Here is a 57671-nt window from a genome sequence, read left to right on the forward strand (position 1 = left end):
TTTGTTGTTTGGTTTTGCGAGCTTGCTGTTTATCAATAGTACACTAAAAAGCGATCACTCACTATTTGAGTTTTCAAATAGCATCTATTCGTTGGTCGTATTTATAGGCGTATTATTTTTAATAAATAAAGCGACAAAGAAAATAAAAAGAGAAAAAGACATCAGATTATTAATTGTCTCTATTGTTTTGGGATTAATATTTTCAATTTTTATGGTTTTGGGGAAAAATATATTACTTCTCGATACAGTAGAAATAGGAAAGATCAAAACCTGGATTAAATTTTTATGCGGCATTCCATTTTGGAGTCCCATTATTATTTTATTATTGACTTTTCGTCCAGTAATCTGCTCAGAAAATAGCCGATTTGACAAAATAAATCTAAAGAAATATTTTATCGTATGTTGGGGAATTATTTTTGGCGTCTGGTTTATTGGTTTAATAGCATCATATCCAGGCGTATATGGTTATGATTGCATTTATCAAATATATTTTTATATAATTCATAAGATTATATCTCAACATCCATATATTCACACTTACCTGCTAGGCTTTTGTACATGGACACTAGGAAACTTGTTGGGAAGTTATGAGAAGGGCTTTTTTATTTATTCGATTATACAAATGCTCATTTTATCATCATCCTTTGCGTATATCTGTTTATATTTACGGAAAAGAAATATCAATCGAATTTTCAGGATTGTGACAATTGTGTTAATGGCAATTTTACCATGCAACATGATCATGTCTTTTTCAGGTACAAAGGATATCGTATATGCAGCTATGGTAGTATACCTAACCGTAATGCTGTTATATACAATTGAAGATCCTCAAAAATTGAAGAGTATTAAATGGATCATTGCATTAATTATTGTATTTTTCTTTCAAAGTATATTTAGAAGCCAGGGAATTTATATTACGGTATTGGTTTCGATACTCTTGATTGTATTTTCGAAAAAGTATAAAAAAGTTTGGGGTGTCATATTTGTCAGTATTTTAGTATTATTTGCAATTTATCAAGGACCTTTAGCAAAGGCTTGTCATGTGAAGAAGATAGATTCGATCCATGAAATGATGAGCGTCCCTTGTGTCCAGCTATCAAGAGTATATATACATACTGGAACTAAATTATCAGCAAGTGAAAAGAGAGAAATAAAAAAATATGTTCCAAATTGCACGCAATATTCTATTACATCACAGGGAATTGCAGATTCTGTAAAAAATACATTTAATTCAAAGGCGTTTAAAGAAAATCCCAAGGAATTTATTCAATTGTACATAAAGATGGGAGAGAAGTATCCTGGCTATTATTTAGATGCTTGGGCCAGACTTTCAGTGGGTAACTGGTATCCGGATATGAATTATCGAGACCCAGCAGCTTTCCATCCGTATTGGGAATATGATTTAAGCAGTACTCAGACGTCTTGGGCGTTTCCAGGTAAACCTCTTCTGCTTCAGCGTAGCACATTTCATTTTTTGGAAAAAGTAACTAAGGGATTGCGTGTGATTTCAATATATAATGTATATCAAAAAATACCGATAATTTCACAACTCTTTAGTGGTGCATTAAGCGTGTGGATTATGTTATTTTTTATTAGTTGGTGTATTTATAATAAGCGGTATAAATATATTTTACCTGCACTAGTCGTGTTTTTGGTTTGGTTGACTCTATTATTGGGGCCAGTAGTATTGTTTAGGTATTTATACCCAGTTTATGCTTGTACACCAATCTGGATTGGGATAATGTTGTCGCCAGGAGTGGTCGAAAAAGATACAAAAAATAATGAGTTTTAATAACAGATATTTATTTTCTTGAAAAATAACAATATAATTAATAAATTGAATATTAGAAATAAATAGATTGGAGAAAAATGGACCAAATAGCAATACTCATTCCGTGTTATAATGAATCAAAAACGATTCAAAAAGTAGTAGAAGACTCCAAAAGAGCTCTTCCAGAAGCTAAAATTTATGTTTATGATAACAATTCATCTGATGAAACAGCTCAGATCGCAGAAAGTGCAGGTGCGATTGTCCGTCATGAATATCAGCAGGGAAAGGGAAATGTCATTCGCAGGATGTTTCGGGAAATTGATGCAGAATGTTACGTCATGATCGACGGTGATGATACCTATCCGATGGAATCAGCACCTGCGATGGTGGACAAAGTCTTGCACTACAATGCGGATATGGTTGTCGGCGATCGACTTTCTTCTACATACTTTACAGAAAACAAGCGTCCTTTCCATAACTTTGGAAATACGGTTGTGAGAAGCAGCATCAACAATTTATTTAAATGTGATGTTAAAGATATCATGACGGGGATGCGTGCCTTCAGTTACAACTTCGTTAAATCTTTCCCCGTTTTGTCAGAAGGCTTTGAAATTGAAACAGAGATGACGATTCATGCGGTAGATCACAACATGCAGATTGAAAATGAAATCATTGAATACCGTGATCGCCCAGAAGGATCAGTATCAAAACTCAGTACATATTCAGACGGCATAAAAGTGTTGGGAACGATCGGAAGACTATACAAAAATTATAAACCTTTCGGATTTTTTGGAATTATCGCATTGGCACTTGTGGCAATTGCTGCGATTTTGTTTTTCCCTATTTTTGGAGCTTATTTACAAACTGGTGAGGTTTTAAGATTTCCAACATTAATCGTTTCTGGATTTGTTGCGATGGCCTCCATGATTTCATTCTTCACAGGCCTTATGTTGTCTAACAGTGCGAAGGACAGCCGCAGACAATTCGAAATCACTCTAAATCAATTAGAATATCAAAAGAAAAACGAAAAAAATCTTTAAAACTATAAGTTATTCTGATTGTCCCTTTTTAAAAACAAACAATTTACTAAAAACGTAGTTGCCGATGGTCACGACGACTTGAGAGATAAGTTTGACAATTTTGTCGTTCCCGCCAATGGTGGTAACGCCTATAAACATTACCCCCATATCCATCAATAGTGTTCCGACTCTTGATAAGAAAAAAGCCGAAGCTTCTTTAAGGATATTGGGGTTTTTGCTTTCAAAAACGTATTTACGATTGGTAAAATAAGCGAAAATAACAGCACAGATCCATGAAATGATGTTAGCTACTTGTAATTGAAAAGCGTTTTTGGGATTTAGAAAGGTAACAGTGCAAATATAATAAACACCGAGGCTGACAACTGTTGTCAATACGCCGACAATTAAATAGTTGATAATTTCTTTGTATTTAAAATAGAGGGACTTAATACTTCTCATTTAATTTCTCCTTTTTAAACAATGATCTTATTTTATTGGTATTTTCTTTTATTTTCAAGCATAATATAAAAATTAAGAATAGAGAAGATTCTTTACTTAAAAAAATTTTTAAAGTATAATAAAACTGTATTTTTATATAGTGAATTTTGAAAGGGTGGTTGTATGGGTGTTTCAAAACGAATAGCGAGAAATATTGTCTTTATTTTGGGCTTTCTTTTTATTTCATTATTTTTATTTATTCCGCAGTCTGTTAATGCAGCGGAAAGTTTGCCGGAAGACAGCTTCACAGCTCAAATATTAGTCGGCGATAAAGCAGTATCACGGGATAGTGATAATGTCATTGTTTTAGAAACCAATCAGTACAGCCAGGATCAGTATTGGGAATTCATTCCAATAGGCGGCGGACAATACAAAATAATCAATAAAGGAACGCAAAAAGCCTTAGATGTTAGCGGTGCATCGGATAAAAATGGTGCAAACATTCAGATCTATAGTGATAATGGATCAGACGCTCAAAAGTGGACTTTAAATCTTGAATCAGATGGCAGTTATACGCTCCAGCCAGCTTGCTCTGGTGACAAAGTGATGGATGTCACAGGCGGGAAAATTAATACCAATGGTACAAACGTTCAGCTTTACCAGGAAAATAATACCGTAGCGCAAAAGTTTAAAATTGTGATTGGAAATCCCGTTAATGGTTCCACAGATTTGGGAACAAACTTTTACGCGCGTTTGACTTCGTCAGGACGTTCACTATCAGTCACCGGTTCTAATGTTGTGATTGATAATACACAAATTTCTAAAAATCAAGTATGGAAATTTGAATTAAATAAATCGTCAAACACATATACAATTACATATTGTGCAAATAGAAAAGTATTAGATGTATTCGGCGCGATTGACAAGGATGGCACCAATATTCAGACGTATCCTTCGAATCAAACCAATGCGCAGAAATGGTATCTACTAAAACGAAGTGACGGCTCATATACCTTACGACCGGCAATGTCAGGCTCTCGAAGCGTAGATATCGCGGGCAATAGTTCAAATGTTGGTACAAATGTGCAATTGTATCGAATGAATAATTCAAGTGCGCAATCTTTTACTGTAGAGAAGACGATCGATGAACAACAGATGCCAACAGCAAATGTTGGAACGGGATTTGTTGCTAAGGTAGTAAATGCTGGAAATGGTAAAGTATTAACTGAAAGTGGTGACAGTCAAGTCGTTCAAACGGCCTCCAGTAATATCAAACAGCAGCTTTGGAAATTTGAATTAGTGGACGGTGTTTATAAAATCACTAATCAGGCTTCTGGCAAAGTTTTAGATGTGAGTGGTGCTTGGGATGTCAATGGCACTGCCATTCAAACCTATTCCTCAAATGATACAAAAGCTCAAAGATGGACGATTGAAAAAAACGGTTCGACCTACAATTTGAAACCGGCTGTTTCGGATCATCGTGTATTGGACATAAAAGATGGTTCAACTTCTGAAGGAGCCAAAGCCCAGCTTTACACGTCAAATGGGACAAAAGCGCAAGCCTTTACAATTGAGAAAGTAACTGATTCGTCTTCATATATTCAGGCTGTAGACATAGGAGACAATGTGACCGCTAGAATTACTAATGTGAAAAGCGGCAAATCACTGACAATCAACGGAAATGGGATTACACAAAATACTAAGTCGTCATCCTCTGATCAAGGCTGGATTTTTAAACGTAATGCTGATCTTTCCTACACAATTGTAAATGTAGGAAACAAATCTGAGGCGCTCGATGTTGTGGGTGGAGCAAACAAACAAGCATATGTCCAAGCCTATCCATCGAATAGTACAAAAGCGCAAAGATGGATTTTGGTCAGATCTGGAAATCATTATGCATTGAGACCAGAATGTGCGACAGGTTATGCCTTAGACGTTGTTGGTGCATCCACGAGCGATGACGCAAAGCTTCAGATTTATACCAATAACAATACGGCGGCGCAGCAATTTGACATCAACAAGGCTTCGACTTCGGAATTTGGTTCAGTCTATGCCGGCGGTTTAGGCTTCGATGTCTCAGAATGGCAGGGATACATCAGCGCGGATAACTGGCGCAAAGCGAAAAATGCTGGATACTCCTTTGCAATGCTGAGAATTGCCTGGGGCCATGCGGGAAATGGCGCGATGGACAAGCAATTCAATAACAATTATGAAAATGCGACAAAAGCAGGGATGCCCTTCGGCGTTTATGTGTACAGCTACGCAGACGACGAAAAAGAAGCGCGTCAGGAAGCGGATTACGCCATTAGCTTGCTGAATGGTAGAAGCCTAAAAATGCCGATTTGTATCGATTTGGAAGATAATCGTATTTCTTATTTAAGCAAAACGCAGCAGTCAAAGAATGCCATCGCTTTCTGTGAAGAAGTGAAAAAAGCGGGTTATACGCCGATGATTTATGCGAATCAGAATTGGCTTAATAATCATCTGGATTATAGCATGATTAAGAATTATAAGATTTGGTACGCGCAATATCCATATTCGTGGAATAACTCTTCGAAACCGCAATATAGTAATCATATTGATATTTGGCAGTACAGTGATCGTGGCAGTGTACCGGGATTGTCGGGCAGTATTGATATGAATAAGGCGTATTCCAATTTTTAATTAGGTTGGAAAAATAAAATGAGCCCTTTTACAAAAATAATGTAAAAGGGCTTTTCTACGTAATAATATATGTAAAAATCACTAAATTGGAAAGCAGAATAATATTGGTTAATGAGGTTGAGATGAGTATCATAGAAGAAAATAAAGAGTATATTTCTATCACATCAAATAAGAAATTTAATTATCAAATGTGTATACTTTCTGCAATCGGGATGCTGGCAGTAATGCTTGGCCATATGGGTGATTCATCCCAGGGGTTAATGACATTAAATGATTGGTTCCCGTATTATGCATATCATATGCCACTTTTTATCTTTATATCGGGCTATTTTTATAATCAAAACCAGGAAAAGCATTTTAGTAAATTTTTCTTGAAAAAAATTCGAACGATGGTTCTTCCTTTTTATTTAGTTAATGGTGCATTTTATTTACTTCAAAGTATATTAAAATTCAAGAGATTTGCTGCAATTGGAGATTCATTTTCGTTCAGAATATGGTTGGTAAATCCATGGGTAAGAGAACAACCGATTAATTTCTCTATACCAACGTGGTATTTAATTGCAATTTTTTTAGCTGAAATTTTTTATGTTTTATTACGAAAATTCACAAGTGAAATTTTCAAAAAAAATAGTAAAAAATATGAATTGATTTTATTATTCATTACGTTAGCTGTTGGATTGATAAGTGTTGTTATCGTCAAAAAAATAAATCCGCCAGAATATATGATCGTATATCTTCGTTCATTAATAATGATATTTTTTCTAGAAGTAGGCTATTTTTATAGATACTACCTTGAAGAAAGAATTCAGAAAATAAATAATGGCAAATATTTTGCAACTCTTTTTATAATTCAAGGGATAATAATCGTACTCCTACATGGTGACCTTGATTCGGGTCTTTGGGGAATAACAAATGGATTTCGATTTTACGGATTTGCTTTTTATATAGAGGGAATTATTGGTATTACCTTTTGGTTACGTATCTCAGAATTTATTGCTCAGATTCCTCAAAAGTTTAAATCACTAATTTTTATTGGTAAAAATTCAAAGTGGATTATGTCATTTCATTTGTTTGGGTATTTTGTAATGAATACATTAATTTATTTGGCGTTAAAAATCAGTGGAAAGATTTCTCAGAATGCTCTTTTTGATGTAGGAAGATATAAGACACAGATTTACTACTGTATTCCGAAAAAACAATTAGCTATTCTATACATATTGTTTGGGTTGGTTATTACTTTTGTTTTGATGAAAATTGGGTATTTTATTAAAAAGTGGTGGAAAAATTTTTTGATTCAGGCGAAGATTAGTTGAATTTATTTAAAAATTTAGAAAGGAATCCATTGGGTTAATATGACATTTTTGAAAATATCTTTAAAAAAAGTTCTCCTATATTTGGCCGCAGGTATTTATTTGTCTGCTGTTGTAACGTGGAATTATCAGCCGAAGCCGAATCAAACCACTACTTTTTCAGGCATTAACAGTTTTCTCAATGTTGCCTTTAGTTTTAACGGCTTTGGAGTGATAACAGCCTTCTTGTCCATTTTTTTTGCTGTCTCTTTGTTTCTGATTACGAGTCTGCAGCAAAAAAATGAATATCATCCATCATTCGGTCTCATTGTTGTCAGCATTATTTTCGGCATTTCAAATACATGCGGTCTTCACATGTATTACAATGGTCGCTTGCCTTTTAATTCGGGAAGTTTGACACTTTGCAGCATTTTTATCGCAATTGGATACGCCGTTATTTTCTATGAGATTGCTTATTGTATCTTTTTATTTTTTGATCACAATATGAATCTGCCAATTGAGTCTAAAACAAAGTTTACATTTATTGAGGAACACCCCTTCCTTTTCAGTGTTATTGTTATCAGCCTTTTTTGGCTGCCGTGGGTGATCATCTATTATCCAGCAAGTATGGATAACGATGTATTTTTTCAGATTGATACAGTAATTGGACAGTTGCCGCCAAGCAATCATCATCCTTGGCTGTCCAACTTAATGATTTCAACTTTTTGGCGTCTAGGAGCTGCCATTGGCAACCAAAATTTAGGCATTTTCTTGTTTGTCTTAGTGCGAGATACAGTTATTGTGTGCATTTACTCTTTTTGCGCATTTTTTGTCAAAAAATCAGGACTTCCGAAATGGGTGTATCTGGGAACAATTTTGTTTTACGCGATCACACCTGTGTGGGGTGCCTATGCGAAGCATGCTTTTAAGGATACGTTTGGGGCGGCTATCTTTTGTCTGTATATTTTGACGCTGATTGCATTGATTAATAAAGTTCAAAAAAAAGAAGACCGTCTTTACGATTATATCGCCAACGGGGCAGCAGGCGCTTTTGCGTCCCTCATGCGGAACAATTTCATTTATTGTATTCTGCCAGTTACATTGCTGCTCATCGTTTATTTTATGCGTCATCGTGTGAAAGTAATTAAAAGTGTCTTGCTTCTACTTTTGCTTTCCAGTTATTTTATTTTTAATTACAGTATTTACCATTTTGTTGGCGTTGTTAAAGGAAGCTCAACGGAAGCACTCTCGGTGCCGTTCCAACAGATTGCAAGAACCGTTCGAGATCACCGTGATGAACTTACAAAAGAGGATATTCACGAGATTCGTCACGTGATTTCTATAGAATCTGTTCAGAATTACGACCCATTAGTGTCCGATCCAATTAAATTTGCTTCCCCTTTAGCTGGTGTTTCTACTAAGCAGGCGATTCATCAACTGCTGCCAGTGTGGAAAAAATATTTAATGCGCTATCCCATGACGTATTTAGAAGCATTTTTGGGTGGCTCCTATGGTTATTACGCGTTTACACCGATTGGCAATTACAACGATGGTAATTGGAACAGCAATATGTGTATTTGGAATTGGCTTGGAACGCAATATTATCCTGATAATGTTTTTTATTTATCTCAGCCTAAAGTGTTAGCAGTACCCCGTGAAATTTTAGATAAATGGGCAGATCTTTGGGAACATTTGCCGGTTGTGAGTTTGACAAATGTAATTGCAGTATATACATGGCTTATTGTGTTAATTACTTTTTGGCTTTTGAAGACAAAAAATTATGTATTTGCACTGCCATGCGTGGCGATATTGCTGGTGGTTTTGACCTGTATAGCTTCGCCGGTTAATGGCTGTTTTAGGTATTTTGCGCCAGCTGCCGCCTCGTTACCGGCCTTAATTTCTTTAGTTGGTTATTCCAATGCCAAAAGGAAGCTGCTTCAGACATTACGGCTGGGGACGGATCAGAGCGATTCGAAAGCTAGTTCCAATCCCATTGGAACTGGAAAAGTCCAAACAGATATCGAAAATCATAAAGATCAAATTCAAAACAAAAAATAGGAGTAGAGAATGGATGCACAACAGAAGGCGATTTTAATTGACGGCAACAGCATATTGTTTCGGATGTTTTACGGCATCCGCGGGATGGCCAGCACCAAAGGTGTGCCGACCAATGCCATTTATGGTTTTGTCAAACTGCTTCAGCAGATTCAAACTGAAATGCGCCCAGATTATCTTGCCGTGGCTTTCGATTTGCCGGAGCCAACTTTTCGTCACAAGCAGTACGACGGATACAAGGCAGGGCGGGACAAGATGGCCGAAGAGCTGATCACGCAGCTGGATCTGATGAAAAAACTGCTGGCCGAGATGCAGGTGCCAGTGTTGACATTGGCGGGTTATGAAGCTGACGACATTGTCGGAACAGTGTCTAAGCATTTCGCACACAAGTCAGACCCGGTTTTAGCACAGATCATCACCGGGGATCGGGATTCGTTCCAATTGGTCGAAGATAACATCCATATTCTCTACACGACGACGCGCAGCGGCTCGCAATTTGAAGAAATTGATCCGGCAGCCATCGACGAAAAATACGGCATCGCTCCGATTGAACTCATTCAAGTCAAGGCGTTGATGGGCGACACCTCGGACAATATTCCGGGGATTAAGGGGATTGGCGAAAAGACGGCGCTCAAGTTTGTAAAAAAATATAAAACCGTAGATGGCCTATACGCCCATCTTGACGATTTAAAAGGCAAACAGAAAGAAAAAGTTGAAGCGGGAAAGGACAGCGCCTATTTGAGTCTGTTTCTCGGCCGAATCGATATCCAGGCGCCCATTGAAATCGACGAAGACGCGATGAAGATGCGGGATTTGTTTAATCCTGAGGTCATGGAGACGCTGAAAGAACTGGAATTTTCGTCCATCATTCGAAGTATCGAGCGCACACGCGGGCAAGAAAGCGCTGCGACAGATCAAGTTGCAAGTGTTTCCGTACCGTTTTCAAGTATTGATTCGGAAAAAGATCTGTATTTTGTTCAGCTGCAGCTGTCCAAGCTGGACCGTATTGCAATTCATTTTCGAAAAGAAGACGACTGCGCTTATTTGGCTTTTAGTGATTTCAAAAAGATTTGGGTGCTTGACGATCCGAAACTGATTGCGCGGTTTATCAGCGAATTTGACGACCTGCCCAATGCAGATGCCTTAGCCGTCACCGGTCACGATTTAAAAACGCTGATTCACGATTTTGAAACCTATGGCGCTCAGCTGGGGAATCTAGGGTTTGATTCGTATATTGCTGCTTATCTGCTCGAGCCAACAGACCGCCGTTACGATTTGTCGGATCTGGCGCTAAAATATCTCGACCGGCAGATTGTCGATGAAGAGACGCTATTTGGAAAAGGGAAAAAACGCAAGAAGCTTGCCGAAATTGAGCCAGGCGTTATGCGTGCTCAGATGGCAGCGGAATGTCAGGCCTTAGTCGACCTGCAGGAAGAGTTAGGGACGTGTCTGGAAGAAGCGGGCATGACCCAGCTGTACCGCGACATTGAGATGCCTTTAATCGCGGTGCTCGCCAGCATGGAAAGCGTCGGTTTTCAAATCGACGTGGACCAGCTGAAAGCGCTGTCCCAAACATTTGAAACCCGTATCCACGAATTAACCGATAAAATTTACGACGAAGCGGGCCAGACGTTTAATATCAATTCGACGAAACAGCTTGGACAAATTCTGTTCGAAGAGCTGCAGCTGCCAGCTATCAAAAAGACCAAAACCGGATACTCGACTTCGGTTGAAGTGCTTGAGCAGTTGGCGCCGTATCACGACATCGTGCCAGATATTTTGGAATACCGGACGATTACGAAATTGGATTCGACCTACGGCGCGGGATTGATTAAGTATGTCGATCCGCAAACCCATCGGGTCTATTCGCATTTTAATCAAACGGTCACGGCAACTGGACGCATCTCATCTTCAGATCCCAACCTGCAGAATATTCCAGTCCGTACGGATTTAGGACGGGAAATCCGGAAGGTTTTTATTCCAGAGGGAGAGGACCGCACACTTCTTGACGCGGATTATTCGCAAATCGAATTGCGGGTGCTGGCTCATTTGACAGGGGATCAAAATTTGATTGATGCTTTCATTCGAAAAGAGGACATCCACGCGAGAACGGCCTCTGAAATTTTCGGTGTACCCTTGGAAGCCGTCACGCGGGAACAGCGCAGTCACGCGAAAGCGATAAATTTCGGATTGATTTACGGCAAGCAGGCCTTCAGCCTCGGAAAAGAGCTGGGCATCGGCCGCCAGCAGGCTCAGAATTACATTGATATGTATTTTGCCCGCTATCCCAAGGTACAGGCCTATATGGAAGGCATTGTCGAGGAAGCAAGGGAAAAGGGATACGTGACGACACTATTTGGACGCAGACGCAATATCCCGGAAATTCAGTCTCGCAACGGCATGATCCGTAAAAGCGGCGAGCGCATTGCGTTGAACACCCCGATTCAGGGGACAGCGGCGGATATTATGAAGATGGCCATGATTCATGTGTATCGCCGACTTCAGAAAGAAAGCTTTCGCTCGCATCTGATTCTTCAAATTCACGACGAATTGATCATCGATGCGCCGAAGGACGAAGCAGATGACGTCTTAGCACTGCTCATTGAAGAAATGGAAAACACGGTGCAGCTGGCAGTGCCGCTGGTGGTCGACGCACATCAAGGAGAGTCGTGGTATGCCATTAAATAATGCAAAAACGATTGTCGTCGGGTTGACCGGGGGAATCGGTTCAGGAAAAAGCACCGTATCCAAAATGCTGCATCATCGGTTTCACTGGCCGATCGTGGATGCAGACGAGATGGCGCATCAAATCACAGCGCCTGGCGGCAAAGCCCTGCCCAAGCTTGTTGAAGCCTTTGGTCAAGAGGTGCTGACAGAAGCGGGCGAGTTGAACCGTGGACTGCTGCGCCAAAGGATGGCCGAAGATGCAGCAGTTAAAAAGCAGCTCGAGGCGATTCAGTATCCGATTTTGCAGCAGGAAATTCTTGACGCGATTGCGGCGCACCGCTGTCAGGGGGCACCGGTGGTCATTTACGACTGTCCGATGTTTTTTCAGACCCATCAGGAACAATACGTGGATCAGATCGTGGTCGTGGTGTGCCGGAAAACGACGCGAATCGACCGCATTGTCGCGCGCGATCAAATCGAGCGGGATTTAGCATGCCGAATGCTCGATTTGCAGATGGATGATCAAGAGATGATTCGCCGAGCAGATCTCGTGATCGACAACAGCCGGGACGCGTCGATACTAGAAAAAAACATCATGCTGATAAAATTTAACAAAAATTGAAAAAAGACTTGCAATTTAAAAAAAATCAGCTATAATAAATATTGTTCTGTTGTGAACGGAACAATGATTGCGAGGATGGTGGAACAGGCAGACACGCAGGTTTGAGGGACCTGTCGCTCCTTATACAGCGGTGAGGGTTCGAATCCCTTTCCTCGCACCATCGATGCGGAAGTGGCTCAGTGGTAGAGCATCGCCTTGCCATGGCGAGGGTCGCGAGTTCAAATCTCGTCTTCCGCTCCATTTTAAGATTACGCTCTTCTTCGGAAGAGCTTTTTTTTTGAAAAGAATCGGTCTTGATTCAGAAAGCATTGAATAAAATTATCTATAATGCAAAAACAAAGTTTAGATAGGCAGGGAAATTGAGCATGATGCATTTTTTTGATCTGCTGACCCGCGGCCTCAACACCTTGGCCGCGAAGTTGCAGCGGACGGATTTAAAGGCGTGGGCTGGCAACGTCTGGGAAGGTTATCATCCGGTTTGGACGCCGAACATGGTGCGGGTGGGGGTACTCATTCTCACTGTCGCATTGATCTGGGGAATCGTGCGGTGTGCGCGGCACAAGATTCGACTCAGTCAATTGATTTTCGGATGGTTGCTGGTCCTGTATTTGTATCTGATGTTCGGTTCGACGGTTTTTTCCCGAGTGCCGACGGCAACTTCACAGGCCAACCTCAATCTATTTTGGGAATACCGCAGCATGATGGCCATGCACAGCTGGTACTACGCCAAACAGATCTTTCTCAATATCGCGATGCTGATGCCGGTGGGATTTTTGCTGCCGCTGGCAAAGGGAAAGCGCTGTTTTGTTCAAACGCTGTTATTTGGATTTTTTTGCTCATTATCTATAGAAATGATGCAATACGTTTTTCATTGCGGCATGTTTGAATTCGATGATATTTTTAATAATACGCTCGGGACATTTTTGGGTTATATGATTTTCCGAATCATAATTCCTAAAAGAGCGATCGGCAGAAAAAAGGAGATAAGGAGAAAAAAATGATGTTGAAAAGATCGAAACTTTGGACAATCGGATTGATGACGGCTTTGGTTTTAGTCCTGGCAGGGTGCGGGCAGCCATCCGCTGCGACAACGAAAAAATCGAAAACATCCGCGAATGCGGCCAGTCATCAGTATGAACAAACTGCGCTTTTTCAGAATGTGTTCATGAAAAATCAAGGGGTCGTAGCAGAAAGCCGCTCTTACGACGAAACGCTGGAATCTTTGAACGACTTGGACACTGCAAGCTTTACCACAACCGGCGATCAAGCTAATCACAAGATTACGGTAACGGCCAAGGATGCGTCAACTCCGTCGGTGGTTTTCGGTTTTGACCAAGACAATTATTGCACGTCCATTGCGTTCAATATTGATGGCAAAAGTGCCTTAGTTGAAAACCGCGAGGGCACACCGAAATATTACAAAGTGACAGGTTCTGACCGCAGCGAAGTGAAATCCATCAAAAAGCTCCAGGCCTTTGTGAAAACGTGGTAGAAATGAAAGATAAACTCATTCGTTTTGTCAACACAGATTTGAACAGCTGGCTGTTTTATATTTCTTACAGCGTCTATTTGTTCGTTTCGATTATCAATACCTCTTTCTTTGTCGTCGACCACCAATTTACGATTGGGACACAATTATTAACATTCAGTATTCTTTTGCTGATGTGTAAGGAAATTATCAATACACCGCGATCAACCAATGAAAAATTAGGTGTCCTACTGGGGTTTACGTTTTTATTGGTGATCAACTTTACAATCGGGGACGTGGTGACCGATCATGTTACCTGGATTGTTGCCTTTATCATTTGCGCCCGGGATATTGATTTTGAAAAAGTGGTGAAATTGACCATTGTGATCAGTTCGATCCTGCTCGCCGTGATTGTGTTCAGCTCATTTTTTGGCATCATCGAGAATCATTTCGATTCTTACGTGGCGCGGCCGAGGCATTGGGTGGGATTCCGCTACGCGTCGTTTGGACCGACGCTATTATTTAATATCAGCGCCCTGGTCGTTTACATCCGAAAAGAAAAGCTGGGCAAAATAGAATTATTGACCTTGCTGCCGGCTAATATCGCGCTTTTCATTATGACGGATTCCAGATTGCCCTTTTACTTGACCCTTTTGGTTATGGCCTTTGCATATATTTCGGAATACCGGACGATTCCGGCAGAGAAAATGAAACCCCTATGGCTGTTCATGGTCGTCTCGCCGCTGATTTTCGGGGGCATTTGCCTGTGGATGGGCTATCACTACGATGCCAACATCCCAAAATGGTCGCAGTTAAATGATACGTTATCGGGGCGGCTGCGTCTGGAACACACGTCGCTTTTAACCAGAGGGATTAAGTGGTGGCCGCGGTCATTTCCAATGTCAACGGCCGGAGGTGTGTTTAATCCGGGCTACAATTTTATTGATTCCTTATACATATTAGTTTTGCAGGAATATGGAATCATCTTCAGCGTGCTCTTTATGGCTGTCGTCATTTACGGCCTTTGGAAGATGTATAAACGAGGCGAGTATTATCTGCTCTTTGTGTCAACCGCCTATACGCTTTATGCCATTATCGACCAATTAATCTTAGGGATTAATTACAATACGTTTTGGCTGGCATTGGGCGTTGCGTTGTTCGCCACTGAACACGACAAGGATTTCTTGACGGCCAACACGCGGCATATTCCAATTTCAGAAATCGAATCGATTATCGGTGGGGCGCCGTCGCGGCCCGGTGTACAAATATCCCGGAGAGCGGCCAGCCGCCGCGCAGCTGTGCAGCGGACGCCACTGACGACGAATCGGAAGAACCAAACATCAAGCCGGGCGCAATCATCCAATGCGCAGGCCGCAGAAATTGCCCGGCTGCTCAATCAACAGCGGCAAAGTAGTCCAACGGAAAAGACGACAAATCGTAATTCACGGCGTTACAGACGTCGATAGGAGAAAACAAATGATTAAAATCGAAGAACTTTATGATTTAACCCACACGCAGGCCGCGGCATATCTCAAAGGCTTCACCTATCCGTGGGAGGCGCTCGCGGGAATTAAAGATTTAATATATCAAATAGGTGAAACGCTGTCCCAAGATGAATACGATCATCCACAGGACGGGGTTTGGATTCACAAAACAGCTGAGGTTTTTCCGTCAGCCTATATCGGCGCGCCGTGTATTATCGGCGCTCACACCCAGGTGCGCCATGGTGCGTTTATCCGAGAATCAGCGCTGGTTGGAGAAAACTGTGTGGTGGGCAACTCCGTGGAACTTAAGAATGTTATTTTGTTCGACAACGTTGAAACCCCGCATTATAATTACGTCGGGGATAGCATTTTGGGTTTTCATGCTCATATGGGTGCTGGATCGATCACGTCAAATGTCAAGGCTGATCGCCAGAATGTGTGGGTCCACGACGGCGGCACCAATATTGAAACGGGCCGGAAGAAATTCGGTGCCATGCTGGGCGATTACGTCGAAGTGGGCTGCAACGCGGTGCTCAATCCTGGAACGGTCATCGGCCCTCACTCCAACGTGTACCCGACAACTTCGGTCCGCGGGGTGATCCCGCCGGACAGCATTGTGAAAAATTCAAAAGAAATTGTTCATAAGCGTTAATGTCAATTTGTGAATTGTAAAGAAAGTGTTATAATATGAGCAACGTTATTTCTTATATTGTGGCAGTCCTCATTGCGTTAATTGTGATCAGAATTGAATTGAAGCTGACAGGCTGCCTGATCAGATTATTCGTCGGACTTCTAGGAATTGCGCTTGTGATTGGAGCAGTTTCGGGTTTGATGAGCTTGATATAGCGTAAATTACGAGTTTTGGAGAACAGCATGAAATACGATTATTTGATTGTTGGAACGGGCTTGTACGGCGCCGTCTTCGCGCACGAAGCGAAGGCAGCGGGCAAGACGGTGATGATGATCGACAAACGGCCCAATATCGCCGGCAATGTCTACACCAAAAAGGTTGAAGGCATTCACGTTCACGAATACGGCGCGCACATTTTCCACACCAACAACGAAGCAGTTTGGCAATACGTCAACCGTTTCGCAACTTTTAACCGGTTTACGAATTCGCCGGTTGCCAATTATAAGGGTGAACTTTACTCGCTGCCCTTCAATATGTACACCTTCAACAAAATGTGGGGGGTCGTAACACCGCAGGAGGCCGCAGCAAAAATTGAAGCCCAGCGAAAAGAAGCGGGCATTACGGAACCGAAGAATCTGGAAGAACAGGCGATCAGTCTGGTCGGCACAGACATCTACGAAAAACTGATCAAAGGCTACACCGAAAAACAGTGGGGCCGCCCGTGCACAGAACTGCCGGCGTTTATCATCAAACGCCTGCCGGTCCGCCTGACTTTTGACAACAATTATTTCAATGCCCTGCATCAGGGGATCCCAATCGGCGGGTACACGCGCATGGTTGAAAACATGATCGCAGATGTGGACCGCATTGAACTGAACACGGATTATCTTGAAAATCGAGAAGCCTTCAACGCAATGGCCGATCAGGTCATTTATACAGGGCCGATTGACGCCTATTTCGATTACAAATTGGGACATTTGGAATACCGTTCGGTTCGCTTCGAAACGGAACTCTTAGACAGTGACAATTTCCAGGGCAATGCTGCGGTCAATTACACCGACGCAGAGACCCCATGGACACGGATCATCGAGCACAAGTGGTTCGAGTTTGGAAAGGACGAAAAGGGACAGGATCTACCCAAAACTGTAATCTCCAGAGAGTATTCATCAGAGTGGCAGCCTGGGGATGAGCCGTATTACCCGGTGAATGATGACAAAAACAGTGCACTTTACAAACAGTACAAGGCATTGGGGGACAACGAAGATCATGTTGTTTTTGGCGGCCGTCTCGGTGAGTATAAGTATTACGATATGGATGCTGTTATCGCTTCTGCCCTCGATCAGGCAAAGCAAATCATTCAATAATCAATGTATTGACCATTAATATCTTAGAAAGGAAAGATCATGTTAAAAATTTACCCAGCTATTTACAAACAAGAAGGTGATGCAATCACCTGCCGTTTTCCGGATTTGCCGGAAATTGAAGCCTTTTCTGGAACAGATAAAGAAGAATTAGCGGAACGCGCTAAGGAAATACTCGGCAGATATTACGTCAAAAAATCGCAGATTAAGGAAACCATCCCGGATCCATCCAATGCGCGCTTGATGAAGGCCGGGGAAGGCGAAACCATCGAATACGTCTACACCGACATCGATAAATACTGGACAGGAGTCAAAGCGAAAGATACGTGGATTTAACCGATCTGCAGATTTTAGCGGCTTCAACACAATTCAAAGCGGCAGAAGGTTATGAAAGACGAATTTTTTACGATTGACAGGTTAAAGGAAACCCTGACGCCGGAAGAGATTTTGTCCGGTTCCTTTGGCGTTGAACGGGAAGGATTGAGAGCTTATGCAAACGGACAACTGTCTCTGACGCCTCACCCGGCAGCTTTTGGCAATAAGCTGACCAATCCGTACATTACCACAGATTTTTCAGAAAGTCAGGTTGAAATTGTCACGCCGCCGTGCGCGTCGATACGAAAGGCGTACCAAGTGTTGGCCACATTGACCGATATGGTCAATACGGTTCTGCCGTCAGATGAATACCTTTGGCCCAACTCGGTGCCCTGTGTCCTGCCAGAAGATAAAAAAGTGCCGATTGCACATTATTCCGGCGCTCCCGGGGCAGAAAAGGCAATGCGCTATCGCCAGAATCTGGCAAAAAAATACGGCGCGAAGAAACAAATGTTTTCCGGCATTCATTTCAATTATTCGCTCGGTTTAGATGCGGTCGAAAAGTTGTATCAAAGGGCGAAAAAGGATGACGGGACGCTCACGCGCCAATACTTTAAAAATCAGTTGTATTTAAAAATTGCCAAAAACTATCTGACTTATCGATGGCTTTTAATCTATATGACAGGGGCTTCAGTCGCAGCGCATCACTCCTTTATTGAAGAATGCCTGAAGCTGATGCCGTGGCCTGACGACAGGGGCAGCCAATATTCCCAAAAGGGAATTTCTTTTCGCAGCGGATCGCCAGGGTACAAAAACAATGAAGCCCTTTATCCCCGGTACGATACCATTCAACATTTTATTGCTGATTTGGAAACATTTGTGGTACAGGGAAAGTTGTCCGAACCGAAAGAATTTTACGCTCAGGCGCGGCTGAAACCGGTTCATCCGAAAGAAGATTGGATTCAGTCGCTTGCTGAGGAAGGCGTGATGTATATTGAGCTGCGCACGATGGATCTCAATCCTTTCGACCCTTACGGAATCAGCGAGACCGACATGAACATTATGCACTTATTGCTGCTCTATTGTATGACCACGACGTCTCTCAGTGAAGACGGCGATCAGGCTGAAGCTGATGATAATGCCGGACGTATCGCAGAACATGGGCAAGACCGCTTCTTAATCCTTCATCGAGGCGGAAAGGAAATTCTGGCACACGATTGGGCAAAAGCGATTGTCGCGGATATTGCCGCAATGAATCATGCGCTCCATCTTGGACAGGATGAAATTGTCGCCGTGATGAGCGAACGCCTTGATACGCAAAAGACCCTTCATGCGGCTCAGATGGTGCATCTCGTTGAAAACGAGGGCTACGTCGCGGGGATGTCTCGCCTTGCGCAGGCGTATAAAAAACAGAGCTGGCAGAAGATTCAAAATCATGCTGAAGCCTTTGAAAAAGAATTAGTTTGCTTTAAAGATGCAGTGCCAGGTTTATAATCTTTGATCAGAGCCGTTGCGGGCGCAACGGTTTTTTCATCGGCTATTTTAGAAAAAATGGAGGCACATTTGGAAGAATCACGTATTTTCTATCAAAACCAGAAAATATACACTTACGATTGTCTGCAAAATTACTGCGCGTCGCCCGTCAGTGTATTAAATTATTTTCAGGAAATTGCGTTGGAACACAGCGCGGCCTTAAAAGCCGGCCCCTACGAGTTGGACCGTATGCATTTGGCGTGGATGGTGGTTAAATATCATATCGAAATTCTCGAATACCCGCGATTCCTTCAAACCGTGCAGGTCGGCACCTGGGCAGGTGCGGCACAAGGCTTTATCGCCAACCGAGGGTTTGTACTCAAGGACGTTGATGGTAAAGTGCTAGTCAATGGGCAGTCTCATTGGATGATGATGGATTTTGAAAAGGATCATATCATTCGCGTCGGCGACGAAGCCATCAACAAGGTGTATCAATTCAAAGACGAGAATGAAAAATACAAAATTCCGAGACTCAAGCGGGTATCGGAATGGGACGGCAGCCGAACGTTTACGGTGCGCTATCTGGATATTGATTACAATGGCCATGTAAACAATGTCCGATATTTGGCCTGGACGGTTGAAACCATTCCGCCGGAAATCATTGCTGAGGTCGAAGTGGCATCGTTTGATGTTTTGTACAAGGAACAAGCGCGGTACGGCGACGTGATCAGTGCGAAGTTTAAGGCTGTACGCCCAGATCTTTACCGCGTTGATATTGAAAGCAGTGATGGGCTTTTGCTCTGTCAGATCGGCATGACCCTCCGACCGACGTCGAAGCGGCCGAACCACGAAGGATAATTCCAATGATTGAATTGTTAATCGCGTTAGCACTGATAATATTTTCGCTTTACAGTGGATTGCGGATTCTCGTGATTGGTGCTTTCGTGCTGCTGGCCGTGTGGTATGTGAGGCGGGGCAGCCGAGATAATCGGCACAATAAAAGTAAATAAATCAAAATTAATTTCAAAAGTTGTCATTTTTTGAAAATACAGCCATGAAATGAATATGAAATGGTCTATTTTGGGTACAAATCCGAATTTTGACCATTTTTTCTTTATTTCTTTCTCCATTTTGATATAATAAACGCCAAAGTCTATTAGTATAAAAGAAAGTGAAGCTTATGTCAGATTATATTGTGACGGCTACGGCAGCGGATGCAAGTATTCGTGCTTTTGCCATTGATGCAACCGAATTGGTTGAAAAAGCGAGGACCCTGCACAACACCTCGCCGGTGATGACGGCAGCGCTGGGGCGGCTGCTCTCGGCGGGTGCCATGATGGGGTCGATGATGAAAGGTGACGATGACGTCTTGACGCTTCAAATTAGCGGAGACGGACCGGCAAAGGGATTAACAGTGACAGCTAACCGTCATGGCCAGGTGAAAGGCTACGCGGTCGACCCTTACGTGGACTTGCCGATTAACGCGCAAGGCAAACTGGACGTTGGCGGTGCGATTGGAAAGGGCACCCTGACGGTAATCCGCGATTTGGGCCTTAAAGAACCATACAACGGCATCTGTAATTTGGTTTCTGGTGAAATTGCAGAAGACCTTGCGTATTATTTTAATGTTTCAGAGCAGACGCCTTCGGCGGTTGGATTGGGCGTTCGCGTTGCGAAAGACGGTTCGGTTGAAGATGCCGGCGGCTTTATTGTCCAGCTGATGCCCAATGCGGAAGAAAAAGTGGTGTCAACCCTGGAAAATCAAATCGCTAAGATCGATTCGATCACGGCAATGATGGAAAAGGGCATGACGCCAGAGGCTATTCTTGAGGCGATTCTAGGTCCAATGGACTTGGAATGGACGGGAAAAGAGACGGCAGCCTTTGTCTGTGACTGCTCGAAGGATCGGGTGAGCCGAGCGCTTTCAGCGCTCAATGTACGAGAACTGGATCAGATCATTCAAGATGGGGAGCCCATTGAAGTGCGCTGCCATTTTTGCGGCAGTACGTATCAGTTTTCGATCGATGAGCTGAAAGTCATTCGCGAAAAGGCTTCGGGCGAACGTTTGAAAAACATTCAAGTTCAGGACGAATTCAGACAATAAAAAAACCGCAGTGATGCGGTTAAATGTTGTTTTGAATTCAGCTGCGGGGCAAATTGGTTTCAGTCGGTTTTTCGCCGGAAAGGAAAAAATTGAGATTGCGGACAAAGACGTCCGGGTTAATGCCGTGGGCAAGACAACCTTCTTCAATATTTTCAAAATGTGCGGCCATACAGCCGAAGCAAGACATTCCAGCCATTAAGAAATAGCGCTGGGCCTCCGGATAGCGCTCGACGGCTTCAAGAATGCCCATCGATTTAGTTATTTTCGGTTCGTTCATGATTCTCCTCCAATGTGTAAATATTATAACAAAATGTCGGGAATGATGGCAAGATCAATGAAAGAGGTTTTTATGCAGAATAGTGAGAAAAGACAAATGGTCCAGACTGAGATCGGACCCGTTTGTTTTTCGGACACAGAATTCGCTGAATACGCGCTAAAAAGGGCATTGTCAAAAACGCCTGCACCGTTTTCCGGCGTAATTTTCGACATGGACGGCGTCATTTTTGATTCTGAACGGGAGGTGCTTCACGCCTGGCAGGAAGTAGCTGCCAAGCATCAGATTCCTCACATCGCGGACGTAATCATCGCCTGCCTTGGGACGAATTTCCAGGCAACGCGGAAGAAGTTTGACGATTTTTACGGCGCCGATTTCCCATTTGATCAATATGAAGATGAAATGCGGGCAATCTTTTATCGACGGTACGATGAAAACCATGGGCTGCCGTTAAAAAAAGGCGTTAAAGGTCTTTTGGTGGATTTAAAATCGCGGAATGTTCCGGTTGCGTTAGCGTCGTCAACCCGCGAGGAAGTGGTGCGCCGAGAATTAGAAGATGCCAAAATTATTGAATATTTTGATGCGATAGTCTGCGGCGATATGGTCGCCCGCAGCAAGCCGGCGCCGGATATCTTTCTCAAAGCGGCCGAAACCATTTCAATCGCACCGACAGACGGATTTGTGATCGAAGACTCCTACAATGGGATACGCGCTGCGCACGCGGCGGCGCTTCGGCCCATCATGGTGCCGGATTTAAAAGGGCCGGACGAAGAAATGAAGGCAAAGACAGAAGTGATTTTGCCGGACTTGGACACGGTCAGGACGTATTTTGATGCCATTGACGTGAAATTGTGAAAATATTGTCGAATATTAAAAAGAGTCCCGAATTCGCTTGAAATAAATAATGAAATCGTGTATAATCGATGATGACAGAATATATAAGGGGTGGAAATATGCTTACAAAAAATATAGTGGTAATGAACAAGGCAGGGCTGCACGCAAAACCAGCTTCGCTTTTTGTGCAGACGGCAAATGAATTTTCGAGTGAAATTTATATCAGTAAAGGGTCGACCCGTGTGAACGCCAAAAGTATCATGGGTGTCATGATTTTGGCGGTTTCAAAAGGCGACGAAATTTTGCTTGAAGTGAACGGCGACGATGAAAAAGCGGCGATGGACCGTTTGACGTCGTTGATTGAAAACAAGTTTGGCATGCCAGATGAATGAAAATTAAATAAGGTAAAGCGGCGTATAAAGACTGAGGGGAATCGACCGTCAGTCTTTTGTTTTTTTGCGCCATAAAACAGAAAGGAGCAATGTTTGAAATTTTTTCGCGAATTTTTAATCGGATTGTCATTTTACACGCGGCTGCCGATTCAGCTTCAAAACGTGACGGAGGATGAATTCTACAATTCGATGCTTTTGATGCCAGTTATCGGCGTTGTAATCGGCGCGGCGCTTTGGGCTTTTGGCTGGTGCGTCTCTTGGATTAGAATGCCAGAGCTGGCAAGTATCCTGATGCTGATTTTTTATATCTGGCTGACTGGCGGCCTGCACTACGACGGCGTCGCCGACACCATTGACGCCGTTTTTTCAGCGCGGGATCACGAGAAGATGATGAAAATCATGAAGGACAGCCGATTGGGTTCTTTCGGAGCAATTGGGCTGATCCTTTTGATGCTGACCATGTGGACTGGCTACCGTACGATCATTGACGAGGGCTTATTGGCAGTGCTTTGGCTGATGCCGGTAGTTGGACGGTACTGCGCGATTCAGACCTGCTGCTTTTCAAGTTATGCAGAGGGCGGCGGCGGTCTTGGCAGACGGATCACAGAAATTACGAAAGGCTGGCACGTGGCAATTTATCTCGCGGCGATCGCGCTGGCTGCTTGGTGCATCGCACCGATTTTGACTTATGCTTTTGGCATCACTGCCGTCCTGAATCTGATCATGATGGCAGATCTCAAACGCAAAATCGGCGGGATTACAGGCGACACGATCGGGCTTACGATTGAAATCACACAGGCTGTTTTTATTGTGATGGTTTTGATTTTACAGCATGTTGGCATAGGCCTGCCGGGTATGGTATAATTTGAACATGAATGCGTCGAAAATAGCCATTGATGCAAAAATGCCATTTCCAAGAAATAAGCGGGAAATGCAAGCGCTTCAATGGGAATGTTGTGATTTTATTCTGGTTTCGGGCGATGCTTTTGTGGACCATTCGTCTTTTGGCCCGACGATTATTGCCCGGGTTTTGACGGATTTGGGGTACCACGTGGGCGTCATCGCCCAGCCGAAATGGGACAGCTCCGATGCTTTTCAGGTGTTAGGTCAGCCCCGTTTGGCTTTTTTGGTCTCATCTGGCAATATGGACTCAATGGTCTGCCATTACACGGTCAATAAAAAAAGAAGACACGATGATGCTTATACGCCAGGCGGCAAGACCGGCGCGCGTCCGGACCGCGCTGTGATCACTTACTGCGGGCGGATTCGGGAAGCTTGGGGCAGTGTGCCCATTGTCGTCGGTGGCGTCGAGGCCAGCCTGCGGCGTTTTGCCCATTACGATTACTGGCAGAATCGGGTCAGGCGGCCGATTCTTTTCGATTCAGGTGCGGATTTGCTCGTTTATGGCATGGGCGAGAAGGCGATAGCTGAGATCGCTGAAGCCCTTGATGCAGGTCTGCCCATCGATCAAATCACTTATATTCGCGGCACGGGTGTCATGGCGCGAGAGCTCCCGGACGACGCGGTCGTGCTGCCTTCTTTCGAGAAGGTTTCTGAGCCGACTCGCGAGGGCAAGCGTGCCTTTGCCGAAATGACCAATTTAATTGAAAAAAGCGCCAATCCGTTTAAGGCGCATCCGACAGTTCAGCCCTGCGGCGGGCGTTATTTTGTTCAGAATCCGCCGCAATTGCCGCTGACTACGCAGGAGATGGACGATGTTTATGAGCTGCCTTATACGAATCAGCAGCTGGGCGGCGGACCGGAAATCACCGGCATGTCGGAAATGCATTTTTCAATTACGTCCAATCGAGGATGCTTCGGCAGCTGTGCCTTTTGTGCGATCGGCATGCATCAAGGGCGGATCGTCTCCAGCCGGAGCAGGGCATCGATTTTAAACGAAGCGAAGCGGATGACCCAGGATCCCCGTTTCAAGGGCATTATTAACGATGTGGGCGGACCGACAGCTAATTTTTTGCACCCGGCCTGTGCGAAGCAGCTGAAGACCGGCCCCTGCGCCAATCGGGAATGCCTGTTTCCGGAGGTTTGCCCCAATATTGACGCCGATCAGAGCGAATTTGCCGAAATGCTTCAAGCGCTGCGGCAACTTCCGGGAGTTCGGAAGGTTTTTGTACGTTCGGGGATTCGCTACGATTATTTGATGGCCGATCCCACCCGCGCCGCTTTTAATGAATTGGTGTGTCACCACGTCAGCGGGCAGCTGCGTGTGGCGCCGGAACATTTGTCAGATCGCGTGCTGCATTACATGGGAAAGCCAAAATTCAAGCAGTACGACCAATTTGTTCAGAAATTTAACCGTGCCAGCGAAAAACATCATTTAAAGCAATATGTCGTGCCGTATTTTATTTCCAGTCATCCTGGTTCGACATTGCAGGATGCTGTGGTGCTAGCAGAGTATTTGCGCGATCATCATCTCGAGCCTGAACAGGTGCAGGATTTTTATCCGACACCGGGTTCTCGTGCGACCGCAATGTATTATACGGGCCTCGATCTTGAATCGTTTCAGCCCATTCATATTCCGAAGGGGCGCGAAAAGCGGCTGCAGCGCGCGCTGCTTCAATATCGAAATCCAAAGAACAGAAGTCTTGTCATCGAGGCGCTGAAGAGATGCGGGCGGGAAGATTTAATCGGATCGGGGCGAAAATGCCTGATCCATCCTCAAAATCAAAGACCAAAGCAACACAAAAGAAGCCGTCGAAACCGTAAGGGAGGAAAATAACATGGTGTATAAACCTGAAATCAGCGGCAAAACCAATAAGGGTTTTACAGAATCGATCGAAGATTATCTTGAAGAAATTTATTTAGATTATATCGGCAGCAACACGGGTGTGCGAATTACCGATTTGGCCCAGGCGATGGGGGTGACCAAGGCCAGTGCGACCGATGCTGTTAAGAAAATGAAAGACCGCGGTTTAGTCCGCCACGAACGCTACGGCCGGATTTATCTTACAGATGCGGGACTGCAGGCGGCGAAGGTGGTCTACGACCGGCACGTGACGATTACACAGTTTATTCGCAACTTCCTCGACGTTTCGCCAGAAGTTGCGGAAAATGACGCCTGCGGCATTGAACACATTATCAGTGATGAGACTTTCGCTGCGATTAAGGCGGCGCTCCGCCGGCAGGCCATTTATGAAATGAGCGGAAAAAAAGACGAAGATTAATGAAAAAGAATCAAAAATTAAATCATTACCGTGTCGGCGATCATCTCACAGTGACGATTTCCGATATGACACGGCGCGGAGAAGGGGTCGGCCACGTTGAGGGGCAGGCCCTTTTTGTCGATGGGGCAGTTGTCGGCGAGACTGTTGAAGCCGAATTGACGGCGGTCAAGCAGCAGTATCTGAAAGGCAAGATGAGTCGGATCCTCGCGTACTCAGAAAACCGGAAAACGCCGGATTGTCCGGCTTTCCCGGAATGCGGCGGGTGTCAATGGCTGCATTTGACGGCGTCCTGCGAAAATGAGCTCAAACGGCAGACGGTGATCAACGCATTTAAACACATCGGCGGGTTGACAGATGTGGCTGAGAAAGTTCGGCCGACTATTGGCATGGAGCGGCCATGCCGCTATCGCAATAAGGCACAGCTTAAAGTGTCAGATGCGGGAATTGGCTTTTATCAAAAGGGTAGTCATGCGGTGGTGCCCATTGACGACTGCATGAATCAAAAGCGGCCTTTGGGACCAGTCATGGAGGTGTGCCAAAAATGGATGACGACGCTTAAACTCACACCCTACGATGAAAAAAGCCGGCGTGGGGATGTGCGCGGCTTTCTGCTTCGGACGAACCGCCAAGGCGATGCGATGGTGGTACCGGTTGTCAGTCACGAGTTATCGTCCGAGCAGAAAAGACAGACGGTGCAGATTTTTGAAAACCTGCCGCAGTTAAAAAGTCTTTTGCTCAATATCCACACCAAGCCTAACAACCGCGTTTTAGGAGCGAAGACGGAGCTTTTAGCTGGGAAAGCGTTTATCGAAGAAACGTTGTGCGGCTACACCTTTAACATTTCACCCCAGTCCTTTTTCCAGGTTAATACCGTCCAGGCAGAAAGGCTTTACGAAAAAGCCAAGGTGTATGCAGCATTGACGGGGAAAGAAACCCTCTGGGACTTGTACTGCGGAACAGGCACCATCGGCATTTGTATGGCTAAAGACGCCGGACAGGTGCTCGGCGTCGAGATCGTGCCGGAAGCCGTCGCGGATGCGCACAAAAATGCGATGCGCAACCACGTTCAGAATATTTCTTTTATCTGCGGCAAGGCAGAAGACGTGATGCCCGAGCAGATCAGACAGGGCAGCCGCGCCGATGTTGCTGTTGTCGATCCGCCGCGAAAGGGCTGTGCGCGAACTTTGCTCGACAGCTTGGTCGCCTGCCGCATCCCTAAAATTGTGTACGTCTCCTGTGATCCCGCGACATTGGCCCGGGATGTGGGCATTTTGACAAAAGCCGGATATGAACTGATTGAAGCAACGCCGGTCAATATGTTCCCGGGAACGGGGCACGTGGAAACGGTAGCTTTGATATCAAGATAAAGGACCAAATCAAGAGAACGAAAGAAGGTTATGATGAGCAAAACCATAAGAGAACGTAAAGACTTGGATCCACAGTATATGTGGGATCTGTCGAGTTTATATCAAAGTGATGCAGAATGGGAAAATGCACTCCCTGAAATTGACGCGGACATTCAGAAATTAGCGGCGTATCAGGGAAAATTGAAGAACGCAAAGACGATCAGGGCGTTTTTCGATTTGGATACAGAACTAAGCAGAAAGCTATCGAATTATTATTGTTATGCGAGTTTGAGAAATTGCGAGGATACCCGATCAAATGATGGTAAAGCCATGGAATCCAAGGCGTACATGATCTACGCCAAATACGCGCAGGCTGTGAGTTTTGCGGAACCTGAGATTCTCGCTATGGATGAGACGGCTTTAGCGGCGGTTGTGAAAGACGAGGCGTTAGCGCCTTACGCGTTTGTCATGCAGAAGCTATTAGACGAGAAGCCGCACGTCTTATCCGGAAAGGAAGAAGCGCTGCTGGCGGCCTTCACAGAGGTGCTGGGCGCCCCCGGGAAGATCAGTGAAAACCTGCAGGACGCTGACCTCAGGTTTAATCAAGCCATGGATAGCAAGGGCGAAAGCCATGAAGTGACGCAATCCAACTACATTTTATTACAAATGGATGAAGACCGCGTTCTGAGAAAACATGCCTTTGAAAGCTTCTACAAGGGTTTCAAAGAACATATTAATACCTTCGGGGCAACTTATAATGCTTGTGTCAAAGAAGCTGTTGCCAGCGCACAGGTCCGCCATTACGCCTCTTCGAGGGCGATGAGTATGGCAGATGAACATGTGCCGGAACAAGTTTATGACGGGTTGATCGAAACGGTGAGAAAGTATATGCCCGCAATGTACCGTTACGTTCATTTGAGGAAAAAAATCTTAGATTTAGATGAACTTCACTATTACGATGTCTACACACCGCTTATTCCCGGCTCTTCTAAGAAATATACCTACACGGAAGCGCAGCAGATGGTGCTCGACGCGGTGCGCCCTCTCGGTGAAGCTTATGTGAATCGGGTGAAGCAGGCTTTTATTGATCGCTGGATCGACGTGTATCCCAATGTTGGAAAACGCGGAGGCGCGTTCTCGAGCGGGACCTACGATTCAAATCCATACATTTTAACGAACTTTACCGGCACCTTGGACAGTGTGAGCACCATTGCACATGAAATGGGTCATTCTCAGCATACTTGGCTTTCCAATCACACACAGGCACCGCAGAATGCGGATTATACGTTGTTTGTGGCCGAAGTCGCATCCACGGTGAATGAAAATTTATTGGTTGAACAACTGCTTGCGAAAACAACTGAACCTAGGGAACGGTTAGCGCTTTTCAATCACTATCTTGAAGGGTTCAAAGGAACTGTTTTTCGTCAGACGATGTTTGCAGAATTTGAAAAAGACGCACACGCGATGGCTGAGAAAGGGGAAGCGCTGACGCCAGAAAGTTTGAGCGGTCTGTATAAGCAGTTGATCCATGATTATTTTGGCGATGCATTGATCATCGACGATGAAGTTCAGTACGAATGGGCCAGGATTCCGCATTTTTATCGACCATTCTACGTCTACAAGTACGCGACAAGTTATTGTGCGGCGGTAGCACTGTCAGAAGCCATTTTGAATGACGGGCAGGAAGCCGTTACAAAGTATCTGGAATTTTTATCTATGGGCGGCAGTGCCTACCCGTTAGACGAACTCAAGCATGCAGGCGTTGACTTTACAACGACGGCACCGATGGAACGCGCGTTAATGAAGTTCAATCAGATTTTAGACGATGTTGAGGAAACGTTAAAACAGATATAATTGTCGATTCAAATTAAGGGAGAGATCTCTTTATGAAAGATTATCTGCTGTTCTCACTGGTTTACATTTTTGAGAACGACCTTTTGACCGGGGTGCGCAGCAGAAACAGCTATGAGGAAATCTGCGACGAATTTCTTCAACAGGCAGAAAAAATGTCATCTGCATCCTTGCGGACGTGAATGGTCTTCACGAAAAAAACAATCAGGAGGGACATGCAGCGGGCGACGTGATGCTGCAGGCCGTGGCTGTGGCGATGGCAGAAGCCTTCGGAAGAGAGAATACCTTCCGCTTTGGCGGGGATGAATTTGTCTCGATTGTGTTTGATACGCCGCGCTCTGATATTGAGAAGAGGGTGGAAGCGGTGAAAAAGAAACTCGAGGACATGGGATATTTTGTCTCCTATGGCATGGCAGAGAAGCTTACAGGCGGGATCAACTCTGACCGGATGCTGATGGAGGCAGAGAAGCAGATGCGGGAGGCAAAAGCCTGTTTCTATTCAAACCCGGAGAACTCGCGGTGTGCGCGGCTGTCAGAAAATGTCAATAAAAGTGAGACCCTTTGAAATTTTCTGCAATTCCTGTGCAAGGCGTATCTACACGATTGGACGAGAGGGTTTTGGGCTTAAAGTTGAAGCTTTTTTAAACGCATCAGCCCGGCTGATGGTTTATTGATTCTTCTCGTTTATCTCGTCGAAGCCGTGCTGAAGCATAACAATTAAAAAGTTTCTGCAAGTTTTATACAATCAAAACCCATAAGTGGCGATTCTGGATTTTGGTGCCGCTGGCGATGATCGCCTGGGGCGCGACGGCAAGGTGACGGGAAAGCAGGGATTCGCAAAGAAGAACAATGGCGGCAGACGGCAGAAGCTGTGGCGCGTTTTTTAGACAAATGACAAATTGAGGAACACGGATTGGATAAATAATGATCAATATTATAAGCATCAATCAGATTAATACAGCGGCTCTCGGCATTTATCATTGCTTGTCGGAGAAACAGCTGCGTCATTATTTTGAGCCGGAACCGGGCATTTTCATTGCGGAAAGTCCGAAGGTAATCCTGCGCGCGCTGGACGCCGGCTATCAGCCGCTCTCTCTGCTTCTGACGGATAAAGAAATTCAGGGAGATGCTGCCGGCATATTAGAACGACTTGAGAAAGTTCCAGAATGGTGCATTCCTGTTTATTCTGGGGAAGAGAACCTGTTGGCGAAAATTACCGGATTTCACCTGACAAGAGGGGTGCTTTGCGCGATGCGCCGTAGAATCCTGCCGAAGATGGAGGTGTTGTGTGCCGGCGCTTCACGTATTGCCATACTCGAAAACATTGAGAACCCGACCAATATAGGCGCCATCTTCCGTTCGGCGGCTGCGATGGATATTGACGCGCTGCTGCTCACGAAGGGATGCAGTGATCCGCTTTACCGGCGGGCGGTCAGAGTCAGCATGGGCAATGTGTTTCAAGTGTCGTGGACTTTTCTGTCAGAGCGGGACTGGCCGAACAAAACACTTCTCCGGCTGCATGAGATGGGTTTTTGTTCCGTGTCTCTCGCGTTGAGCGAACAGAGTGTCGCGATCGATGATCCGATCTTGAAAAAAAATAAACTGGCTATACTGCTCGGCGCAGAAGGCGACGGATTGGCCTCTCATACGATTGCCGAATCCGAATATACGGCGAAGATTCCGATGCGTCACGGTGTGGATTCTCTGAATGTTGCAGCCGCCAGTGCTGTTGCTTTCTGGGAACTGCGCCGAAGATGACGCGTTTGAGAAAAGATTAAAGCATGACAACCTGTACAGAGGCCATCTTTCTGAGATGTTTGTTTGAATCGACAGGACAGGCACTTTATTTAGGAGGTTAAATCGATGGAAAAAGAAGCAAAATGGCCCGGACCTGAGGGACTGATTCCGGTGCTGCCCAAGGCCGCGTCGAATGCGAGCTGGCATACCAGACGGTTTTTGGATGAAATCCTCATTGAGGAGCGGATCATCGGCACGCATGTGGCGGATCTTACGATGCAGCTGTGGGGAAAGAACTTTACCTCACCGATTATGATGCCGGCATTTTCGCATCTAAACAAAGCGGGACTCGATCATCAGCCAATGGAAGAATACGCGCAGGCGGCAAAGCATCTGGGGATTGTCAACTGGGTCGGAATGGAGTCCGACGAAGATTATGCGAAAATTGCTGAAGTCGGCGCGGAAACAATCCGTATCATCAAGCCCTTTGCCGATCACGAGAAGATCAGCTCGCAGATGGCTTTTGCTGCAGCACACCGGGCGTTTGCGGTTGGCATTGATATCGACCACAGCATTGGGACAGACGGTGAGCTGGATGTGGTGGACGGCGAAAAACTTGGCACCTTGACGGCACAGGACATCGAAAAATTTGCGGCCTTCTCCCGTGAATTGGGGATGCCTTTTGTCGCGAAGGGCGTGCTCAGTACGCAGGACGCCGCCATCTGTCAGAAAGCGGGCGTGGACGCCATTGTGGTCAGCCATCATCACGGGAGACTGCCTTTTGCTGTGCCGCCGGCGATGATCCTCCCAGAGATCAAGAAGGTCTCAGGAAAAATGAAGGTTTTTGCAGACTGCTCTGTCGACGACGGAAGAGATGCCTACAAACTCATGGCCTTGGGGGCCGACGCAGTTTCTACCGGGCGCGCCATCCTACCGGGCCTTCTGAAAGACGGGACACCGGCTGTCGAGAAAAAGATCCGTCAGATGAACGCTCAACTGAAAGAGCTGATGGGATATACAGGTGTGGCGGCGCTGGACGCCTTTGACCCGACGGTGCTTTGGTATCACGGAAGACATTTTTAAGCAGACGGGGTGGTCGATGTGATTCACTTTATGCTTTCGCCGATATTGCAGGATTGAAAAGAGAATCGGAGGATTCTATGGAGAACGAAAAAGTATTTGCCATGAAATTTTCTAAAGTCTATCCGCTTCTTGTGAAGAAGGCTGAACGAAAGGGCCGGACAAAAGATGAGGTAGATGCGGTCATCTGCTGGCTTACTGGATACAGGAAAGAACAGTTAAACGAACAACTCAAAAAAGAAGTGGATTACAAGACTTTTTTTGAAAAAGCGCCGCAGATCCATCCACATTGTCATTTGATTACGGGAAGCGTGTGCGGTATCAAAGTTCAGAAAATCGAAGACCCCTTAATGCAAAAAATCCGATATCTGGATAAATTGGTCGATGAACTGGCAAAGGGAAAAGCCATTGAAAAAATTATGAGGCGGATTTAATTCAAATCATCCAAGCACATGGCAATACCGTTCATGTGGTAGAGATAGATGAATCCTTGAACGATAGAGCCGCAAAGCAAGTTTAACTGATCGCGGACGCAACCAAAGATAACGAAATGTATAGAAATCTGTCGCGTTTGGTTGGTGGAAACAGCGGCAACTTGACCTTACAATATTCATAACAATTGTATTAAAGGAGCGAATGATGGGTATTGTAGAAGTCAAAAATGTGAGTAAAATCTATCCCACTTTCCGGCTGAAAGATGTGTCGTTCTCTCTGGAAGCGGGAAAGATTACCGGATTCGTCGGTCGAAACGGGTCGGGAAAGACCACCACGATCAAAGCGATGCTAAATTTAATCCATCCGGACGACGGTAAGATTGCTTATTTTGGCATGCCGCTGGCAGGACACGAAACTGAAATCAAGCAGCGAATTGGTTACTCAATGGGAACGGTCAGCTGGTATCCGAGAGAGACGATACGGGAGATCGTTAAAGTCACCAGGACATTTTATACAAGTTGGGATGATGATGCTTACAAACGCTATGCGTCTTTATTCGGTCTGGAGGACAACAAAAAACCAATCGAATTATCAGCGGGGATGAAGGTAAAATTTAATCTGCTCCTGGCGCTTTCTCATCGGGCAGAAGTTTTGATTTTGGATGAACCGACCAGCGGATTGGATCCGTTTTCGCGCAACGAATTGCTGGGGGTGTTCCATACCTTGAAAGATCAGGGGGTGACGATTTTCTTTTCTACCCATATCATCTCGGATTTGGAGCAATGCGCAGACACCATCCTTTATATTCATGATGGTGCAATACAGGCGGACTGTTCGAAGAAGGCGTTTATGCAGGAGTATGGCCAGGCGGGTGAGACTCTTGAGACCATCTTGTTACGATTGGAAAGGTGGCGGGATCGTGAAGCGTTTTTTAAATAAAGAGATACGCTTATCCGCGCTGCCACTGACCTGGTTCTTTCTTGGGTTTGCCGCTATGACACTGCTGCCCGGGTACCCGATTCTTTGCGGTGCATTTTTTATCACGTTGGGGATTTATCAGAGTTTTCAGAACGCCAGAGAGGCCAACGACATACTCTATTCAGCGCTGCTGCCGGTGGCCAAGGGCGATGTGGTCAAAGGGAAGTTCCTATTTGTGGCGCTGATTGAGCTCTGCGGTTTTGCACTGATGGCGATCCTTACACTTTTGCGGATGACGATTTGGGCGGATGTGCTGGTTTACAGACAAAATGTACTGATGAATGCCAATTTGTTTTATCTGGGCACGGCCTTGCTGATTTTTGGTTTGTTTAATGTCATTTTGTCGGCGGCTTTTTTATAACGGCGTACAAAATTGGCAAACCTTTTGTTTATTATATCTGTGCAGCTTTCCCGACGGTGGGTGCGGCCGAAGTACTGCATCATCTTCCAGGGATGGCAGCCGTCAATGCTTTTGGGTTCGATCATTTTGTTTTGCAGCTCTCACTTCTTTTTGGCGGCGTAGTGGTCTATATGGTCATAACCTATTCATCGTATCGAAAGGCGTGCGCAGATTTTGAGAATATTGACCTTTAGTAAGGAGTATCAACATGCTGAAGGATAATCTGAGAATGCTTAGAAAATTAAAAGGCTATTCCCAAGAAAAGATCGCTGAAAAAATAGAGATCTCACGGCAAGCCTATGCAAAATGGGAAAATGGCGCGACCACACCGGACATTGAAAAGGCGGCGCAGTTAGCGGAGGTCTATGGCGTGAGTCTGGACAGTCTGATGAGAACCGAAACGGTAGACGGCATGGGTGTTGTGCCGCCTGCGCCGAAGGGCAAAGATCTCTGGGGGGTGGTGACCCTTGGCGAGCGGGGACAGATGGTTATTCCCAAAGTAGCTCGCGATCAGTTTGGACTGGAGGCTGGCGATCGACTGGTGGTGCTCAGTGATGAGACTGGTATTGCGCTGCTCTCGGCTGAGGTTTTCGAAACCAATATGCAGACATTGCTCGATAGATTGTCCGAGGAAAAAGAAGCCGCATTTTCTAAAACAAGCCAATCATTTGAGAGACAGACAGAAAAGAAAACCGATTGATACGGAAGATCATCCCCTCACATGAGGGGATTTTTTAGTTTCATTTAATAATAGGGCCGTATAATAGCGTGTGATTGAAAATAACGCAATTAAAATATTTTTAAATATAGAGGTGATTGGTTATGGGAAACACAGCCCTGACATTCGGACAATATTTGGCCTATTTGCTCAAGCCAGGAAAGCTGATCATGATGCTTGTGATGGCGGCGGTCTGTATCGCCGCGGCCATCGGCATCATCTTGGTCGCGGCACGGGTCATGTCCGGTAAGTATTCGCAAGCGACGAAGCAGACCTTTTTGATGGACGAAACGATCAGCTTGATCGAACGTTTTTACGAGCTGATTTTCTCCAGCACGTTTATTTTGATGTTTGTTGCGATTTATTTTGCCATCGATTATTTTGGTCTCGCTACGACCGATAAAACGATTTGGAGCAAATACAACGGTATTATTTTACTGTTTTTTATTTTAGGCTCTGTGATATTGAATTCCTTTGTCGACAATAAGATCATTCCCCTCAACCATATTCGTCCCGGGGAACGGGCGTCGATGCGATTACTCGGGATGATTTACATGCTGGTGATTTTTGCCTACATCAAATTTCTCTACGTTGACAGCAACTACGATAATATCATCATGTATTTCATCACCCTTGTAATCGGCCGCTTCGTTTATTTCGATGCCTCGCTGGAAAGTTTTCAGGAAGCGATGTCCGGTGTGCGGGACAACCTGCCGATTTTGCTGCTCGCCCTGATGTGCACGGCAATCATGGCGGCATTTGGCTTTAAAACCCATTATCTGCTGGAGCAGTACGGCGTTGTGTTTAACTTATTCTACGCACATATTTTTCTGTTAATCGTCATTTTCATCGTCCACCAGACGGAAATCGCCAATCACTTTGTTGAAAAAACGGCAAAGCCTGAAAATGAAGCTGGACTGAGAAAAGAAAATGGTGGCATCGCTTACCCAGGACAGGAAACCATGTGGCTCAATGCAAAAGCCATCAACGAACGGGATCGCGAAATCCGCTATCAGAAGGCGAAAGAAGCGGAACAGATGCGTCAGGAAAGACGCCGTGCGCGATTAGATGAAGCGGTTAAAAGGGCGACGCAAAATCGCCAAGTTGTATCGGAAAAACCTGTCAAACGCACGCGTTTATCCCAAAATCGGTGGGGATCATTGAATGAGAAAACAGTTAATCTAAGAGAAAAGGCCCCTCATCAGGGAACGGAAGCGAAAACAACGATGCGGAAAACACCGGAACGATACATCAGCCACCGCGACCATACGCATTCCAGACATTAGAAATGCGCTGGAAAATGTAGACAAAATAATAGATTTAAGCGCTTTATTTCAATACAAAAACCCTCCTGTGCTCTCACAGGAGGGTTAATTGTTTTCAAAACAGCTGAAGTCTGAAGTCTAAGCGTTGTGATCCACAGTCTTGTGGACGATTTCGCGCATTGCCGGCCAGGTTTCCATGTAGCGTTCCATGTAGAATTTGTATTCTTCATGTTTTTCCATGTTTGGACGGTAAGTTTTATCGACTTGAACCATGGTGTCAGCCGCTTCGCCAAAATCTTTGAATAATCCAGCGCCGACACCGGCGATAATGGCATCGCCGAGGCAGCCAGCACTCTGGTTTTCAATCGTCGTGTAGATCGGCACGCCAATGATGTCAGAATGCATCTGCAGCCAGAAATCAGAAGTGGCGATCCCGCCGCAGGCGTAAATTTCGTTAACCTGATAACCGGCCTTCTTCATGCTGACGATGCAATGGTTCGCGCCGTAGGCGACGCCTTCATACACCGCACGGGCGAGGGCAGCCGTATCGGTCCCGATGGATAATCCCCAGAACATGCCCCGGGCTTTAGAGTCTGAATACGGCGCACGGTTGCCTTGGAAGTAATCCATCATGACAACGCCGCCGGAACCGATTGGAACTTTCTTCGCTTTTTCAGTGATGAGATCGTAGATGTTCATGTCGCGGTTCACCGCTTCTTCGACCCAAGAACCCGGAACGAGGTTGTTTTTGAACCAGGTCAGGATAGCGCCGGATGCCGTCTGGCCGCCTTCAAGGAGGCTGGTGCCGTCGTACATACAGTTTGGATAAGTCCCATTGACACCATCGACGTGGAATTCTTCTTCAGATAAGCCGAGGAGGCAGGAAGAGGTCCCACCGATCAGGGTCATGCCGTTGGGACGAACCCCGCCGACACCGAACATGCAGGCGTTGCAGTCGGCAGTCCCTTCGATGACGATGGTTTTGGTCGAAAGTCCGAAAGCTTTGGCCGCTTTTTCGGATACCGGTCCGACAGGTTCGCCGACTTTCAGAATGGTCTTCGGTACTTTATCGAGAACATCGTCTAGGCCAACTGCATTGAGCAGGTCGACGGGGAAGCCGCCGTTTTTGTCGTCGTAATTCCAACGGAAAGCAGCGACAGACATGGACAGGGTTTTCTTACCGGTGAGGATCCAGTTGAGCCAGTCTTCAAATTCAAACATTGTTTTGGTCTTGGCCCAATTTTCCGGTTCGTGGCGTTTGACCCACATGTTTTTCGGAATCATCGTATCAGCGCGGAAACTTGGTTTGTAGAATTTTGTCGCATCGTATTGTTCGCGGATTTCATCGATTTCTGCGGCTTCGCCGGCAGCACGGACATCCATCCACAGAATTGGTTTGCGTACAGACCGGTCGTCTTCGCCGAGATAGACAAGGGTGTTGGTTGTCGCGTCGCAGGTGATGGCGACGATGTCTTCAGGATCGACTTGCGCTTTGTTAATGGCGTTTGGAATCGCTTCCCCCAAAGCGACCAGCCATTTTTCATCGTCTTGTTCAGCCCAGCCATTCTGCGGATAGGTGGTCGGATATTCCTGAACGTCGTACGCGCGGTTGCGCCCTTTTAAGTCGAAAATTGCGACGCGGACACTGCCGGTTCCAGCGTCAATTCCCATTAAATATTTAGCCATTACTCCTAACTCTCCTTTGTTATTTAATTATTTTGGTGATTGCTTAATTATTGTTCGTTTTCGTAGTCGACAATGCGCTGCACCTTTGCCATCGAACGGCCGTTGGTGTCGAATTCGCCGCAGGTCAAGTATTCTTTGACCATCATTTCAGCGAGTTTGATGCCAACCACTTGAGCACCCATGGTGATGATGTTGGCATTGTTCGATAATTTGGCGCGTTGTGCTTGATAGACATCGTGAATGCAGGCTGCGTAAGCGCCTTTGACCTTGTTGCAGGCGATAGATACGCCGATCCCGGTGCCGCATACGACAATACCGCGGTCAAATTCACCAGAAGCGACAGCTTCTGCACATTTGATTGCCACATTAGCGTAGATTGGATCGTCAGAACCGAAATCAGTCACTTCGTGCCCCAGACTTTTTACATAATCCATTAACTGAAGTTTAAAATCCGTGGCGTTTGGATCACAACCAAAAACAATTTTCATTATTTATTCCTCCTAAATATTCAAAATCCATATACTTTTTAATTTTTTTGATTTTATTCCTTTACATGACCTATTTTAAACTATGATAGAAATATAGACAATTTAAATTCATGATTTTTTACAGAATTTCAATATAACTGTACAAATTCAACCCTTTACATTGATTTACACTCTTTTTACGGACAAATGCTCAGCGAATGGCGCAAAAAATTAAGATAGATTTTAAGAAATCATTTCTGAGACTGAAAATTAGTCGGAACTGTATGGCAACCACGATCCTGATAAGCATTAAAGTCAGTTAGATTTTTAGAAGGTTATGGCGTATCTGGATTCGCCCAAAAATCGACAGGCTCGTAATCTTGAAGTTTAGCTAAAAAGCCCTTTTCGTCCAGAGCTTTTAAAATGAGATCCAGAATCTCTTTTGAGTCAGCGGAAACGGTGTGATAATGATAGCCGGAAGTTGTATTTTTCAAAAGTGTCGACGAGCCGTTAGAGATGCGCTCAAGATAAAGCTGAATATCGCGGCGAGAGCGGATATTGAGATCGGCGCGGAGAATGCCGTAGACGCGGTGGTAGACAAATACATCCTCGACGCGCCCGCCCAGATCCACAATGGCGTTGAGCTCTTCTTCAGTCTGCTCGTCAGAGTGACGGACTTTGTAGACTCGGGAGTAGGCTCCGCTGCTCTGAATGGCGTAACCCTTTGTGGTTGAGAGGATGGGTGTACCACCTTTGCGCATCAGCGCGATGTCTTGAACGATGACTTGACGGCTCACAGATAAGCGTTTGGCCAATGCAGATCCTGAAATGGGACGATCACTGCCTTGGAGCAGGCGGAAGATTTCCTTTCGGCGGGCATCACCTTTCATGGCCGCCTCCATCTGCCGGTTTTAAGTGCTTGAGGGAGATATCGAGAATCGGCGACGAGTGAGTGAGGGCGCCGCTGGAGATAAAGTCGACCGCTAAATCCTTGAATTGGTCGATTTTTTCAGCCGTGACGTTCCCGGAGATTTCAACTTCAGCGCGATGATCGATGATTTCAATCGCCTGTGCCATGGTGTCGTGGTCCATATTGTCGAGCATGATGATATCGGCGCCAGCCTCGACCGCTTCTTTAACCATATCGAGATTTTCGACTTCGACTTCAATTTTACGCACGAAAGACGCGTACTCGCGCGCCATTGCAATGGCATCAGCAACAGAGCCCGCGGCATCGATATGATTGTCCTTGAGCATGACGCAGTCGGACAGGCTGGTGCGGTGATTTTGCCCGCCGCCGGTACGCACAGCATATTTTTCAAAAATACGGTTGTTTGGCGTCGTCTTGCGGGTGTCGAGCAGCGTGATCGAGGTGCCTTCGAGAAGGGAAGCCATGCGGTGTGCGTTTGTGGCGATGCCGCTCATGCGCTGCAGATAATTGAGGGCGACCCGTTCGCCGGAGAGCAGTACGCGGATGTCGCCGTAAACAATGCCGAGAAGGTCACCGTTTTTCACAAAATCGCCGTCCTGCGCTTTGAAATCGATGGTCGTTTTCGGATCGAGCAGGGTAAAAACGCGTTCAAAGATCTGTAGGCCGCAGATAATGCCGTCTTCTTTCGAGATGAGCTGAACGCTGCCCTGGATGGCGTCGGGCATGACGGCGTTGGTGGAGATATCCTCCTCTGGGATGTCTTCCTCTAAAGCCGATAACAGCAAAGGGTCGATATTGAGTTTTAAAGTAATGGGATTAAACATGATGGGTATACTCCTTATTGATGATTAAATGCGAAGGTTTCGTGGGCATCGCGGTCGCCGCGTTCGTCACGCTGTGCCTGAATCGCGTTTTTGACAAGTTGATGATAATTTTTTTCGATTTGTTTAACATTGGTGTAGCGGTCCAGAGGGACGGCCTGAATCAGGGCGTCAAGTGTTTCGTCATCTGGAAGAACCGGGCCATTTCTCTCGATATCTCGAGCGGCGCGTTTGGCAAAGACCAGGGATTCGAGCAGAGAATTGCTCGCCAGCCGGTTTTTGCCGTGGACGCCATTGCAGGCGGTTTCGCCGACGGCGTAGAGATTGGCCATTGAAGTCTTGCTCTCGTAATTGACGGCGATACCTCCCATAAAATAATGCTGCGCCGGCACGATTGGAATGCATTCTGTTTCAGGATTGTAGCCTTTTTCTTCACAGTGTTTGAGTATGTTTGGGAAATGACTTTCCAATTCTTTTTTGGGGATCGTCTGGAGGTCTTCCCAAATGTGTTGGGTGTGATCTTCCTCCATTTTTTTGTAAATGGCCTTGGAAAGGACGTCTCTTGGCAGCAGTTCATAGACAAAGCGCTGCATGTCCTTGCCGTAAAGTTTTGCGCCTTCGCCGCGAACTGATTCTGAAATGAGGAAAGATCGTTTGGTCGTGTCCGGATCGTAAAATGTCGTCGGATGAATCTGAATGTAGTCAATATTTTTCAAATTAATGTGGTGGCGCAGCGCAATAGCTAGGCTGTCGCCGGTCAGGTGACGGTAATTTGTTGAATGTTGAAACAAACCGCCAACACCGCCAGTGGCCAGAATGGTCGTTTTGGCCTGAATGATATCGATATGGCCATCCGCCTTCTGGACAACACCGCCGTAACAGATATTGTTCGTTTCGATAATATCGATCAACGTCGTGTATTCGTGAAACGTGATGTTTGGCTTAGCTTTTGCAGCCGCCAGCAGATGACGTGTGATTTCTTTACCAGTGATATCTTCATGAAAGAGAATGCGGTGATGAGAGTGGGCGCCTTCCCGCGTAAAGAGAAATTGTCCGTTTTCGTCTCGCGCAAAGTCGACGCCAATATCAATCAAATCGCGAATGACATCTTGGGAGGAGCGGATCATGATCTCGACGGATTTTTTATCATTTTCGTAATGCCCGGCTTTCAGGGTATCTTCGAAATAACTGTCGTAATCGTCGTCGTCTCTCAGCATGCAAATGCCGCCCTGAGCGAGAAAAGAATCATTGCTCTCCAGATCGGATTTGGAAATAACGGTGATCTGTTGATCGTCAGGCAGGTTCAGTGCGGCATAAAGCCCTGAGCATCCGCTGCCCACAATGAGAATGTCTGTTTTTTTCATTTTGTTTAGTTGATTTCCTTGATTTTTTTGAAAATTTCAAATTGTTAAAAATTATAACACAGCTTCTCGAAGCTGACAAGACAGCTGTCGAATAAAAATTAACAAGACAATTGACAATGAAAAGAGACTGTGGGTATAATAAGACATTCAATTCAAGCGACATGAAACATTAAAGGGGGAGCTTATTTTGAACATTCAAGAACTTCAAGAAAAGATCGTTCAGCTTAAAAAAGAAAAGGATGTGTGCATTCTGGCACACGCTTATCAGAGTCAAGATATTTGGGAGGTCGCCGATTATGTGGGCGATTCTTACGGTTTGGCCCTTCAGGCGGCGAAGGATGCACACCAAAACATCGTGATGTGTGGGGTTCGCTTTATGGCTGAAACCTGTAAGGTCTTGTCACCGGAAAAAAATGTGGTGTTAGCCAATTCTCTGGCAGCTTGCCCGATGGCGGCACAGATGAATCGAGAAGATTTAATTAAATTAAAACAGCAATATCCGGATTATAAAGTGGTCGCCTATATCAATACGACGGCCGATTTTAAGCGGGAAGTGGATATGATTGTCACGTCTTCTTCCGCGGTAAAGATCATCAAAAAAATGGATGCGGACAAGATTTTATTCGTGCCGGATTGTCACTTGGGCACTTGGGTGGCGAAACAGGTGCCGGAAAAAACCTTTAAATTTTTTAACGGCGGATGCCCGACCCATTGCAGAATGACGGCAGAAGATGTCAAGCGGGCGAGAACGGAACATCCAGATGCTGAAATTCTGGTTCACCCGGAATGTCTGTCCGAAGTTTCGGAACAGGCGGATTACGTCGGCAGCACGACGGGCATCATGAAGTACGCGGCGGACAGCAGCAGCAGAGAATTTGTCATTGGGACGGAAAATAGTATCGTGCAGCACCTGCAGTTTGCCCACCCAGAAAAACGTTTCTATCCGCTTTCTAAAATGTGTGTGTGCATGAACATGAAAGCGACAACGTTGATGGATGTCTATCACAGCGTCAACGGTGACGGCGGTGAACAGATTGAACTGCCTGAACAGACCATTGAGGAATCCCGGGCGGCGATCGACCGTATGGTGGCATTTGGTCAATAAAACTTGATTTCTGTGTTATAATGTTTCTGATTCTTTTATTTTGGAGGCGTTATGCATATATTAAAAATCATTTCAGGCCCGCTCATCGGTGCGCTGATTGGTTATTTTACAAATTACATTGCGGTTAAAATGCTGTTTTTCCCTAAAAAAGAAGTGCGGATTTTCGGTAAACGCCTGCCGTTTACGCCGGGAGCCATCCCGAAGGGGAGAAAACGCCTGGCTAAAAAGGCGGGTAGTGTCATTGCGAACCAATTGATTACGAAAGAAGCCATTGTCAGCCGAATGACGGAGCCGGAATTTGAAAATGCGATGGTCAATCGAATAGCATCTCTGTTTACACAATCGATTGAGAAAATGGTTGCCAATGCAGGATATTCAGAAGCGAAAACGGCGCAGATGAAAGAAAAAATGACTGTGTCGATGACCGCATCGATTGCCGATTCAATTAAGGATATTGATTTCGAACAGCTGGTCCGCGATAAGGGGATTGTTATGATCAAGCAGAAGCTGGCCGGTAGTTTGATCGGCGCCTTTGTGACGGACGGTATGCTGAATAATTTCGTCGAACCCATCGCCGCTTCTTTAAGGGACTATGTTGAAACAGATGGGCGCGATCTGGTGCAGGAACAGGTGGCCATCAAGGTTGAGCATTTGTTCAGCCATTCACCGGAGTCGCTTCTCAAGCGCGTCGACATTGAGCACGAACAGATTCAGCGCGTCATAAAAAACAAATATCGGACTTTGGCTGAAGAAGGGGTCGAACGGATTCTCAATAGAATCAACGTTTCAGATATCGTGGCTGACGCGATCGATGCCATGAGTATCGATGAGCTCGAAGAAATGGTCTTGTCTGTTATGAAAAAAGAATTTGATATGATCATCAATTTAGGGGCCTTCATTGGTTTTGTACTGGGACTGTTAAATTTAGTCATATAGAAATGATTCATAAGCATTGCGTGAGCAGTGCTTTTTTTAATGGCTCAGCTGGGAACTATTTTGTCCAAACGGGCCAAATGCTTGAAAGCTTAATAGAATATGCTATAATAAAAAAATATATTTGATTTGGAAAAAGAGGCACAAAATTTAGGAGATGCGTAATGAAGTCCCCATTCGTACATTTACATCTGCACACTGAATACAGTCTGCTCGACGGATTCGGCCGGGTCAATGACTACGTTCAATCTGCAAAAAAAATGGGGATGGATGCGATTGCACTGACCGATCACGGTGTTTTATTTGGTGCCATTGAATTTTACAAAGCCTGTCAGTCCGCTGGCATTAAGCCGATTATTGGATGTGAGGTTTACATTGCGCCACGGGGACTTGCACAGAAATCAGGGCGGATCGACAGCCAGGCCAGTCATCTTATTTTACTAGCGGAATCCAACACGGGTTATCGCAATTTATCAAAGATTGTTTCCAAGGGTTACATCGACGGGTTTTATTACAAACCCCGCGTAGATCATCAAGTCCTCAAGCAGTATCACGAGGGCATTATCTGTCTGTCCGCCTGCATTTCTGGAGAAATTCCAAAGGCCATTTTGGGTGGACAGGAAGACAAAGCGCTGGCTTTGGTCCGGGAATATCAGTCCATTTTCGGGGAGGATCATTTTTATTTAGAGGTGCAGGATCACGGCCTCATCGAGGAGGCGAAGGTCAGAGACGCGCTCTACCGATTTTCCAAACAATACAACGTGCCGCTCGCGGCGACCAATGACTGTCATTACGTCAACCAATCGGATTATAAGGCTCACGATGTGCTGCTCTGCATTGGAACGGGTGCGACGGTTGATGAAGAAAACCGGATGCGCTATCCCAACGACCAGTTTTATTTTAAATCGCCGGATGAGATGGCTGCGTTATTTCCAGATCACCCTGAAGCCCTTGAAAACACAGTCAAAATTGCTGAACGCTGTGACGTAACCTTTGATATGGAAAACGCGCATCTTCCGCAATTTGAACTTCCGGAAGGATTTGAGAGCGCCGGTGCCTACCTCAGGCATTTGTGTGAAACGGGATTGGCCAAGCGCTACGATCCTGTGACACCTGAGATTCAGGAACGTATGGCGTACGAGCTTGCGACGATCCACGAGATGGGATTCGATAATTATTTTTTGGTGGTGTGGGATTTTATTCACTACGCAAAAACCCACGGCATTCCGGTGGGGCCAGGCCGCGGGTCGGCTGCAGGGTCGCTGGTGGCTTACGCCCTCGATATTACGACCCTCGATCCCCTCAAGTACAATTTGATTTTTGAACGCTTCTTGAATCCGGAACGGGTGACCATGCCGGATATTGACTGCGATTTCTGTTACGAAAGACGGCAGGAGGTCATCGACTACGTCATTCGTAAATACGGCAAAGACCGCGTCGCGCAGATCATTACCTTTGGTACGATGGCGGCTCGAGGAGCGGTCCGCGACGTAGGCCGAGTTCTCGGCATGCCTTATTCAGATGTCGATAAAGTCGCAAAGGAAATTCCCATGCGGCCGGGACAGAATGTGACCATTGAGGAGGCTTTAAAGGAAAATCCAGACCTTCGAAAAATGGCGGACGAAGACGTCAACGTCCGCGAACTGCTCCAGATGTCTGAGCAAATTGAAGGGCTGGCGCGCCACGCCTCGACCCACGCGGCAGGTGTTGTCATCGCAGATGCGCCGTTAACTGAATACGTACCGCTGTACCGCAACGGCGACGCGATCACGACGCAGTACACGATGAACCTGTTGGAAGATTTGGGACTCATCAAAATGGATTTTCTGGGGCTGCGCACTTTGACCGTCATTCACGACGCCCTGAACAACATTAAACAAACGCGCGGGCTCGACATCGATATCAATCAAATCGACATGGAGGATCCGAAGGTTTATCAGTTGATTGCGTCAGGGGACGATCTGGGCATCTTCCAGCTCGAAAGCCGCGGCATGATGTCTTTCATGCGTGAGTTAAACCCACAGCATTTCGAAGATATCGTCGCAGGTATCTCATTGTATCGTCCGGGGCCCATGGATCAGATTCCGAGGTACATTGCCAACAAAAAGGATCCGGCACACATTACCTATTTAACGCCGGAGTTAAAACCGATTTTGGACGTGACTTACGGCTGTATGGTTTATCAAGAGCAGGTCATGCAGATCTTTCGCGATTTGGCTGGCTTTTCGATGGGACGAAGCGATTTGGTACGTCGCGCGATGTCTAAAAAGAAAAGCGATGTCATGGACGCTGAAGGCGAAGTGTTCATCCATGGAGAAAAAGACGCGGATGGCAACGTGACCGTGCCAGGTGCGGTGGCGAAAGGGATTCCAGAAAATGTTGCCCGGCAGATTTACGAGGAAATGAAGGATTTCGCAAAATACGCCTTCAATAAATCCCATGCGGCGGCCTATGCCGTCGTTGCATATCAGACGGCGTGGTTGAAATGCTATTATCCAGCGGAATTTATGGCGGCATTGATGTCGTCGGTCATGGATAATGAAAAGAAGATTGCGCAGTATATTGACAATTGTAAAAAGCATCGTATAATCATCAAGGCCCCCGACGTCAATGAGAGTCAGTACAAGTTTTCTGTTGGTTTTGACGACCAGAAAAAGGCCTATATTCGTATTGGATTTGGGGCAATCAAAGGTTTGGGACAGCATCCGGCTGATGAAATTGTAAAGGCGAGAGAAAAAATCGGCGCCTTCAAGACGATGACGGACTTTTTTGAACGGGTGGATCTCCGCCTGGTAACAAAAAAAGTGGTGCTTAATTTGATTTTGGCTGGCGGATTTGATTTTCTAGGGTATGAGCGCTCGCAAATGGTCATGGGTTTTCCCAATATGATCAATCGGGTCGCCGATGAAAAAAGGACGCGTCTGTCAGGACAGGTGTCTCTTTTGGATATGGGCGAACTGGACGATTACAAGGGGGACCGTTTCCCCAGCACGGAACCTTTTACCAAAGAAGAAAAGCTTGTTCACGAAAAAGAGGTGCTCGGTCTCTACGTATCCGGGCATCCGCTGGAGCATTACACCGGGGTGTTGGCCAGCGAGACCAATTTAAACGCGAGCATGATGGACAGCTATGAAGATTTAGTCGAAAGCGGTATAAAAGACGGCGGCAAGGTTTGCGTCGGCGGGATGGTCGACGGAGTCAAGATTCAGCTGACGAAAAATAACGATCAGATGGCGTTTCTTTCGCTGGAAGATCTATTTGGCCATATAGAAATTGTGGTTTTCCCGAGAACTTTCAATCAATTTAGATCACGGCTGCACGACGGTGAAGCGGTTTTGGTCCGCGGGAGAATCAATTACAACGAAGAAATGAATGTCTCGATCATTGCCGATCAGATCGAAAAATTAGATCAGGTCCGCAGGGGTCAGCAACCTAAAAATGACCTAAATTTTACAATTCATGAGGAAAAGACAAGGTATAATAAAAAAAGTGCACCACGTGGAAAATTGGTGCTGGCTTTTCACGATTACAGCGAAAAAGGAAAATTAAACCGAATTAAACCGTTGCTTAAAGCATCTCCAGGTGATACGCCGGTTTTGATTCAATTTGAAAGGGAACAGAAGAAATTCGGCGCCTCTCGATCTTTGTGGGTCACTGCGGATTCGGATTTAATAAAACAATTGAAAGGAATCCTCGGCGAGGATAAGGTGAGTATAAGATGAAGCGAATTGGACTTTTAACAAGCGGCGGCGATGCGCCGGGAATGAATGCAGCTATTCGCGCTGTTGTGCGGACAGCTGTTTATCATGGTTATGAAGTGTACGGTGTGAATCGGGGCTACGCAGGGCTTTTGGAACAGGATTTTTATCCGATGAACAGCCGTTCTGTTGCGAATATCATTGACCACGGCGGCACCATTTTGCAAACGTCGCGTTCCGACTTTTTTCCAACCAACGCAGGACTTCATCGCGCAGCGGAAATTCTCAAGGAATATGAAATTGACGTGCTGGTCGTGATTGGCGGCGACGGCAGTTTGACCGGCGCACTGAAACTTCAGGAGCTCGGCGTTAAAATTGTTGGGATTCCGGGCACCATTGACAATGATTTTGGCGCCAGTGATTACACCATTGGTTTTGACACGGCAGTTTCGACGGCGATTGAAGCGATCAGCAAAATCCGTGACACCACATTTTCTCACAATCGAATTAATGTGGTTCAGGTTATGGGAAGACGATGCGGTGATATCGCGATGTACGCCGGCCTGGCCTGCGGCGCTAAGGGAATGATCATCCCGGAAAAGGACGTGCCGCTTGAAACCATTTGCGGCCGATTGGTTGAAGGGCGCGATCGCGGAAAAATGCACAGCATTATCATGCTGGCTGAAGGCTGCGGAGGTTATCGCGATTACTGCAAAAAGATTCAGGAACTGACGAAGGTCGAAACCAAGGGCACCAACCTGGGATATATCCAGCGCGGCGGCTCTCCGAGCCATTTCGACCGCAATTTGGCGAGCAACATGGGCTACATGGCAGTTGAAGAAATTGCAAAGGGACATACCGGGATTGTCATTGTCGTTCGAAACGGCAAGTATGAAGCGGTTGATCTCGAAGAAGCGCTCAACACGCCGAAAGTCTTTGATGAAGAGATGTATGAAATGATTCAGATTTTGTCGATATAAGTCGGCGTTAAATTAAAAAAAGGAGGCCAAAAGATAGCATGCCAAATCCAGAAGTATTAAAGAAAACGAAAATGATCTGCACGTTGGGACCTGCGACGGACCGTCCAGGCGTCCTGGAACAATTGATCACACACGGGATGAACGTCGCTCGACTGAACTTTTCCCACGGCTCTCACGAGGAACACGCGAAGCGCATCGCGCGCCTCAAAAAGGCGAGAAAAGATTCGGGCATTGCGATCGCCATCATGCTCGACACAAAGGGGCCGGAAATCAGAACAGGTGTTCTGAAGGATGACAAGGTTACTTTGAACCAGGGCGATCACATCGCGCTGACGACCGAAGACATCGAAGGCGATGCTGGCCGGGTATCTGTGAGCTACAAGGATCTGCCGAGAGATCTGAAAGAAGGGGACCGGATTTTAATTGATGACGGGTTGATTGAGCTGACCGTTGAAAACATCACAGGGGAAGACATTAATTGTGTGGTTGACAACGGCGGAACTTTGGGAAGCCGCAAGAGCATTAATATTCCAGGGGTTTCGATCAATCTTCCAGGATTGACCAAAAAAGACGAAGAAGACTTGATCTTCGGTGTCAAACATGGGATCGATTATGTTTCAGCTTCGTTTATCCGCAAGGCGCAGGACGTTATTGCTATCCGTAAGGTGCTCAACAATGCCGGCGGTGAACACGTTAAAATCATCTCCAAGATTGAAAGCCGCGAAGGGGTTGAAAACATCCACCGTATCATCACTGTATCTGACGGTATCATGGTTGCACGCGGCGATTTAGGGGTTGAAATCCCGGCAGAAGACGTGCCAATTGTTCAGAAAAATATTATTCACCGCTGTAATATTGTCGGTAAACCGGTTATTACAGCGACGCAGATGCTTGATTCCATGATCCGCAACCCGCGGCCGACCCGAGCGGAAGTCGGAGATGTAGCTAACGCCGTTTTCGACGGTACGGATGCCGTCATGCTTTCAGGAGAAACAGCTGCAGGCGATTATCCGGTTGAAGCCTGCAAAACCATGGCACGAATTGTCTTAAAAACAGAAAATTCTCCGCAGTATAAGCATCGCGACCACGTGCCTCACGGTGAAATGACGATTACCAACGGGGTCTGCTCGGCGGTGGTCAATATTGTCGAATCTTTGGGCGTTAAAGCAATCATCGCGCCGACCACCAGCGGCTACACACCGCGAATGCTGTCAAAATATCGTCCGAACTGTTTGATTTTTGCAGTTTCTGACAATATGAGAACGGTTCGCAGATGCTGCATGCAATGGGGTGCATATTGTTTGTACGTGCCTAGAATGACAGAACTGGATGATCTGGTCAATGACGTCAACCGCATCCTTGAAACCATGAATGTTGTCAAGACTGGCGATCTGGTCGTGGCAGCGGCGGGTCTTCCGTTCGGAATTCAGGGTAATACCAATACCATTCGTGTCAGAACGGTCGGCAATGCGGTCCTTTCCGGTATTGGGATTGGCGACAAGTTGGTGACGGGCTTTGCAAAATTTGTCACACCGGATACGCTTGATGAATTTGACGAAGGTGATATTGTCGTGACGCGTGTGATCACGCCGGGGATTTACGGTGCGATTGAAAAAGCGGCTGCGGTCGTGACGTCCGAAGTTGGTGAAAATTCAGAAGCTGATCACGTTGCGCGAGATTATCAAATTCCAGTGATCAAAGGGGTACAGAAGGCGACAGAAGTCATTACGGAAGGGAAGTTAATTACGGTAGATCCGCTGAACGGGATGATTTATCAAGGCGCGGTTCGTAACCGGAAATTGTAACGCAACACTTTAGTTAACCTTTAGGGAAAAAGACACTTTATTTAAATACATTTTACATTTCAAAATAAAAAGGGTAGACTATACTATATTTTGTTAGTTGTGCCCTTTTTTTAATGGGCTATTTAGAAAATAAAAGGTATATTATGTCTGAGTATGGAGGTTTGGCATGGAAGAGCAAGACCAGATTCAGGATCAGGAAGATGTAAAACAACATCGAGAAAAGCGAAAGCGAAAAACACTGAAGGCGTTAAAAGCGAATCGTAAGGTCACATTGGAACTACCAGTTGAGACCAGTATTCTTCGGTTGATTTTAGCTGTCGTGTATTGCGCGGCCGGATTGATTTTGATGGCGGTTTTCGGCCAGTTTGAACAGACGCAGATTCCTTCACAGTATTGGGGAACGACGACGGTGGCGATTCTGATCACGGCACTTTTTATTGCGGTTACTTTTAAATTTGAAGGTGAAGCGAATCGGAATTGGCGTATCATTTTAGGGATGCTGATATTTTTCCTTATTATTGCCATGCACCAGACCACCTGTGGCATGCCGGTCTGGACGAGCAGCCGATTTGATCCGCTGGGAATCGCTCAATTTGGGATGGCCGTCTTAATCATCGGTGCGCTGGTGCTGCTTTTTTTTGCGATCACGAACCGACTGCGTTTGAGCATACGCATTGTCATGTTTGCGCTCTTCATTTTGTCTTGTGTGAATTTTTTCCTATTGAAATTCAGAGGGGATCCTTTCTTTTTTGGTGACCTCATGACGGCCAATACGGGTCTTGAAGTCGCAAAGAATTATTCCATCGGCATATCCGGAACCATTATTGCCGGCATTTATATGGCGATTGCGGCTTACGCCGTCAGTTCGAATGTCAAAACAAAATATTTTGCTGACGATAAAAACAAAAGCAGAAGAGCGCGGCTGGGCGCACTGGGCGTCACAGCTGCGATTGCTGCACTGATCGCCGTTTTACCCCTCGAAGATGTGTACGATTCGTGGTCACCGTCAAACAATCAGTACATTACAGCTTTTACGACCAATGCCAAATTGCTTCATATTAAAAAACCCTCAGGCTATTCGGCAACAGTTGCGAGAAATATTGTGAAGAATGGCAGCAAAAAGGCCAGTGCAGAAGTGAAAAAAACTACGGCGGCGGGAAAAAAGGCAACAGAAGCTGTGGCTAGTGGAAAGAAGCCGACGATCATCGCAGTGATGAACGAAAGTTTTTCTGATTTGTCCGTCATGGGGAATTTTCAAACAAATGAGGACTACATGCCCTTCTTTAGAAGCCTGAAAAAAAACACTGTACGAGGGAATCTGTACGTCGATGTATACGGCGCAGGAACCTGCAATACAGAATATTCATTTTTAACTGGCAATTCCACTGCTTTCGTTCCAGAAAACACCCGCCCTTACCAGATGTATGTTAAACCGAAAACGCCGAGTTTGGCCAAAAATTTAAGGGCGCAGGGATACGAAACCTATGCTATGCACCCAGGAAAATCGTCAGCGTGGAAGCGCAATAAGGTTTACCCGTATCTCGGCTTTGAACATACGTATTTTTATGAAGATGCTTTCAGCAATGCGGCGCTTACCCGAAACAACTATGTCAGTGATCGGGCCACTTATCAGAAAATTATCGACTTGTACAAAAAAAGAGGCAACAAACCGCAGTTTATTTTTGATGTCACCATTGCCAATCATGGCGGATACAATGTAGGCACGAACGGGATGGAACAAGTGAAAATCACCAGCATGCCGAATCAGAAAAGCGGCGTGGATCATACAGATGCTGAAGAATATTTGACGCTGATTAAAGAAAGTGACACAGCGCTGAAAGAAATGATTAATTATTTCAAATCGCAGGATGAACCAGTCGCAGTAGTTTTCTTTGGGGATCATCAGCCGAGACTAGATAACTCTTTTTACGAAGACCTCAAAGGCAAAAGTCTCAGCAATTGGTCCAACGAAGAACTTCAGCAGCGCTACATCACGCCTTATATCATCTGGACCAATTACGATATCGATTCCCAGAGTAATAAAAATTTATCGGTCAATTACCTACAGACGACCCTACTTCAGACTTTGGGACTGAAGACAACAGCTTACGACCAATACGAACAGTCCATGTACGACAAAATGCCGGTATTAAATTACAAAGGGGCAATTACCTCTGACGGTGACTATCTGACGTTAGACGATGCGGAAAAATACAACATACAAGTTCAGAACTACCAAAAGGTTCTGTACAATAACATGTTTGACAAAGATCACCCTAACCGTTCGCTCTATTTGCTCAAAAATGCACCAGATGGCAAGACCGATGAAGAACTCAGATCTTATTTGGAAAACTATCAAAAAAGATACGGAAATAATGCGATTATGAATGTGGTAAACTAAGTATTTCCCCTGACTGCTATGATTTGAAGGATTAGCAGTTAGGGGTTGTTTTTTAGGGAGAAGATTGATTTTTTGACGTGCATATCATAAAATATAAACGATTACCTAACCTGAACATCACGATGTGGAGATTATCATGCAATCATATAAATGGATAATAATCGCCTCCCGTCACCGCGCCAGTGACGTGCATTTTTCAGTTAACGAACATCCGAAATGTCGAATCGATGGGGCATTGCGCAATATGGACCAGACCGTGTTGAATCGGCAGGATTGTTTGGCATTAGCGAAAGAACTCATCGGGGAGAACCGTACGCTGATTAAAAAGTTAAGACAAAACGGGTCGGTAGATTTTACACGGGATATTGGAAAAATCCGCTGTCGGATTAATATATATTTTCAACGTGGATCGCTGGCTTTGGCTATTCGACTTTTGTCCGAAGCCATTCCTGGTCTTGAAACATTAGGACTGCCTGCAATTGTAAGTCGGTTTGCTGAAATTCAAAAGGGTCTCGTGCTTATTTGCGGGCCAACCGGCTCTGGAAAATCGACGACCCTTGCGTCAATATTGAATCAAATTAATAAGATAAAGCCTGTTCACATGATTACGCTGGAAGATCCCATTGAATATCTGTATCCAAAGGGAAAGGCGATGGTGCATCAGCGGGAAATCGGACGTGACGTGATAAATTATCGCCAAGGACTACGTGCTGCCCTGCGGGAAGATCCCGATGTGCTTTTAATCGGTGAGATGCGTGACGCCGAGACGGTGAAAATCGCGCTGGAAGCGGCGGAAACAGGGCATCTCATTTTCTCGACTTTGCACACCCCGACAGCAGATGGCGCGATTGACCGTATCCTCTCCCTTTTTCCTGAGCACAATCAGGCAGCGCAGATGCGCCAAGTTTTATCGATGAATTTAAAAGCCGTGCTGTGGCAGCAGCTATTGCCGAAAAAGGATCAGAAGGGACGGGTTTGCGCGTCCGAGATTCTTGTCGTGACATCTGCTGTCCAGAATTTAATTCGTCAGAATGCGCAGGAACAACTCTACAACTATATGCTGACGGAGAGGCGGTTCGGCAGCCAGACCATGGAGGCTGATTTGATTCGCCTTTGGAAAAATGGCGAAATATCGGAGCAAACCGCGGTAACCTTCGCCAGAGACGGAAAAAGAATGCAAGCTGCGCTCAAAAAATCTTAGAAAAGAATTGAAAACGACGGATGCATTCGCTATAATTTGAGAAATAATAAACCAGGTAAATATTAAACCAAAGCAGAAAGGAAACACTGCAATGAAAGTACAAAAAGCAGAACTGTACACTTGGCCAACCTGTCCATATTGTAGACGGGCCAAAGGGCTTTTGGATCAGTTGAATATCCCTTACACGGATCACAACATCTGGGGACAGGATGATCAGAAACAAGCTTTAATCGAAAAGACAGGCCAGACAACCGTTCCATACGTTTTTCTTAACGATCAATTTGTGGGCGGATGTGATGACTTATTTCAAATTTATGAATCAGAAGGTCTCGAATAAGAGATCGTTACGACCAAGGAGGAATTGCAATGGCATTTGAATACGAAGTTGTCGAAGAATGCGGCGTGCTGTCAGAGGGGAGCAACGGTTGGCAGAAAGAGCTCAATAAAGTCAGCTGGAATGGTAGAGAACCAAAATATGATATTCGCGATTGGGCGCCGAACCATGAAAGAATGCGCAAAGGGATCACTTTGACGGTCGATGAACTGGCCGAACTTAAAAACATTCTCAACGACATAGAACTATAATGCTGAAACGGCACAGCGGACGCTGTGCTTTTTGTTTGCGCAAATTTGAATCATTGTTTCGCCTATGATATAATAAAATCTCATGAAATGATGGTAAAATAAATTAATATAATTCGGAGGTATACAATGTCTGGACATTCAAAATGGAACAACATTAAAAATAGAAAAGGAAAACAGGACGCGGCCAAAGGAAAAATTTTCACAAAAATGGCGAAGCTGATTGCAGTTGCTGCTCGTGAAGGCGGCGGCGATCCGGAAATGAATTCAAAGCTTCGTGAAGCCGTTGCGAAAGCAAAGGCCGCCAACATGCCGAACGACAACATTGACCGCGCTATTAAAAAAGGTTCCGGTGAATTGGGCGATGCGGTTTTCGAAGAAATCACATACGAAGGATACGGCCCCGGCGGAGCTGCAGTCATTGTTCAGGCGTTGACCGACAACAAAAATAGAACGGCTGGCGATGTACGGCATATTTTCGATAAGAACGGCGGCAATTTGGGTACAAACGGCTGCGTGAGCTATTTGTTTGAGCGGGCCGGCAGAATTTTAATCGAAAAGTCTGACGATATCGATGAGGACGAGTTGATGATGGCGGCGTTAGACGCCGGTGCGGAAGACATGGAAACGTCAGAGGATGGTTACGAAATCAAGACGGCACCGGCAGACTTTGCCAGTGTCCTCGATCAGATTCAGGCCGCCGGATACGACGTCGTTTCTGGGGAAATCGCTCAGATTCCGTCGACTGAAACAGAACTCTCGGATGAAGATAGCCAGAAAATGGAAAAAATGTTGGAAATGTTCGAAGATAACGACGACGTTCAGGAAGTTTTCCATAACTGGGCAGAGGCATAATCTAAAGAAAGGAACAAGGTGTTCTGATGGGACAAGGCGAACATAAAGTACGCGATTTAATTGTTTATTTTATTGTGGCTTTTGCGTTGATTTTATTGATGTCCTCTTTTATTATCGGCGATCTCTACAACAATGCCAATAAAATCGAATTAACGAAAGATGGCATTCAGCAAGTTTATCAAATAAATATCGGAGCAAAGCCGACATCCTCTCTGAATAATCAATAAGAATATTGCAAACAAAAAGTAAGGCAGCTGCCTTGCTTTTTGTTGTTTTATGACCATTTATTAAAGAAAAGGAGCACATATGAAAGTGGTGACGCCGGCCGAAATGAGTGAAATGGATCGACAGACCATCGCTCACGGAATTGCCGATTATGAACTCATGGAAAGAGCGGGACATCGCTGTTTTGATGTCATCGACCGAGAAACAGCGGACAGTGCCAATATTTTAGTCTTGTGTGGTGCGGGAAACAATGGCGGCGACGGACAGGTTGTCGCAAGGCTGTGCTTTAACAGATGCAGACGCGTTCGGGTTTTATTTGTCGGCAATCCCGATCATTTTACGCCGAATTCAGAGCGCAATTTTAAGCGGTTGCAAGAAACCGGTGTGCCTTTTAGTTTTTTCAGTGAGCTCAATGACGAAATAGAAGCAATGATCTGCGATGCGGACGTCATCGTCGACGCGGTTTTGGGAAATGGACTAAAAAATCGGCCGCTGTATCCGAATGTCGCAGCACTGTTTGCCTGTGTCAATCGTTCTAAAGCGATGGTCTATGCTATAGACATTCCTTCTGGGCTTAGAGGCAGCAATGGCTTAACGGTCGGCCAGGCTATTGAGGCAGATCGAACCTTAATCATTCAAAATCCGAAAATGGGGATGCTTTTGGAAGACGGGCCGGATTTCTTGGGACAGCCAACTGTTTTGGATGTGGGTATCTCGGAGCAGTACACGGCGTCGCAGAAAAAAATATTAGATGAAAAAAGTGTCCCGCTGATACGACAGCGTCTTAAAAATTCCAATAAATACGATTACGGCGCGGTCTCAATCGTTGCAGGGAGCCGCGGCATGATCGGCGCCGGTCTGATGAGCTCGGCGGCCTGTTTAAAATCAGGTGCCGGCTTAGTGACGACCTGGGTGCCGGAAAGTATTTACGATATTGTTGCAGCACAAATGCCTTGGGAGGTCATGGTTAAGCCCTACACACAGGACAATATCATCAGTCAGCTTAAACAACAAAGGGCAACCGCTTATGTGATCGGGCCGGGTATCGGACGGAAAATGCTTTATGTGGATCTGATCAAGTGGCTGATTGAAACAGGAAAACCGGTTGTCATCGATGCAGATGGCTTATATCATTTGACGAAAATCAAATCGGTGTTGTTAGAGCATAAGGGACCTGTGATCTTAACGCCTCATGCTGGGGAATTCTGCAGGCTATGCGATATTTCTAAGGACGCGTATCGAGAAAACAGTACAGAAATCGCTTCGGCATTCGCCGCAAAATACAAGGTTGTTCTCGTACTGAAAGGGTACCGCACGCGAATCTTTGTGCCGCACGGGGATGATCCGGCACAATGCGAAATCTGGTTTAATACGACGGGCAACCCAGGGATGGCGACAGCTGGAAGTGGCGATATTTTGACCGGAATCATTGCAGGGCTGATATCTCAGACGGCTAGTTCAGGAGAAGCGGCCAGGCTCGGCGTTTATCTGCACGGATTATCCGGAGATATCGCGGCAGATCAATTGGGTCAGTGCGCGCTGAACGCGACGGACTTGCTCGACATTTTACCGGAGAGTATACATAATTTACAAAAGGAATGCGAATGAATAAAACTTATAAAATCATTACTTACGGTTGTCAGATGAATGAGAATGATTCTGAAAAAATATCGGGAATGCTGAAGGAAATGGGCTACACCCCGACGGACGACGAAAAAAATGCTGGCGTTGTGGTGATGAATACCTGCAGTGTCCGGGAGAATGCGGATGAACGTTTTTTCGGCAATGTGGGCAATTTTAAGCATATTAAAAAGAAAAATCCTGATCTCATTCTGGCAGTCTGCGGCTGCATGATGCAGCAGCCGGCCATCGTCAAACAAATTAAAGAGAAAAACCCACAGGTGGATATCGTCTTCGGGACGCACAATATCGAACATTTTCCGCAGCTGTTGGAAGAGTTCATTGAAACCCGCAGACGCACCATCGAAATTTACGATGACGATCAGGGACTGGCTGAAAATCTGCCAGTCGACCGGAAATTCCCGTTTAAGAGCTATGTTTCGATCATGAAGGGATGCAACAATTTTTGCACCTACTGCATTGTTCCGTATACGCGGGGGCGGGAAGTCAGCCGTCCGCACGAGAAAATTATCGAAGAAATTACGCATTTGGTGGAAGACGGATGTCTGGAAGTGATGCTGCTGGGCCAAAATGTGAATTCTTACGGCAACGACCGCCACGATGGCTACGGGTTTGCGGATTTGCTCCGGGATGTCAATCAAATTGAGGGACTGCGGAGAATCCGTTTCATGACCAGTCACCCCAAGGATATGAGCGATGCAGTCATCGAAGCCATCGCAACTTGCGAGAAGGTCTGCCCGTCGATTCATTTGGCGATTCAAAGCGGATCAACCCGCGTTTTGAAAGCGATGCATCGCGGATATACCAAAGAACAGATTATTGCGCTGGTTCAGAAAATCCGAGACCGGATCCCTCATGTGTCCATTACAACGGATATTATTGTGGGCTTTCCAGGGGAAACAGAAGAAGATTTTGAAGAAACTCTCGATGTGGTCAAGGCGTGCCAATTCGATTCAGCCTTTTCATTTATTTATTCCAAGCGCAGCGGGACGCCTGCAGCTGAAATGGATAACCAGATTTCTGATGAAATCAAGCATCAGCGGATCAATCGGCTGCTGGACGTATTACATCAAATCGGCAATGATCAGAATGCGTGGTTTAAAGATCAGGATGTTGAGGTGCT

At 45.6% G+C, this 57671-nt stretch carries 52 protein-coding genes and 2 tRNA genes (2 of these 54 cut by a window edge); 47 read left to right on the plus strand and 7 right to left on the minus strand.

All coding sequences use genetic code 11. The features are described from left to right. Nucleotides 1–1792, plus strand: the 3' portion of a protein-coding gene (locus FYJ52_RS04125) for a DUF6020 family protein (RefSeq protein WP_154575998.1). 44 nt of this gene lie to the left of the window's left edge; the window shows 1792 of its 1836 coding nt (coding positions 45–1836); its start codon lies beyond the left edge, outside the window; it ends in the stop codon at nucleotides 1790–1792. A 77-nt stretch (nucleotides 1793–1869) separates the two neighbouring features. After that, nucleotides 1870–2811, plus strand: a complete 942-nt coding sequence (locus FYJ52_RS04130) for a glycosyltransferase family 2 protein (RefSeq protein ID WP_154575999.1) — start codon at nucleotides 1870–1872, stop codon at nucleotides 2809–2811. A gap of 9 nt (nucleotides 2812–2820) precedes the next feature. Here the strand turns inward: FYJ52_RS04130 and FYJ52_RS04135 are convergent, their stop codons facing one another. Continuing rightward, nucleotides 2821–3249, minus strand: coding sequence for a GtrA family protein (locus FYJ52_RS04135; protein ID WP_154576000.1), 429 nt, complete (start codon nucleotides 3247–3249; stop codon nucleotides 2821–2823). Nucleotides 3250–3411: 162 nt separating this feature from the next. On the opposite strand from FYJ52_RS04135, the gene FYJ52_RS04140 reads away from it, so the two are divergent. The 16 genes from FYJ52_RS04140 (at nucleotide 3412) to hslO (ending at nucleotide 21361) form a co-directional block, all read left to right on the plus strand. Continuing rightward, entirely contained in the window at nucleotides 3412–5892 is a 2481-nt protein-coding gene (locus tag FYJ52_RS04140) for an RICIN domain-containing protein (protein WP_154576001.1), read from the plus strand. A gap of 122 nt (nucleotides 5893–6014) precedes the next feature. Next, the gene (locus FYJ52_RS04145) at nucleotides 6015–7205 is read left to right on the plus strand and encodes an acyltransferase family protein (RefSeq protein WP_154576002.1); all 1191 of its coding nucleotides are present in this window, start codon (nucleotides 6015–6017) and stop codon (nucleotides 7203–7205) included. Between the two features lie 39 nt (nucleotides 7206–7244). Next, entirely contained in the window at nucleotides 7245–9239 is a 1995-nt protein-coding gene (locus tag FYJ52_RS04150; RefSeq protein WP_154576003.1) for a DUF6020 family protein, read from the plus strand. 9 nt (nucleotides 9240–9248) lie between these two features. Continuing rightward, nucleotides 9249–11924 (plus strand): DNA polymerase I, encoded by a 2676-nt coding sequence (gene polA, locus FYJ52_RS04155; RefSeq protein WP_154576004.1) that lies wholly within the window; start codon nucleotides 9249–9251, stop codon nucleotides 11922–11924. Continuing rightward, entirely contained in the window at nucleotides 11911–12525 is a 615-nt protein-coding gene (gene coaE / locus FYJ52_RS04160; RefSeq protein WP_154576005.1) for a dephospho-CoA kinase, read from the plus strand. Before polA ends, coaE begins: the two co-directional genes overlap by 14 nt. Nucleotides 12526–12594: 69 nt before the next feature. Then, nucleotides 12595–12685 (plus strand) — tRNA-Leu (locus tag FYJ52_RS04165). Between the two features lie 5 nt (nucleotides 12686–12690). After that, nucleotides 12691–12765, plus strand: a tRNA-Gly gene (locus tag FYJ52_RS04170). 125 nt (nucleotides 12766–12890) lie between these two features. Beyond that, nucleotides 12891–13526: a VanZ family protein gene (locus tag FYJ52_RS04175; protein WP_154576006.1), complete on the plus strand. Its 636-nt coding sequence runs from the start codon at nucleotides 12891–12893 to the stop codon at nucleotides 13524–13526. Then, nucleotides 13523–14017: a hypothetical protein gene (locus FYJ52_RS04180; protein ID WP_154576007.1), complete on the plus strand. Its 495-nt coding sequence runs from the start codon at nucleotides 13523–13525 to the stop codon at nucleotides 14015–14017. The genes FYJ52_RS04175 and FYJ52_RS04180 overlap by 4 nt, the downstream gene beginning before the upstream one ends. A 2-nt stretch (nucleotides 14018–14019) precedes the next feature. Continuing rightward, entirely contained in the window at nucleotides 14020–15459 is a 1440-nt protein-coding gene (locus FYJ52_RS04185) for a hypothetical protein (protein ID WP_154576008.1), read from the plus strand. A 10-nt stretch (nucleotides 15460–15469) separates the two neighbouring features. Beyond that, entirely contained in the window at nucleotides 15470–16129 is a 660-nt protein-coding gene (locus FYJ52_RS04190; RefSeq protein ID WP_154576009.1) for an acyltransferase, read from the plus strand. Between the two features lie 221 nt (nucleotides 16130–16350). Continuing rightward, nucleotides 16351–17472 (plus strand): UDP-galactopyranose mutase, encoded by a 1122-nt coding sequence (gene glf, locus FYJ52_RS04195; RefSeq protein WP_154576010.1) that lies wholly within the window; start codon nucleotides 16351–16353, stop codon nucleotides 17470–17472. 39 nt (nucleotides 17473–17511) lie between these two features. Then, nucleotides 17512–17805 (plus strand): HicB family protein, encoded by a 294-nt coding sequence (locus tag FYJ52_RS04200; RefSeq protein WP_154576011.1) that lies wholly within the window; start codon nucleotides 17512–17514, stop codon nucleotides 17803–17805. A 51-nt stretch (nucleotides 17806–17856) separates the two neighbouring features. After that, nucleotides 17857–19278 (plus strand): glutamate--cysteine ligase, encoded by a 1422-nt coding sequence (locus tag FYJ52_RS04205; RefSeq protein ID WP_154576012.1) that lies wholly within the window; start codon nucleotides 17857–17859, stop codon nucleotides 19276–19278. Nucleotides 19279–19347: 69 nt separating this feature from the next. Continuing rightward, complete coding sequence (locus tag FYJ52_RS04210; RefSeq protein WP_205960754.1) at nucleotides 19348–20115, plus strand: acyl-[acyl-carrier-protein] thioesterase; 768 nt, start codon at nucleotides 19348–19350, stop codon at nucleotides 20113–20115. A gap of 322 nt (nucleotides 20116–20437) precedes the next feature. After that, nucleotides 20438–21361, plus strand: coding sequence for an Hsp33 family molecular chaperone HslO (hslO, locus tag FYJ52_RS04215; RefSeq protein WP_154576014.1), 924 nt, complete (start codon nucleotides 20438–20440; stop codon nucleotides 21359–21361). A gap of 37 nt (nucleotides 21362–21398) precedes the next feature. On the opposite strand, the gene FYJ52_RS04220 is transcribed toward hslO, so the two are convergent. Continuing rightward, nucleotides 21399–21638: a DUF1858 domain-containing protein gene (locus FYJ52_RS04220; protein ID WP_154576015.1), complete on the minus strand. Its 240-nt coding sequence runs from the start codon at nucleotides 21636–21638 to the stop codon at nucleotides 21399–21401. A 72-nt stretch (nucleotides 21639–21710) separates the two neighbouring features. Here FYJ52_RS04220 and FYJ52_RS04225 point away from each other — a divergent pair, with 72 nt between their 5' ends. The 16 genes from FYJ52_RS04225 (at nucleotide 21711) to FYJ52_RS04300 (ending at nucleotide 35874) form a co-directional block, all read left to right on the plus strand. After that, nucleotides 21711–22490 carry an HAD family hydrolase gene (locus FYJ52_RS04225; RefSeq protein WP_235901530.1) on the plus strand — a complete coding sequence of 260 codons (780 nt, stop codon included), beginning with the start codon at nucleotides 21711–21713 and terminating at the stop codon, nucleotides 22488–22490. Between the two features lie 98 nt (nucleotides 22491–22588). Beyond that, entirely contained in the window at nucleotides 22589–22861 is a 273-nt protein-coding gene (locus FYJ52_RS04230) for an HPr family phosphocarrier protein (RefSeq protein WP_154576016.1), read from the plus strand. A gap of 93 nt (nucleotides 22862–22954) precedes the next feature. After that, complete coding sequence (gene cobS, locus FYJ52_RS04235; RefSeq protein WP_154576017.1) at nucleotides 22955–23725, plus strand: adenosylcobinamide-GDP ribazoletransferase; 771 nt, start codon at nucleotides 22955–22957, stop codon at nucleotides 23723–23725. A gap of 40 nt (nucleotides 23726–23765) precedes the next feature. Further along, nucleotides 23766–25598: a YgiQ family radical SAM protein gene (locus tag FYJ52_RS04240; protein ID WP_205960755.1), complete on the plus strand. Its 1833-nt coding sequence runs from the start codon at nucleotides 23766–23768 to the stop codon at nucleotides 25596–25598. Nucleotide 25599: 1 nt separating this feature from the next. Further along, nucleotides 25600–26043, plus strand: coding sequence for a metal-dependent transcriptional regulator (locus tag FYJ52_RS04245; protein ID WP_154576019.1), 444 nt, complete (start codon nucleotides 25600–25602; stop codon nucleotides 26041–26043). After that, nucleotides 26043–27410, plus strand: coding sequence for a 23S rRNA (uracil(1939)-C(5))-methyltransferase RlmD (rlmD, locus tag FYJ52_RS04250; RefSeq protein ID WP_154576020.1), 1368 nt, complete (start codon nucleotides 26043–26045; stop codon nucleotides 27408–27410). The genes FYJ52_RS04245 and rlmD overlap by 1 nt, the downstream gene beginning before the upstream one ends. 33 nt (nucleotides 27411–27443) lie before the next feature. Continuing rightward, entirely contained in the window at nucleotides 27444–29243 is a 1800-nt protein-coding gene (gene pepF, locus FYJ52_RS04255; RefSeq protein WP_154576021.1) for an oligoendopeptidase F, read from the plus strand. A gap of 32 nt (nucleotides 29244–29275) precedes the next feature. Further along, entirely contained in the window at nucleotides 29276–29422 is a 147-nt protein-coding gene (locus FYJ52_RS04260; RefSeq protein WP_154576022.1) for a hypothetical protein, read from the plus strand. Then, nucleotides 29419–29805 (plus strand): diguanylate cyclase, encoded by a 387-nt coding sequence (locus tag FYJ52_RS04265; protein ID WP_205960756.1) that lies wholly within the window; start codon nucleotides 29419–29421, stop codon nucleotides 29803–29805. Before FYJ52_RS04260 ends, FYJ52_RS04265 begins: the two co-directional genes overlap by 4 nt. Nucleotides 29806–30164: 359 nt before the next feature. After that, the gene (locus FYJ52_RS04270; RefSeq protein ID WP_154576024.1) at nucleotides 30165–30998 is read left to right on the plus strand and encodes a TrmH family RNA methyltransferase; all 834 of its coding nucleotides are present in this window, start codon (nucleotides 30165–30167) and stop codon (nucleotides 30996–30998) included. Nucleotides 30999–31103: 105 nt separating this feature from the next. Further along, nucleotides 31104–32060, plus strand: a complete 957-nt coding sequence (locus tag FYJ52_RS04275) for an alpha-hydroxy-acid oxidizing protein (RefSeq protein WP_154576025.1) — start codon at nucleotides 31104–31106, stop codon at nucleotides 32058–32060. 77 nt (nucleotides 32061–32137) lie between these two features. Then, nucleotides 32138–32491, plus strand: a complete 354-nt coding sequence (locus tag FYJ52_RS04280; RefSeq protein WP_154576026.1) for a DUF2200 domain-containing protein — start codon at nucleotides 32138–32140, stop codon at nucleotides 32489–32491. A 205-nt stretch (nucleotides 32492–32696) separates the two neighbouring features. Beyond that, the gene (locus FYJ52_RS04285; RefSeq protein WP_154576027.1) at nucleotides 32697–33431 is read left to right on the plus strand and encodes an ABC transporter ATP-binding protein; all 735 of its coding nucleotides are present in this window, start codon (nucleotides 32697–32699) and stop codon (nucleotides 33429–33431) included. Continuing rightward, the gene (locus FYJ52_RS10125; protein ID WP_328598759.1) at nucleotides 33412–33831 is read left to right on the plus strand and encodes an ABC-2 transporter permease; all 420 of its coding nucleotides are present in this window, start codon (nucleotides 33412–33414) and stop codon (nucleotides 33829–33831) included. Before FYJ52_RS04285 ends, FYJ52_RS10125 begins: the two co-directional genes overlap by 20 nt. A gap of 247 nt (nucleotides 33832–34078) precedes the next feature. Then, nucleotides 34079–34570 carry a helix-turn-helix domain-containing protein gene (locus FYJ52_RS04295; protein ID WP_154576028.1) on the plus strand — a complete coding sequence of 164 codons (492 nt, stop codon included), beginning with the start codon at nucleotides 34079–34081 and terminating at the stop codon, nucleotides 34568–34570. Between the two features lie 122 nt (nucleotides 34571–34692). Continuing rightward, a complete protein-coding gene (locus FYJ52_RS04300) occupies nucleotides 34693–35874 on the plus strand; it encodes a hypothetical protein (RefSeq protein WP_154576029.1) in 1182 nt (393 codons plus the stop codon). A 117-nt stretch (nucleotides 35875–35991) separates the two neighbouring features. Here FYJ52_RS04300 and FYJ52_RS04305 read toward each other — a convergent pair whose 3' ends face one another. The 5 genes from FYJ52_RS04305 to FYJ52_RS04325 form a co-directional block, all read right to left on the minus strand. Beyond that, on the minus strand, nucleotides 35992–37539 hold the full coding sequence (locus FYJ52_RS04305) for an FGGY-family carbohydrate kinase (protein WP_154576030.1): 1548 nt from the start codon (nucleotides 37537–37539) through the stop codon (nucleotides 35992–35994). A 47-nt stretch (nucleotides 37540–37586) separates the two neighbouring features. Further along, nucleotides 37587–38027 carry an RpiB/LacA/LacB family sugar-phosphate isomerase gene (locus FYJ52_RS04310; RefSeq protein WP_154576031.1) on the minus strand — a complete coding sequence of 147 codons (441 nt, stop codon included), beginning with the start codon at nucleotides 38025–38027 and terminating at the stop codon, nucleotides 37587–37589. 314 nt (nucleotides 38028–38341) lie between these two features. After that, nucleotides 38342–38896, minus strand: a complete 555-nt coding sequence (locus tag FYJ52_RS04315; protein ID WP_154576032.1) for a transcription repressor NadR — start codon at nucleotides 38894–38896, stop codon at nucleotides 38342–38344. Then, nucleotides 38886–39761 carry a carboxylating nicotinate-nucleotide diphosphorylase gene (gene nadC, locus FYJ52_RS04320; protein WP_154576033.1) on the minus strand — a complete coding sequence of 292 codons (876 nt, stop codon included), beginning with the start codon at nucleotides 39759–39761 and terminating at the stop codon, nucleotides 38886–38888. The genes FYJ52_RS04315 and nadC overlap by 11 nt, the downstream gene beginning before the upstream one ends. A 14-nt stretch (nucleotides 39762–39775) precedes the next feature. After that, nucleotides 39776–41122 (minus strand): L-aspartate oxidase, encoded by a 1347-nt coding sequence (locus tag FYJ52_RS04325; RefSeq protein ID WP_154576034.1) that lies wholly within the window; start codon nucleotides 41120–41122, stop codon nucleotides 39776–39778. 187 nt (nucleotides 41123–41309) lie between these two features. Between FYJ52_RS04325 and nadA the strand changes: the two genes are divergently transcribed. The 13 genes from nadA to miaB all read left to right on the plus strand — a co-directional run. Further along, the gene (nadA, locus tag FYJ52_RS04330) at nucleotides 41310–42227 is read left to right on the plus strand and encodes a quinolinate synthase NadA (protein WP_154576035.1); all 918 of its coding nucleotides are present in this window, start codon (nucleotides 41310–41312) and stop codon (nucleotides 42225–42227) included. A gap of 51 nt (nucleotides 42228–42278) precedes the next feature. Next, a complete protein-coding gene (locus tag FYJ52_RS04335) occupies nucleotides 42279–43163 on the plus strand; it encodes a DUF445 domain-containing protein (RefSeq protein ID WP_154576036.1) in 885 nt (294 codons plus the stop codon). Nucleotides 43164–43324: 161 nt separating this feature from the next. After that, the gene (locus FYJ52_RS04340) at nucleotides 43325–46882 is read left to right on the plus strand and encodes a DNA polymerase III subunit alpha (RefSeq protein ID WP_154576037.1); all 3558 of its coding nucleotides are present in this window, start codon (nucleotides 43325–43327) and stop codon (nucleotides 46880–46882) included. Then, nucleotides 46879–47838: a 6-phosphofructokinase gene (gene pfkA, locus FYJ52_RS04345; protein ID WP_154576038.1), complete on the plus strand. Its 960-nt coding sequence runs from the start codon at nucleotides 46879–46881 to the stop codon at nucleotides 47836–47838. The genes FYJ52_RS04340 and pfkA overlap by 4 nt, the downstream gene beginning before the upstream one ends. A 38-nt stretch (nucleotides 47839–47876) precedes the next feature. After that, entirely contained in the window at nucleotides 47877–49643 is a 1767-nt protein-coding gene (gene pyk / locus FYJ52_RS04350) for a pyruvate kinase (protein WP_154576039.1), read from the plus strand. Nucleotides 49644–49809: 166 nt separating this feature from the next. Next, a complete protein-coding gene (locus tag FYJ52_RS04355; RefSeq protein WP_154576040.1) occupies nucleotides 49810–52044 on the plus strand; it encodes a sulfatase-like hydrolase/transferase in 2235 nt (744 codons plus the stop codon). A 136-nt stretch (nucleotides 52045–52180) separates the two neighbouring features. Next, nucleotides 52181–53245: a type IV pilus twitching motility protein PilT gene (locus FYJ52_RS04360; protein ID WP_154576041.1), complete on the plus strand. Its 1065-nt coding sequence runs from the start codon at nucleotides 52181–52183 to the stop codon at nucleotides 53243–53245. A 91-nt stretch (nucleotides 53246–53336) separates the two neighbouring features. Beyond that, entirely contained in the window at nucleotides 53337–53582 is a 246-nt protein-coding gene (locus FYJ52_RS04365) for a glutaredoxin family protein (protein ID WP_154576042.1), read from the plus strand. Nucleotides 53583–53611: 29 nt separating this feature from the next. Further along, a complete protein-coding gene (locus tag FYJ52_RS04370; RefSeq protein WP_154576043.1) occupies nucleotides 53612–53830 on the plus strand; it encodes a YdbC family protein in 219 nt (72 codons plus the stop codon). 126 nt (nucleotides 53831–53956) lie between these two features. Further along, a complete protein-coding gene (locus tag FYJ52_RS04375) occupies nucleotides 53957–54682 on the plus strand; it encodes a YebC/PmpR family DNA-binding transcriptional regulator (RefSeq protein WP_154576044.1) in 726 nt (241 codons plus the stop codon). Nucleotides 54683–54708: 26 nt separating this feature from the next. Beyond that, a complete protein-coding gene (locus FYJ52_RS04380; RefSeq protein ID WP_154576045.1) occupies nucleotides 54709–54909 on the plus strand; it encodes a hypothetical protein in 201 nt (66 codons plus the stop codon). Nucleotides 54910–54988: 79 nt separating this feature from the next. Further along, the gene (locus tag FYJ52_RS04385) at nucleotides 54989–56515 is read left to right on the plus strand and encodes an NAD(P)H-hydrate dehydratase (protein ID WP_154576046.1); all 1527 of its coding nucleotides are present in this window, start codon (nucleotides 54989–54991) and stop codon (nucleotides 56513–56515) included. Next, a protein-coding gene (gene miaB / locus FYJ52_RS04390) for a tRNA (N6-isopentenyl adenosine(37)-C2)-methylthiotransferase MiaB (protein WP_205960757.1) crosses the window boundary here: on the plus strand, nucleotides 56506–57671 show its 5' portion. The gene runs 160 nt beyond the window's last position; 1166 of the gene's 1326 nt are visible here — the first part of the coding sequence; its start codon is at nucleotides 56506–56508; the stop codon falls past the right edge of the window. Before FYJ52_RS04385 ends, miaB begins: the two co-directional genes overlap by 10 nt.

Source organism: Pseudoramibacter porci (genome assembly GCF_009696145.1).
GTDB classification, from domain to species: domain Bacteria; phylum Bacillota; class Clostridia; order Eubacteriales; family Eubacteriaceae; genus Pseudoramibacter; species Pseudoramibacter porci.

What these genes read in the sequence shown, in the direction of transcription:
- FYJ52_RS04145 (WP_154576002.1), top strand. Translation starts at nt 6,015, where the DNA reads ATGAGTATCATAGAAGAAAATAAAGAGTATATTTCTATCACATCAAAT.
- FYJ52_RS04315 (WP_154576032.1), bottom strand. Translation starts at nt 38,896, where the DNA reads ATGAAAGGTGATGCCCGCCGAAAGGAAATCTTCCGCCTGCTCCAAGGC.
- FYJ52_RS04355 (WP_154576040.1), top strand. Translation starts at nt 49,810, where the DNA reads ATGGAAGAGCAAGACCAGATTCAGGATCAGGAAGATGTAAAACAACAT.
- FYJ52_RS04375 (WP_154576044.1), top strand. Translation starts at nt 53,957, where the DNA reads ATGTCTGGACATTCAAAATGGAACAACATTAAAAATAGAAAAGGAAAA.
- FYJ52_RS04360 (WP_154576041.1), top strand. Translation starts at nt 52,181, where the DNA reads ATGCAATCATATAAATGGATAATAATCGCCTCCCGTCACCGCGCCAGT.
- FYJ52_RS04245 (WP_154576019.1), top strand. Translation starts at nt 25,600, where the DNA reads ATGGTGTATAAACCTGAAATCAGCGGCAAAACCAATAAGGGTTTTACA.
- FYJ52_RS04295 (WP_154576028.1), top strand. Translation starts at nt 34,079, where the DNA reads ATGCTGAAGGATAATCTGAGAATGCTTAGAAAATTAAAAGGCTATTCC.
- nadC (WP_154576033.1), bottom strand. Translation starts at nt 39,761, where the DNA reads ATGTTTAATCCCATTACTTTAAAACTCAATATCGACCCTTTGCTGTTA.
- FYJ52_RS04385 (WP_154576046.1), top strand. Translation starts at nt 54,989, where the DNA reads ATGAAAGTGGTGACGCCGGCCGAAATGAGTGAAATGGATCGACAGACC.
- FYJ52_RS04130 (WP_154575999.1), top strand. Translation starts at nt 1,870, where the DNA reads ATGGACCAAATAGCAATACTCATTCCGTGTTATAATGAATCAAAAACG.
- FYJ52_RS04220 (WP_154576015.1), bottom strand. Translation starts at nt 21,638, where the DNA reads ATGAACGAACCGAAAATAACTAAATCGATGGGCATTCTTGAAGCCGTC.
- FYJ52_RS04225 (WP_235901530.1), top strand. Translation starts at nt 21,711, where the DNA reads ATGCAGAATAGTGAGAAAAGACAAATGGTCCAGACTGAGATCGGACCC.
- FYJ52_RS04340 (WP_154576037.1), top strand. Translation starts at nt 43,325, where the DNA reads ATGAAGTCCCCATTCGTACATTTACATCTGCACACTGAATACAGTCTG.
- FYJ52_RS04270 (WP_154576024.1), top strand. Translation starts at nt 30,165, where the DNA reads ATGATCAATATTATAAGCATCAATCAGATTAATACAGCGGCTCTCGGC.
- FYJ52_RS04325 (WP_154576034.1), bottom strand. Translation starts at nt 41,122, where the DNA reads ATGAAAAAAACAGACATTCTCATTGTGGGCAGCGGATGCTCAGGGCTT.
- FYJ52_RS04275 (WP_154576025.1), top strand. Translation starts at nt 31,104, where the DNA reads ATGGAAAAAGAAGCAAAATGGCCCGGACCTGAGGGACTGATTCCGGTG.
- FYJ52_RS04240 (WP_205960755.1), top strand. Translation starts at nt 23,766, where the DNA reads ATGCCATTTCCAAGAAATAAGCGGGAAATGCAAGCGCTTCAATGGGAA.
- FYJ52_RS04380 (WP_154576045.1), top strand. Translation starts at nt 54,709, where the DNA reads ATGGGACAAGGCGAACATAAAGTACGCGATTTAATTGTTTATTTTATT.
- glf (WP_154576010.1), top strand. Translation starts at nt 16,351, where the DNA reads ATGAAATACGATTATTTGATTGTTGGAACGGGCTTGTACGGCGCCGTC.
- hslO (WP_154576014.1), top strand. Translation starts at nt 20,438, where the DNA reads ATGTCAGATTATATTGTGACGGCTACGGCAGCGGATGCAAGTATTCGT.
- FYJ52_RS04260 (WP_154576022.1), top strand. Translation starts at nt 29,276, where the DNA reads ATGAAAGATTATCTGCTGTTCTCACTGGTTTACATTTTTGAGAACGAC.
- FYJ52_RS04150 (WP_154576003.1), top strand. Translation starts at nt 7,245, where the DNA reads ATGACATTTTTGAAAATATCTTTAAAAAAAGTTCTCCTATATTTGGCC.
- polA (WP_154576004.1), top strand. Translation starts at nt 9,249, where the DNA reads ATGGATGCACAACAGAAGGCGATTTTAATTGACGGCAACAGCATATTG.
- FYJ52_RS04310 (WP_154576031.1), bottom strand. Translation starts at nt 38,027, where the DNA reads ATGAAAATTGTTTTTGGTTGTGATCCAAACGCCACGGATTTTAAACTT.
- pfkA (WP_154576038.1), top strand. Translation starts at nt 46,879, where the DNA reads ATGAAGCGAATTGGACTTTTAACAAGCGGCGGCGATGCGCCGGGAATG.
- FYJ52_RS04300 (WP_154576029.1), top strand. Translation starts at nt 34,693, where the DNA reads ATGGGAAACACAGCCCTGACATTCGGACAATATTTGGCCTATTTGCTC.
- FYJ52_RS04180 (WP_154576007.1), top strand. Translation starts at nt 13,523, where the DNA reads ATGATGTTGAAAAGATCGAAACTTTGGACAATCGGATTGATGACGGCT.
- FYJ52_RS04200 (WP_154576011.1), top strand. Translation starts at nt 17,512, where the DNA reads ATGTTAAAAATTTACCCAGCTATTTACAAACAAGAAGGTGATGCAATC.
- FYJ52_RS04370 (WP_154576043.1), top strand. Translation starts at nt 53,612, where the DNA reads ATGGCATTTGAATACGAAGTTGTCGAAGAATGCGGCGTGCTGTCAGAG.
- FYJ52_RS04175 (WP_154576006.1), top strand. Translation starts at nt 12,891, where the DNA reads ATGATGCATTTTTTTGATCTGCTGACCCGCGGCCTCAACACCTTGGCC.
- FYJ52_RS04365 (WP_154576042.1), top strand. Translation starts at nt 53,337, where the DNA reads ATGAAAGTACAAAAAGCAGAACTGTACACTTGGCCAACCTGTCCATAT.
- FYJ52_RS04230 (WP_154576016.1), top strand. Translation starts at nt 22,589, where the DNA reads ATGCTTACAAAAAATATAGTGGTAATGAACAAGGCAGGGCTGCACGCA.
- FYJ52_RS04285 (WP_154576027.1), top strand. Translation starts at nt 32,697, where the DNA reads ATGGGTATTGTAGAAGTCAAAAATGTGAGTAAAATCTATCCCACTTTC.
- FYJ52_RS04205 (WP_154576012.1), top strand. Translation starts at nt 17,857, where the DNA reads ATGAAAGACGAATTTTTTACGATTGACAGGTTAAAGGAAACCCTGACG.
- FYJ52_RS04135 (WP_154576000.1), bottom strand. Translation starts at nt 3,249, where the DNA reads ATGAGAAGTATTAAGTCCCTCTATTTTAAATACAAAGAAATTATCAAC.
- pepF (WP_154576021.1), top strand. Translation starts at nt 27,444, where the DNA reads ATGAGCAAAACCATAAGAGAACGTAAAGACTTGGATCCACAGTATATG.
- FYJ52_RS04335 (WP_154576036.1), top strand. Translation starts at nt 42,279, where the DNA reads ATGCATATATTAAAAATCATTTCAGGCCCGCTCATCGGTGCGCTGATT.
- FYJ52_RS04140 (WP_154576001.1), top strand. Translation starts at nt 3,412, where the DNA reads ATGGGTGTTTCAAAACGAATAGCGAGAAATATTGTCTTTATTTTGGGC.
- FYJ52_RS04305 (WP_154576030.1), bottom strand. Translation starts at nt 37,539, where the DNA reads ATGGCTAAATATTTAATGGGAATTGACGCTGGAACCGGCAGTGTCCGC.
- rlmD (WP_154576020.1), top strand. Translation starts at nt 26,043, where the DNA reads ATGAAAAAGAATCAAAAATTAAATCATTACCGTGTCGGCGATCATCTC.
- FYJ52_RS04190 (WP_154576009.1), top strand. Translation starts at nt 15,470, where the DNA reads ATGATTAAAATCGAAGAACTTTATGATTTAACCCACACGCAGGCCGCG.
- coaE (WP_154576005.1), top strand. Translation starts at nt 11,911, where the DNA reads ATGCCATTAAATAATGCAAAAACGATTGTCGTCGGGTTGACCGGGGGA.
- FYJ52_RS04280 (WP_154576026.1), top strand. Translation starts at nt 32,138, where the DNA reads ATGGAGAACGAAAAAGTATTTGCCATGAAATTTTCTAAAGTCTATCCG.
- FYJ52_RS04185 (WP_154576008.1), top strand. Translation starts at nt 14,020, where the DNA reads ATGAAAGATAAACTCATTCGTTTTGTCAACACAGATTTGAACAGCTGG.
- pyk (WP_154576039.1), top strand. Translation starts at nt 47,877, where the DNA reads ATGCCAAATCCAGAAGTATTAAAGAAAACGAAAATGATCTGCACGTTG.